This window comes from Nesterenkonia ebinurensis (assembly GCF_008711175.1).
Classification (GTDB): domain Bacteria; phylum Actinomycetota; class Actinomycetes; order Actinomycetales; family Micrococcaceae; genus Nesterenkonia; species Nesterenkonia ebinurensis.
Window position 1 is genome coordinate 1 of record NZ_VWNF01000008.1, and the last position, 44,995, is coordinate 44,995.

Genomic DNA, 44,995 nt, shown 5'->3' on the forward strand with positions numbered 1-44,995 from the left:
ATCCACACTGGTATAAGGAACCTCAGCAATGCTGATGGTGTTGTTCTCACTGGCCAGGATCGCCTCAGAGAGATCCTTACCCACCTTCTTATCATCAACATCAAAGGCAGCCACGAACTGAACATCAGAGACGTGATAATCACCGAACTGCACATGCATCAACCCCGGCACATCCTGATCAACAGGAGCATCCCTGTAGTACTCCACGCCCTGCACCAAAGACGCCGCGCAATTACCCACGCCCACCAGGGCCACACGAACCGGGTTAGTCATTGATTTTCTCCTTTGTGAGTATGAGGTTGCTTGAATGAAGTGCCGTGATAGGTTCTTGCACACGTTTTGTGCGCAGTGGTCGTCCACGGGTGCCGATGTAGGCCACAGCAGCTCCCGCCAAGCTGCCGGCTGAGATGCCGATAACTGTGCTGAGCCAAGTCGGGAGATCTGTCACAAGAGCCGGCAGATACCCCAGCCCCAGCAGCCACCAGGTCCAGAGAAACCCTCCCGTTACTGCCAGCCCAAGCAGTCGGCCCCAATCGAGGCGGATCATCCCCGCCGTGGCGAATGCCGCAGAGCGGCCAAACGGCATCGCAATGATCAACAGCAGGCCGAACCATGTATGGGAGCCGCCAGCACGCACTGAGATCCGCAGGATCTTCCGATGCAGCTGACGCCCCCACCTCCAGCGGTAAAGCACCCGAATGAACTTGTACCGGAACAGGGCGTACAACCCAATGTCCCCGATCAGACAGCCGAGGAAGGTTGCGATGAATGCCCCGAAGAGAAGAAAGACACCCTCGGCGGCCATAGCACCAGAAGTGATCACCATGAACTCTGCAGGCAGGGGAGGGATCAGTGCGGTCAGCGCGACAGCTACTCCTTGTAGCAGAAAGAACCAGAAGCCCCACTCCGTGTGGAACTCCGGGAAATTGAAAGCCAACACCTGATCAGATTCTCCTCTTGAGACGTGGAGTCCCGCGGCCTTGGCGCACGCCTTGGGACAGACTCAACCACCAAACTGTGTAAGTTGTAAACAGAGTATGACACATACTGTGTATCATATGCACATTTTGGGCTCGCGTGAGTCCACACAGAACGCGCTCACATTTTTCCAGCACCTGCCACTTGGCGGGAAGGTCAATCTGCACCGGTTGAGGCCACCGTCAGACCGGCGCAGCCTTCTGCGCCCAGGCAGTAGTGACTGAGCAGCTCAGCGACGCAGTTGCCGGTATGTTGACACCGCCAGGGGAAGGAATATTGCGACGAGCAGTCCCGGCCACACAATTGCAAGGATCGATGCATGTTCAGCAAACCAGGTCTGCCCTCCCGCTATCGGAGTGACGAGGAGTTCCCGGACCGTGGTAGCGGTGGCCGAGAGCGGGTTGGCATCAGCGATAGTTCCCAGCCACCAAGGCATGGTCGCAGTATCGGTTAATACACTTGAGAAGAACAGGATCGGCCAGACCAACATGTTGATCGGCCCGAGCGGCTTAGGAGTGCGGGCCTTCAGCCCCACAAAGATTCCGGTCCACAGCATCGCTACCCGGAGCAAAAGCGGGAAACCAAGGCCGGCGAGAGCTCCGGAGACGGTGGCGGTCGCCACCCAAAGGCCAGTCCTGCACCAATCGCCACCGTGAGCGAGACGAGGGAGCCTAGTAGGCCCGCGATGCAGCGCTGAGCAGGACTGCCTTCAACGACCAGGCGGGCTCACCCCAGCATGGAGACCCGGTCAGCAAGCTGACCTGCTCCCTGCAGACACTGCGTGGTCAGTAACACGGTGGTCCCCCGCGACCGCTGAGAGCTTCATCCACCGCCGCGTACTGACCAACTAACCCGATACGGGAACGCGCCCGTCCCGACTCGTGTTCAGCATCTGCACCGACGACCAGCACTCTGCCTACATCGGGGGAAAGGAGCGTAGTCATGATCCGCACAGGGGTGGTCTTGCCGGCTCCGTTCAGTCCTAATAGCCCGTGCACACCCCCTCGGGCAACCTGGAGGTCCAGGTTTATCCATCACCAAGTGTCCCTTAGCTCCTCTATAGCTCTTCTGCACGCCCTCCAGCGAAATGGCGGCTTCAATGTCCCGCATTCTCCAACCTTTCTGACGCCGTTTCTTACGGTGTACGGTGACAGAGTCACGGTAACCTGATCCGGTTCGCACATGAACAGGTCCACCCGGCTGGCTAGCCCCTGAATGCAGGCAACATAGGCACCAAGAAGACCGCCCCGCAGATATTGGACAGCCTGTATCCGCTCTGGGGTCACCACCCCGAACCTGGTAAAACCGGATCGGCGTGAGACGAATCGTTGAAACGGGAATCGAGCTGGCTGACAACCGCGAACTAGAAGCCGCTTCCATACGAAAGTCGTCCAGCACTTCGGTGTAAGCCCCATGGCGCTCTACAGCCACGTACCCAGCAGAGACGAACTGTTAGCACTGATGGTCGACTCTGTCTACGCTGACCTGTACACCGATACCGACGCAATCAGAACCATCAGCTCCTGGCGAGCCGGTCTGCAGTACGTGGCCGAACGTAACTGGAAGCTCGTCAACCAGCACCTTTGATTACTTGACGTCCACGATGTGCGCAGCCTGCTGGGACCCAATACCAGCCGAAAATACGAAACAGAGCTAAAGACGCTCGACGGTATCGGCCTGTCCGACCTAGATATGGAAGCCGGCTTGACCACGTTGCTGAATGTCGTGTGGGGCGCGGCGAGAGACCAGCGCAGCGGCTCCAACTCACGGGAGAACTCTGGCCCTACCTTTTCAGAGTGGTAGAACATCATCGCCCCAGCCCTCGACCATCTCATGCAGGAAGACGACTACCCAGTCTCAGGACGAGTCGGACCAACTGTCAGCGAGACCTTCAACGCCACCCGGAACTCGCAAAGTACTTTCTATGCCGTGGTCAACCTTGTGCTGGACGGCATAGAAGCAATAATCAGTACCCCAGAGAGATCATCGGCTGCTCCGCCTGCGACTGTGTGAGGCCTTCTTTCGCGTCAACGCCATCGCAATCCATGCCTCTTGCTCGGTGGTGACGGACCTTGCCCTCAGTCCTACGTGCGACGACAGCATCCAGGTGAAACCGCGCTGGCGGTGTCGTGCTCACAACGTCGAAGGCGAGGAATACGATCCTCGCCATGCTCAATTTATACCGCACGAGGGGCCTTGCCGCAAGGCCCCTACCTTAGGGCAAAATCTAGGACTCGAACGCATTCTCAGGTGAAAGAGGGGCTCACCAAACCTGCCACGATCCCCCACCACTGGAGATCCCTCCCCCGTTGCAAAGCGGATACCTACGCCTGCCCGATACTCATGTTTGGAGACAACAACCGTGCCTCGCACCGCAGCCACGCCTGTGACGATCGCGCTCACTGTGATCGCAGGGACGCTCATGATCGGCATAGACATGACGATCATGAACATTGCAATTCCCCAGCTCTCGCAGGAGACCGGTGCTTCTCTGCCTGTCATCCAGTGGACAGTGACTGGGTATACCTTGGCTCTGGCCGGGGCAGTACCGGCCACTGCGTGGGTCATCAGCAGATTCAGTGCAAGGCGGGTCTTCCTAACCACACTGGGGATCTTTACCGCCGGGTCAGCGCTGGTGGCGTTCTCGTGGAATGTCGAATCGCTTATCGCCTTCCGGGTACTCCAAGGGCTCGGGGGCGGCTTCGTCCTACCTGCGGCTATGACCATCGCGCTCAGTTCCACTCCTCAGGCTGATCGCGGTCGTGTAATGGCGATCCTTGGCCTCCCAGTCCTGGTCGGTCCTGTGCTGGGGCCCGTCTTAGGTGGGGTCCTCATCGATACGCTCTCCTGGCGCTGGATGTTCCTGCTCAACGTGCCGGTCGGGGTGCTTGGACTCGCCTTGGCTCTGCGCAACCTGCCGCGGCTCCCCTCCGGGCCCGTCCCCCTGCTGGACGTTCGCGGCCTTCTGCTGCTGCCGCCCGCTATGGCTCTACTCGTGCTCGGCACATCATTTGCTGAGGACAACCACATGATATGGATGGTGCTGACGCTCAGCACCGGCTTGGTGCTCACCGCAGTGTTCTTCCGGCACGCTCAGCGGTCAGCAATGCCTCTACTTGATGTTCGTCTTCTGCGGCGTCGTCTCACAGGAGCCGGCACTATCATCCTGTTCCTGTTCTCCAGCGGATACACCGCGTCGATGGTTCTCCTCCCGATTTATTGGCAAGTGGTGCGCGGGGAAAGCGCTACCGCGACAGGACTGTTCCTCGCCCCCGCAGGACTCGCAGCCGGGATCGCAATCCAAATCTCCGGGCGTCTCATCGACCGACTTCCACCAATCCGCGTGATCGGCACGGGCCTAGTCATCGCCACGCTTGCGACAGCAGTCCTGATGCTCCTCCTGGACACAGAGACCCCGGCCTGGCAGCTGGTGGTGCTCTGGACGGTGATCGCAGTCGGCGCGGGATTCACCATCATGCCGACCACTACCATCGCTACCCGTTCTCTCGAGGGGCAAGAAATTCCGTCAGGTTCGACGATTGTGAGCCTGATCAGCCAGGTCTCCGGAGCCATATGCGTTGCCGGTGTCTCTGTGCTGCTGGCTGCTCAGCTAGTGCTCCGGCTCCCCGCAGCGGCGGACGGCGGCGTGGGCTCGCTATATGCGCTACCTCCGAGGGAGCTCACCGAGCTCGCACCAGAAATTGCCGGAGCTCTCCAGATAGCTCTCTGCTTGCCGGTGATTCTGACAGCAGCAGCGACGGTGGTCGCGCTCATCACTCTTCGAAACGTACCGGCACCCCAGGCAACTCAATTGCCCGGTGACACCGACTCGCAACTTTCCACAGACCAAGACACTGCCACCCACTAACACAGACCCACGATCGAAAACGGAGCAGCCATGACATCTTCTGCCACCAGCGCTTTCAACCTCCCCGACAAGCTTGCTGCGAAAGACGACCCTCTGCTGATCGGGCACGACGATCAGCACCTTTCAAGCATCGCAGACAGCCTGGAGCACAAGATTGCTGAGCTCAAAGACCGCCTCAACGCATTACGTCGTGAGCCCGGGGGAAGAGGCCAGGCTGGGGTTCAACGCGACACCGAGATCCACCAGGTTGCGCGGCAGCTGAACCTGCTGCAGCGCTTCGGCATGGACCTGTGCCTAGGCCGGATTGTTCGAGCTGACTATTCAGAACCGATCTACATCGGTCGAACCGGCCTCACCGCCGTGGGCGGGCGCCGGCTGCTGGTGGATTGGCGCACCCCTGCGGCTGAACCGTTCTTCGCCGCGACGCACGCGACTCCGATGGGCCTAATCAGCCGTCGTCGATACCGCTGGGCCCATGGACGGGTCGTGGATTACTGGGACGAAGCGTTCACCCCGGGGGAACTCGACGAGGGACACGCAGCCCTCGATGATCAGTCAGCATTCATCGCTAGCCTAGGGGCCAGTCGCTCACCACGGATGCAGGACGTACTGGCAACTATCCAGGCCGACCAGGACGCCATCATCCGGGCTGACTCTCGAGGTGCTCTCGTCGTGGACGGAGGGCCGGGCACCGGGAAAACCGTGGTGGCTTTGCACCGGGCCGCTCGCCTCCTCTACTCGGATCCACGCCTCACTGGCCGCACGAGCGGTGTGCTCTTCATTGGCCCTTCCCAGGCCTATCGAGCGTATGTGGATGATGTCCTACCCAGTCTCGGCGAAGACAACGTCCAGATCTGCACCATCCCCGACCTGCTTCCCGAGGGAGAGTCCGCCGGCGAAGAGTCTGATGTGCAGGTGGCTCAGCTCAAATCCTCAACGCAACTCACGAAAGCCATAGAGACAGCTGTGACGTTCTACGAACAACCGCCCGCCGAAGAGGTGAGCGTCGAGACACCGTGGGCAGATCTCTGGATCGGTCGGCAGGAATGGCAGGAGGCCTTCAACGCAGTCGACCCCGGCACTCCACACAATGAAGCGCGCGCCCAGGTGTGGGATGCTCTCCTGGAGATCCTGGCCAACCAAGTCGATGACCATGATGAGGTCCCTGTCCACCAACTGCACCGATACGCAGCACAGGCTGAGGAGCTGACCCAGACCTTCACCAAGGCATGGCCCCTATTGGATCCATCAAGCCTAGTCGCCGATCTGTGGTCGTCCCCAACCCACCTGAGCATGTGTGCTCCGTGGCTATCCCCTGAAGAAGTTAACCTGCTCCAGCGTGCGGAACCGCTGGCTTGGACTCAGTCTGACCTGCCTCTGCTGGACGCAGCACGCCAGCGGGTCGGCGACCCTGAGCAGGTACGGCAAGAACGTCGGCGCAAGGCGGCTCTGCAGGCGGAGCGGGAGCAGATGTCCCTTGTAATCGATGACCTGATCTCTGCAGATCATGATGGCAACGACGGAGAAGGTCTCGTGACGATGCTCCGCCAAAATGACCTGCAGGATCCACTTATCGATCAGGGCACCCTGCCCCGCGTGGCCCCGGACCTCCTATCTGGCCCGTTCGGACACATCATTGTTGACGAGGCACAGGAGTTCACTGATGCACAGTGGCAGATGATCCTGCGGCGATGCCCCTCCCGCAGCCTCACCATCGTCGGCGACCGGGCCCAAGCCAGGCACGGGTTCACCGAGACCTGGACAGAGCGGCTCGAACGAATCGGAGTCAGCCCCGTGTCCTTGACCTCTCTGAACATCAACTACCGCACTCCCAAGGAGGTCATGGCTGAGGCAGCACCTGTGATCCGTGCCGCTCTGCCGGACGCCAATGCCCCCGAATCCATCCGCAGCAGCGGCATCCCCGTGACCCACGGAACGTTAAGCGACCTCGATTCAATGCTTGACGATTGGCTCCGCGCACACCAGGATGGCACCGCCTGCGTCATCGGCGACCCCACGTTCACTGCAACCCCGAGGGTACGATCCATGACACCGGAGAACGTCAAGGGCCTGGAGTTCGACTTCGTCATCCTGGTGAATCCAGTGAGCTTCGGCACGGGCATTCAAGGGGCCGTCGACCGTTACGTGGCGATGACCCGGGCGACCCAACAGCTTGTCATCCTTAGCAATAGGTGATGCTCCGTTGATGAGGTAGTAGTCGCCTACGCCCCGGGAATGCAGCAGCTCATGACTCCTTGACGACTCAGGATGCGACTTACCCCGCTACTCGGTGTCGACAGGGTTCTGCCTTCTCTGCTGCTCCATTGCTTCCAAACCGGCGATGAGCAGGTCAAGACCAAGATCATATTCAGGGTCGATACCGTGGTCAGATTCGATCACGGGGGTGTCATCGGCTATGTAATTACCGGACTCCATCACTGGTACCAAGTGGGGGAACCGCTCTGGGGTGATGACTTCGGATAGCGCTTTGACGCCCTCAGCAGGAACAGCGACGACTCCTTGATCGGCCAGGTTCTGCTCAAGCTCAACAGATCCCGCCACATGCTGGGAGATCACCAGAATCACACCGATCTTCTCATCGTTAGTCAGCGGCAAGTCTCTCAAGGCAGCTAGTCCATGGTTTGCACCCCGAACACTGTTGGGCATCAGAACGGAGACGGGTCCGCGCGGGATGTCCAATGCCCAAGAGTGGGAACGGTACGCCACACGAATCACTCCCGCCCAAACCCTTAGCGCCTCACGCCAGTCAGCTGGAAGCTTCAGCTTCTCCGGGATAGCAAGGGCAGCATCCTGCATCAGCCAGAGCAACTCCTCCTTGCTGGAGACATACCGATAGAGCGACATCGTTGTAAAGCCCAGAGATTTAGCAACTGCCTGCATGGTGACTGCAGCCAGCCCCTCGGCATCGGCAATCTCAATAGCGGCTCCAACAATTCGCTCATGACTCAGCCCACGACTCGGTCCACGCTGAGGCACCTCCTCCATCCCCCAGGCAATGGCGACTGCTCGAGGCAGCCCGGTATCAGTGGTCTCGACCATGTCTCCCATTCTTTCATTATGCCTCGATGTGCATGTAATACACAGTATGTGTCATACTCTGTTTATGAGTTACACAGATACGCCGCTCGTCGAGATCGCAGGACTCTCCAAGAGCTACGGCAAACACCACGTCCTGAAAGACCTGAACCTCACCCTCCCCCCGGGAATCCATGCCCTACTGGGCCCCAATGGAGCAGGCAAGACCACGCTGGTCAACATCCTTTCCACTCTCATCCCCTATAGCGCCGGCCAGGCGCGAGTGCTGGGCCTTGATGTCCAACGCGACCGCAAGCAGCTCCAAGGCCTCATCTCCCTGACAGGCCAGTACGCCGCCGTAGACGGTGCACTCTCCGGGATGGAGAACATGCTGATGATGGGCCAGCTCTTTGGCCTCACTCGCCGGGACGCAAAACGCCGGGCCGATGACCTGCTTGAGCGTTTCGAGCTGACCAAGGCGGCTGGCAAACGAGCAGCTACCTACTCCGGTGGCATGCGTCGCAAACTGGACATCGCCGCGAGTCTCATCGCAGGTCCCCAGCTGATTTTCTTGGACGAACCGACCACCGGCCTAGATACCCGCAGCCGTCAGGCACTCTGGGACGAGATCAACACCCTGGCCGCAGCTGGAACGTCCATCTTCCTAACCACCCAGTATCTGGAAGAGGCTGACGTGCTCGCCGAGCGAATCATGGTGCTCAACGGCGGCGGAATTGTCGCAGACGGGACAGCTGCTCAGCTGAAACAACGCGTTGGTGGCTCAACCATCCAACTTCACGATGACGCCGGGCACATCATCGAGACTTTGCCCACCCATGGGGATGCTGCTGACGTCGCCCACCAGTTGGCGGCTATTTCCGAGCAGCGCCCCGAAGTCAGCGTGACCGTACGCAAACCCACTATGGACGAAGTGTTCCTTGAACTCACTGGCGCGCCAGTGCCGACGAACAGCAACAAGAAGGAGGCAACCAGTGAGTAACACTGCTACCCGACCCACAACCGAGCAAGCGGCCCGCAGCGCGGCACCACGCAGCAATGAGCCAATGTCCGGTGCCAACTTCTTGACCGGTTTGATTGTTTTCTCGATAAGGAGCCTCAAGCACTCGTTCCGAGACGCAGAGTCCCTATTGATGGCGGTGATCCTGCCGGTCATGCTCATGCTCATCTTTACCTACGTGATGGGCGGAGCAATGGATGTCACTGGAGACGGATCCACCTCCAGCGCTCAGTATCTCTCCTATGTACTCCCAGCGATTGTGGTCACCGCAGCTGGCTTCGGCGCCTCATACACGGCCGTTGTTGTCAGCAACGACATGACCACTGGATTCATGAACAGACTTCGCACCATGCCTTTTCCCTCAGTCACCGTACTGTTAGGGCACACGGTGTCCTCAATGGTACGAAACCTACTGGCCACCGCCGTGGTCTTCGCGGTGGCCCTCGCGGTCGGGTTCCGCACCGACGCCTCAGCGGCGCAGCTGGCTGGTTCAGTAGGCCTAGTTGCCCTGTGGATCCTGGTGATTACCGTAGTCTTCGCAGTGCTTGGAATGGTGGCAGGATCAGCCGAATCAGCAAGTGGATACGGATTTATGCTTCTCTTCCTGCCCTACGTCTCATCTGGCTTCGCGCCGGTAGAGTCCATGCCTAACTGGCTGCAGGGCTTTGCCCAGCACCAGCCCATGACTCCCATCATCGACGCCTCCCGCGCTCTGCTCAACGGAGAAACCCCGGGCAACGAGTGGTGGATCGGCATCCTGTGGTGCGCCGGATTCGTCGCGCTGGCCGTGTGGATGGCAGCTGTACTCTTTCCCAAGAAGGTTGCCCGCTAGAGTGTCAGACTCAACTCAAAGCACCACTCTACGCGGTCGACTGCGTGAGCTATGGGGACGATTTGTCGGCCCTGAGGCCGGGCGATTGGACCATGCTCTCACCGCTGTCACTACTGTGGCCGGGGCGATCGCCGCAGCGGCGACAACCCGCAACCGTGGGGGAAGCTCAGTCACCTCGACCGGATCGGCGCTCCTAGCGGCTGATCTGGTCGGGGGTGCCTACGTGAACAACAGTCTCGCCAGTGCGCGCTGGTATGAGCGGCCCGGGCAAGGCGACCGCGAGCACCTGCTCTTTGCGGCCTGCCATATTCACCCGGCAGTAGTGGCTTGGATAGACCGCGGGCCCCCTGGGCGAATCCCCGGCTCAATGTGGGCAAGTGCCCACTATGCGTACCTGATGGGCGCCACCCTGGCCATCCGGAAGCTACCACGATTCAGACGTCCGCTCGGAGTCGCACTTACTGTCGGCGGAATCGTGCTAGATCAATCACTGGAGCAGTCTCGACTCGTGCCATGGTTTGCCTGGAGCTACTACCCCAAGCTGCTCATGGGCCACGCAGGGGCCTCCCTGTGGTCTGACCACCAGCTCACCTCGACCAGTCACACAGGACCCATGAGCTGACGAGGTTTGGGCAGAGGAGCACGTCACTGGTTCGGCCCAGCTCACCTTCACGGCGCTGGTCGAACGAGTCCAACACGACCACCATTACACCTACCAAGGTCTCATCGAAAGCGATACTGATAAACTAATAACCATTCAATATATACAAATATACATCTGCACCATACAGCTAATACCAATATACCTAAACGCGTCACAACATCTTGTTTTGTTTATCAGATTGTCTCTACAGAATGGCGTGAATGTCTAATAGAACCACTATTACGCGTTACAACACTTTACCCAAGGTAGATCGGACTCTCAGGAGTATCCCCGTGGACTGGGCTGAAAAATCAGCTAAAAGATCAGTGACAGCTAAGGACAAGAAGTATGGGCTTCTGGATCCGCCCGAGCATCCTCCGGAGGACTACAGGCTCGCTGTGGAGCGCGGGTTAAGCCCTACGAGGTTGTCCTGGCGAATCATCCGGGCTTCGCTGCGGTATGTGATCCCTGGCTCGCTGCTCCTGATGCTGTCCAACGTTGCCGCGATGCTCATCCCTCTGGCGGTGGGCACAGTGGTCGACGACGTCATCGCCCCTCTTACAGACGGAGGCACCTGGGGCTCGGTGGCCAGCATGGCCGCTTGGTGGCTGGCAGCCCTGGCTGGACTGTACCTGGTGCGCACCCTCGGCTTCCGGTTCGGTGGGAGACTTGGGTGGTACGCGGTGCAACGCAATGCGTTCGAGCTCTCGCAGCAGGTGCTGGCCCGGATCTTCCACCCGCGGGGAATTGAAGGGGCTGCTCGACCATCTGGACAGCTGCTGTCCATCGCGACCTTGGACACCCGGGCCGCGGGCAGCTCTATCTGGGTAACGATCTACCCGCCGGGTTTCGTGGTGGGGATTCTGGTGTCCATGGTCATGCTGTTTCTCATCCATCCGTGGCTGGGGCTGTTTGTGTTGCTGCTGCTGCCGGTGTTGATGACTGGCTCTCAGCTGCTGGCCCGTCCACTGCGGCGGCGCAGCACGGCAGAGCAGGGTGCACTCGCTGCAAACACTGCCGCGGCCACGGACTATCTGCGCGGCTACCGGACCATCGCCGGTCTACACGCTCAGCAAGAAGTATCAGAGCGGTACATAGCCTCCAGCCAAGAGGCACTGACACACGCCGTCGCCTCCACTGATGCTCGCAGTGCTTTCCGGGGCCTGAGCGTAAGCACCTCTCAGATCTTCGGGGCTGCGATGGTGGCGCTGGCTGCATGGTTGGCGCTGGAAGGCAGTATCACCGTGGGTGAACTGGTCACCGTAGCCGGCCTGGTCGTTGCGCTGGTGATCCCGATCGAGGAGCTCATCGACACCCTGGGTCAAGTGTGGTCCCGGGCACAAGCTGGGGCCGAGCGAGTCACCAGATTCCTCAATACCGGGCATCATCCAGCGGCCCAGGGCCGTGAACCAGTCCCAGAGGAAGCCCCGGATGGGGTGGAGCTGAGTATTCAGGGACTCGAGGTCGAACCAGGGGAACAGCTGAATCTTCAACTGAGGCAAGGTGACTTCCAGGTCCTGGACCTTGACCAAGCTCAGGTTGCGGTTCTGGAGGATATATTGGGATTGCGACGTGAGATCCTCGACGACGTTGAGGTGACGGTGCGCCGCAGTCCACTTGCCGAGCTTGACCCGGAAGCCCTGCGGGCTACGGTTCTGGCGGTCCCGCACCAGCCAGCCATCTTCAACGGCAGCATCCTGGATAACGTGCTGCCTGGCCATACCGACACGGATGCAGAACGGCGAAAGGCAGCCAAGGCTCTCCGCACTGCCGGAGTCGCGGACCGCGAGTTTCCGCAAGGGCTGGACCAGGACACCGGAGACAATGGCTCTGCGCTCTCTGGAGGCCAGCAGCAGCGCGTCGCCCTTGCCCGGGCGCTGGCCGCCGAGCCCGAGGTGCTGGTGCTGATCAACCCGACCAGCTCAGTCGACGTGGTGACCGAGAACTTGATTGCGCAACGAGTGGCGTACCAACGTCGCAATCTCACCACCCTGGTGGTCACGGACGCCAGGGCATTCGCTACCCACCGAGCGCGGGAGGCTGCCGATGCCTGAGATCCCACAGCTTCTGCCCTCCTCCACCGGCAACCAGGCCGCCTGCGAAATCTGGGGCAGGCTCCGCAGCCGGCGACTACGGCTGACCGGAGCACTGATCTTGTTCCTGGCCGCTGCCGCTGCGGCCAATCTCATTCCACTGGTGATCGGCTGGTTGGTAGACCACGTCGTCCTCGGTTCTGAGGCAGATTCCCAGTTCTGGGGGTATGTGGTAGCGATCGCCCTAGCCGCTCTCGCCGCGGGGGTCTTCACCTGGTGGGGATCCCGAATCCTCGGCCGAGTGACCGAGGCCGTGATCGCTGGGCTACGAGAAAGCTATGTGGCAGCCGCGCTGCGGCTCTCCCGGGCTCGGGTGGAGCGTGCTGGGATTGGGGATCTGGTCACCCGGGCTTCCGACGACGTCGCCAAAGTCTCCGAGACGCTGCCTCAGATTCTTCCCAGGGTGGCTGTCACCGGGCTCACCGCAGTTTTAGCCGGTGTCGCTCTGCTGACGCTGAACTGGCGATTCCTAGTGGTCTTCGCAATACTGGCACCCGTCTACGTGCTGATCGCCCGCTGGTACCTGACGGTCGCTCCACCGGTCAATGTGGCCGAGCGTAACGCGTTCTCCGTCCGCGGCCAGTACGTGCTGGGTTCGCTCAATGGGTTAGATACAGTCACAGCTCATCGGCTGGGGCTCAAACGTCAGTTGTTGACACGGTACGCGACCTGGCAGACCGCGCGTTGGGCGGTGCGCGCCCGGATCGTGTTTAACCGGCTGACGAGTCGGCTGAACATCACCGAGTTTACTGGGGTGATCTTGATGCTCGGGGTTGGGGCATGGTCCGTCTCGGAGGGGGTGGTGACCCTCGGAATGGCCAGCGCCGCGGCCCTGCTGATGCTGCGTACTGCCACCTATATCAACAGCCTGCTTGCGGTGATGAATGATCTGGTCGCCGGGCTGGCCGCACTGACTCGGATCATCGGTATCCTCCAACAACCAGAGCCGGACACCGCAGCACCGGTCCCGGATGAATACCCCACGGACAGAGGAGAAGCTTGCCACTTGCGCAACGTCAGCTTCAGCTACACCGGCACCAGGAAAGCGCTGGAAGGCGTGAACCTGAGCATCCTGTCTGGTGAACAAGTGGCAGTCGTCGGTGCCACCGGATCCGGAAAGTCCACCCTGGCTGCCGTAGTGGCCGGAGTATTCCCCCCGGACGAAGGGACCGTGCGGCGCGGGGCGCCGGCGTCCCGGGTCATGACCGCCAACCAACAGGTACACCTCTTCACTGGTACGGTGCGAGAGAACCTGGTTCTAGCTGCACCGGACACTACAGCCGAAGCACTGGACGCGGTTCTCGCCGAGACCGGAGCTGACACCGTGATCGCTCAGCTTCCTCAGGGGCTGGACACGCAGATCGGAGCCGGCGGGCTCAGTCTGACGCCCGCTCAAGCCCAACACCTCGCTCTAGTCCGCCTGCATCTGGCTGACCCGCAACTGGTGATTCTCGACGAGGCCACTGCCGAGGCCGACACCGCGGACACGCAGATGCTCGATAGCGCCGCGGAGTATGTGATGGCTGATCGCTCTTCCCTGGTGATTGCTCACCGACTAAGCCAGGCCATGCGCTGCGACCGCATCGTGGTGATGGAGGCCGGGCGCATCGTCGAAAGAGGCTCGCACCATGAGCTCGTGGCCCAAAACGGCCGCTATGCGGAACTGGTTTCTGCTACCAATGCCTAATCCCGATACTCCTACAGTAAGCGGTGCAGGCTATGGTGCCCCCCAGCAGAGTCTGAGCGCACCAACACCCCAAGACAGCAATCCGCCAGCCGCAATCACAATCCACCCGCTGAAGAAAGAACCCAGCGTATGAACAAACATGAGCCTCCTGTACACGACCACGGACACCAGCGGCCGCGACAAATATGGACCGAGCTGCTGACGGAGAGGTTGCGCCTGCGAACCCCGGATGAGGGTGATGTCGAGTTTGTGCAAGACATGTATTCGCATTACGAGGTGACCCACCATATTGGCAGCCACGACTGGGTAGAGACCACCAGAGAACAGGCAATGAGGCGGATCGAGCGTTACCGTTCCACGTTTGGCCCGGCCTCCGGCGCCTTGCTCTACGAACTCCGTACGGAGAGCACCCCGCTAGGCTTCACGATGATGCAGCATATCCCGTTCTCCGATCATGTAGAGGTAGCGGTACAGGATACTGAGATCGGCTGGCACCAACATCCCAGCGCCTGGGGACTCGGGTTTCACCACCGAGGCAGCACAGGCCCTGGCAGGCCATGCCCGCAATGCGGAGCTGAAAAGTTTGGTGGCCGTCACCCGATCCGCGAACACTGCTGCGCAAGCGGTGGCCAGGCGCCTCTGCATGATCCCTTAAGGCACCATTGACCGTTACTACAACGCCACCGGCGAACTGTTCACACCCGACTTATGAGCGACAGCAGGAAGAACCCCATCGACAGTCAACACCAGTCACCGCGAATCGCTCCGCCAAGTACAAGCAGAAGATGGCTCACCCGAGCATCTGTAACAGAAACCTCGAGCGCTGAAAGGCAATTCAGATGAATTCCAACCCCCGATGGCTCACCCGAGCCGAAACACCTGAAGACATCCACGCCATCCACGCCCTGAACCGTGCCGCCTTCGACACCGCGCTGGAAGCTGAACTGGTGGACGCGCTGCGACAGGACCCGGCCTGGATCGAAGGGCTCTCTGTGGTCTCCACCACCGCTGAGGGCCTCGTCGTGGGCCACGCCCTGCTCACTCGCTGCCATGTCGGTGAGGTCCCTGCACTATGCCTGGCCCCGTGTGCCGTCTTACCGGCCCATCAGCGCACCGGTGCAGGTTCCGCAGCGATCCGCGCCGCACTACAGGCGGCGCGCGAGAAAGCAGAGGTCTTCGTGGTCGTCTTGGGGCATCCCGACTATTACCCGCGTTTCGGCTTCGAACGGGCCTCCGCACACAGGATAAAACTGAGCATCGAAGTTCCGGACGAGGCGCTGATGGCGCTCACTCTGGATCCTGACCGGGCACTGCCGGCCGGCACCGTCCGATACGCCGCACCCTTCGGGATCTGAGCATAGAGTCGTGGAACCAGCATGGCTCCACGACCGTGTTTACTCCACACCGCCTACCGTCTTCTCCAACGTTCCCGCGCCACAGGGAGCACATCAGCGCGGAACTCACTGGGGTATGGCTTTGGCACCACAACTACCCTTCCAGACCCGAGGCAACCGAGCCACATCAGGGTATCCACAGTATGTACACCCTTTTCGTCCTCATCGAGGAGCGCCAAGGTGGTACGTGGGTTCGCAAGCTCCAAGATGCTGCACGCATCTGCGGCTACGAACCACGCTTCACCGTCTTTGATGACGGTGCGGACGGGCGTATCGTTGTAGCTGAATGTTTCTAGGACGTTCATCTTGATTCCTTTCTTGGGGTCACGCCCTCGCAGCTGGCACTGCGGGGGCACTTTTCTTTGGGGTGGATAGGGTTGGGGGCATGGAAGCCGTTGAGATTTGGACTCTTGCCATTGCCTCTGCGGGCATCCTCATTAGTGGAGGGTTTGCATGGCGGGCGGTCTATGTGTCCGGCCAAGCGAGAGATGCGGCCAAAGAGGCCAACGAAACTGCGCGGGATGCCAACACCCTTGCTGAGCGCGAGTTCAGGCGAACCACAGAGAGCCATGCCATCTTCTGGAACTGGCAGTGGAGCCGCGAGTCCATGACCCTCACGGTCACTAACATTGGTCTCGATGATGCCCATGGGGTCCGACTTGCAGTTTTCAAGAAGCCCATCAAGCCCGATCAGAAAACTTTCAAAGCCTATGTGACCGCCTCGAAGGTGAAAGCAGAGGGCGGAGAAGTCGCCATGCACCTTTACGGATTACCCTGACAAGTCCAGTGAGTTCGGCAGGGTCACTCTCAGCACGTCGGAAGTTTTGGTCTTCTTGCGCTGGAAAACCCCCTGCCGGCAACCCTGACGCAAGCTCCGGGACTCAAAAAACAGTGTGGATAACTCATCGGACGCCGCCTATCCGCACGCCGTCAACATAGTGCGCAGAAGCGCCCTGTATGCGGTGCTTGCACCCCCCTGGGTCGGTGAATGTGGTCACCCGGGCCTCTTGCTCAATATAGTCAGCCAGGAAGCCTGCGACGGCACTGCTGATTTCTTCCTGAATGACGCGCTTTCTCTTCACGTGCCCCCTAAGCATTGCCGCTGCCATCGAGGCAGCGGCACCCATCGACACGCCTGCCGTGATCCACGCTGCGAGTTCACGAGGTTTCATCACGCCGCCACCACTTTGCGCGGATCGGGTACGGCATCTGAGGTCACCACATAGGTGATGGTCTCTATGCTGACGCCAAGCTCATCGGCAAGCTTGGGGAGCATTGTGGTGGACGGCTGTTTCCGCCCGGATTCCAAGTTGGACAGGTATGAGGGTGTGATTAGAAGGCGTCCGGCGAGATTCTGTTGGGAGATACCTGTCAGCTCCCGAATCTTCTTCAAGGCCGGCCCATGTAGGAGTCCTTTCCTCACGCCAGACACATTAGTCAACTCCAGGAAATTTGCCTAGTTAAAGTTGGGAAAGTTTAGAAATCCGTGTGATTGCGGTGCAAAACAGGTGAATTACACGTGTGCAAAACCTCCCCAGGACCGTTTTTGACCACGTACCCTTGGTTTGTCTTTTCCTCTCTATGTACAAGAAAGTGAAACCATGCTCACTGGCGAAGAGATACGCAGAGCGCGTCAACGTGCCGGGTGGTCCCAAGAGGAACTAGCCGAACGCGTTGGCTCGACTTATCGCACGGTAGGAAACTGGGAGCGCGGTAAGACCCGTCCCGACCAGAAAGAGACTGTGCTGCGCTCTGTGCTGTCCCGGTATTGGGATGCCGATGTTCACCAATCGGTGCCTTTGACCGCAGCCAGTGACATCGAGCTTCTGGGTGAACTCGCCCGAAGGCTCGGGCGTTCACAATCAATCGAGCAAGGAAAGGTGGTGAGGTCCGATGAACAACGTACCGTCCCCATGAAGCAAGCCGGCGATGAGCCGGCCACAGAAGACGACGAGAAGGTGCATCACCAGACATTCGGTGGTGCACCGGAGGATGAGGAAGAGCCCGTAGCGGCAGAGAAGGGCCACGAGGGGATCGGGCCGGATGAACTACCGGAGACGACGTGAATCACTCGCGCCGAGAGAGGGGTAGCACTTGAGTCACTGGCCGTCTGGGTGGCCAGAAGATCCACCGGAGCATCAAACGTCCAAGGATACGGGCGCCCACCCGCCGGAACCGACAGCACCCGCATGGAGAACTACACTTCGACCTCCGCGGATCCTCTATGCCTACCTGGATGAATCCTTCGCGGAAGGACACTTCTATGTGGCCGGCTTCGTGGTGGACGGCGTTCAACTGCGACGCCTCAACGATGAGATGCAGTCGTTCATGAAATGGGGAGTCTCCCCAAAGTTCGGCATTCCCTGGGAGACAGAACTTCATGGGAATGAGATCATGCAGGGGAAGAAGGGGTGGAAGTGTCTACGGGGCAACACTGGCGAGGCTATATGGGTTTACCGAGAAGTGCTCTCCATCCTTAACCCTGTCGGCGCTCGGACATTTGTCCAGGGAGTAGATACTGATCGCCTGTATGCGCGCTACAGGGAGCAAGCCCAAAGCCCCTACCTAATCGCACTACGTCACGCTCTAGAGCGGATTGATGCCTATGCCTCCGCCTGGAAGTATGACCGGGTGCAGGTGGTGGCAGATTATGTAGATGATCAGAACATCTACCACCAGGCGATTACTGGATACAAGCAGAACGGCACTCCCGGCTACCAACGCTCCAAGCTCACCCGAACATCTGAGCCAATTTCATTCGAAGACTCAAAGGACAGTTACGGCCTCCAGATGGCAGACCTGATCGCTCATATATCCCGACGACATCTAGATGCGAATAGCAGTGCAAGCTACCGCTCTGTGAGAGAAGCTGCAAAGCTCTACCAATACGTGTGGGACCAGATAGCGGACCAGAACCGTCGTCGCACCAAATGGGTGCCATAGATAGCACAAAGCCCCCACCGTTGGGCGAGGGCTTCGGCAGACAGTGCACCTGCTAGGGGTGCATCCGTAGTTCTACAATATACGACAATCGGCGACAATCAACCCCAATAGCCGACAATAGACGTCACATCTAGACAACAGTCTCATACGCAGCGTTCTTACCCCACCCTGACCTGGAGTGATGTCTGACCCTCCGGGTATCTTCTCTGTATGGCGCATCTTGAGGGGATCGCCCTGGACTTGGGCGTACGCATCGAGCACTATGATCACCTGCCGCATGGCCGGTGGGGTGAGTACCGGCACCGGCGGCGGGAGGTCAGGCTGCTGAGGCATATGGCACCGGTCCAGTACCGCTCGACGCTGGCCCATGAGCTCGGCCACGCTGCCTATGGGCACAGGCGCTCGACAGCGCGTACGGAGCTCGAAGCCGACGCGTGGGCCAGCCAGGCACCTGATTCGCTCGGACTGCTGGAGACAAGTCACAGCGGCCTACGAGGACGTACTGACGGTCGCTGACGAGCTACAGGTGCTCCCCCGGCTGGTGGTGGTGTACGCGGAACATCTGGCACGGCATCCGGCGGTGAGGGCTGATTTTGGGTGGTGACTTTGTTCTAATATTGCTGCAATTCCTGTCATGATTAGTCATGCGGCTAGATGCGTTGCCTGCTGCAAAGTCTCTTGTAAAGTCACTAGCTCAATGCTCCGAGTGGCGTATGTCACACCAGTTTCAGGGCAAAATAATACCCCTGCATCCCAGTAAACACAAGGGATGCAGAGGTGATTCACAGTTCGTGCGCCCAAAGGGATTCGAACCCCTGACCTTCGGTTCCGTAGACCGACGCTCTATCCAGCTGAGCTATAGGCGCATGTTCATTGTTTTGAACCTTGAAGACTATACACGCACTTCTCAGGCGCGGGCAAGTCATTGGGTCGTGCTCAGAAGCGGCCGCCGCCTCCGCCGCGGGAACCGCCACCGAAGCCTCCACCCCCACCTCCGCGCGACCCGCCACCGCCTCCGAATGACCGGCCTCCGCCGAACGATCCTCCGCCTCTGGAGCTTCCGCCTGTGCTGTAGTAGCCGCCACTGCCGTTGCCCCCGAAGACCCCGTTGAGTGCACCGATGACCAGACCCACCGCCCCGCCGAGGACAAGCCCTCCTGCACCGAGCTCCGCGGCACCCCAAACGCCACCGATCACCCCACCCAGGCAGCCACCGCCGGCCACTCGGGCACCGCTATCGCCACTGGAGCTGGAGCTGCTGCTGGCCGCTGCGGTTGTCCTGCTCCGGCGTGCCGCCCTGGCCCGGGCGGTCGATCCGCTGGATCCGCTGCTGGCGGGCTGGGCATTGCGGTAGTTGATCTCCGCATTGCTGCGGGCGGTATTGGCCAGCCGTTCAGCATCACGCAGCATCTGTTCGGCCTGCTCAGAATCCTGGGTGGCCTTAGCCTGCTCAAGCATCTCCGAAGCCTGAGCAATCATGTTCCGGGCATTCTCCCCGATCACATCACCGGAGGTGGTGATGTAGTCCTGCACCATGGAGACTCGAGACTCGACCCGGTCGATCCGCCGCTCCACCAGACCCCTGGAACGCCGCTGGTTCTCCTCCTGCTCACGGTGCGTCTTCAGCGCAGCATCAAGGTCAGACTCGGCATCCTCCAGTTGAGCCAGCGCCGCAATCGGATCACCGCGGCGCTCTTTGGCCTCCTGGGCGGCGGCAAGTGCCTGCTGTGTGGCCTCCCGGGCCGGGATCACGGCGTCGTCATCATACTTCTCCGTCGCCGCCAGGTCTTCCTGCAGAGAGGTGATCTCCGCGTCCAGCTTGGCGAAGGAGTCCTCCAGCAGCTCGGAGGCTTTGTCCACATCTCCCAGCAGAGTCACCGCGTCAGCCACCGCCTCTTCAGCGATCTGCACATGGGTCAGCGCGGTCTGCGGGTCTTTGCGCTCCAGGCGCTGGCGGCCCTCGGCCACCGATTCCCTGGCCGCGGTCAGAGTCTGGGCAATCTCCTCCGGGATCTCCCGCACCGAGGTCAGCGCCTCCTGGCTGAACTGCCGGGACAGGGCTGTGATCCGGGCCCGGGCGGAGTCCAGCTGGGCCTCCAGCTCATCGGCGCGGGTTTCCAGCTCATCGAGCTTCTGCGGGGCTTTGGCCCGCAGATCGCGCAACTTCTGGAACTTCTTCTGCTTGGCGGTGATGGTCTCGGCGACCTTATCGGCCTTCTTCAGCACCTGGTGGTGGGCTTCACGCAGCGAGTCCTCATCGGTGTAGTAGCCGTCATCAATGCGGGACTTGATCCGGAAGGCTTCGCGTTCAACGTTCTTCGCCTCCCGCAGTGCTTCCCGGAAGGGGTCGGTCTTCTGCAGGCCAAACTCTGCGGTGGCGAACTGCAGCTCCTGTTCGGAGGCACGCAGCACCTCGTCGATCTCCACCAGGGCAGAGCCCGTTCTGGTGCCCAGCTCCTCCAGCGGCAGGCGCAGCGGATGATCGGACGGCAGCTTGGCCAGCTCACGAGCCTTGACCGCCCGATCCTCCCGCTTGGCCTTGATCCGGCGCCACAGCCAGACTCCGCCCCAGACCAGCAGTGCCACACCCAGCAGCGGCAGCGCAATGGTCAGCAGGCTGCCGAGCACATCTCCGAAGGTGGTGGGGGTAGCCAGATCCTCAACCCCTTCACCGAAGGCCAGTGCTGCTTCCGCCCAATCCTCCCCAGAGAGGTGAGGCACTACGTCTGACTCGGCCATCGAGGTGAGGTCACCCGAGCTGAAGGCCCCGGCATCATCAGCATTGACTCCCCAAGACCGCTCCTCCACAGCCACGGCCAGCAGCGGGTTGTTGGTGCCCAGGTTGGCAGACTCTGCCAGGTCTGCGGCGAAGCTGGACCCGGAAGCCCCGCCAAAGTCCTCGGTGAAGTAGACGTAGATGACCTGGCCGGTCTCATCGGTGAGCTCAGCGTAGGCGTCCTCGATCTCGGTGAGCTCATCGGGACTGAGCACCCCGGCGTCGTCGGTGATCCGGTCATCCAGCGTGATGTCAGCAGCAGAAGTCACGAGGACCATGTAACCACGCTGGGCTGGGAAGGGTAAGGACTACACGAAGGTGGTCAGAGCCGCGTCGCGGCCCTCCAGTTCGGCCCAGGGCTTGTCCACGGTGAAGACGGCGAGACCGGCCGGCGGCCAGTGTGAGGCCATCTGCAGCACGGCTTGTTCATCTGAGTCCGCACGGGCCAGCTCGGTGCTGAGGTCCTGGACCCCCGGCATATGGGCCACCAGCAGCAGGGTATGCACGGTTTCGGGAGTTTCGTTGATCACTGAACACAGAACCCGCGACGACGCCAGGTACAGCCGGTCATCAAGGCTGGGAGTGGGTGCCTTCTCGCCGAGTTCGTGGTTGAGCCAGATGCAGGTCTGCCGGGTGCGCATGGCCGAGGAGACTACGGTCATCTCCGGGATGTGCTGGGCAGCCAACAGCCAGCGGCCCACACCGCGGGCCTGCTGCTGGCCACGCTCGGTGAGGGTGCGCGAGTGATCATCCCCGGTGAAGCTGTGACCGGCCTCAGCATGCCGCAATACGAGCAGAGTTTTCATCAGGCCTCGTCTTGAGTCTTAGGTGAGCTTCTGTGGTGGATGAGCCGCAAGGGGCGGGCGGAGCCCTGACATTGGAGCCCCGTGCAAACGTAGCGCGTTTGTGCGGCCCGTGTCAGGGAGGAGGCGGTAGGAAACCATAAGGTGCCGCAACCGACCCGAGCGCAGCATATCGCCGCCACAGGAGCGTCCATCGATGCAGCGCTAGATTGAATACTCCGGGGCGGCCCAGACGGTGACTTCGGGGTGTTCGTAGAACCGGTACCCCTGGCCCCGGATGGTGCGGACAGTGTTGGCCAGGCGGCCGAGCTTGGAGCGCAGGCGGCGGATGTGGACGTCGATAGTGCGCTCATTGGGCATTTGCTCGAGATCTACGTGGCGCCAGAGCCGCTGCAGCAGTTCGTCGCGGCCCACGGTGCGTGATGAGTTGTCCACCAGGTAGTTCAGCAGCTCGAACTCCTTGTAGGTGAGGTTCAGGCCCTCGCCGTCCAGCTGGACCTCACGCCGGGCCAGGTCGATGAGCACCCCGGAGGAGGAGTGGGCCGACGGCGTGGCCTGCACCGGGGCTGGCTGCTCGGGCTGGGTTTTGCTGCCAACGGTGGGGTCGCCCAGGGCCTGCCGGACCACCTCGAGGTCGGTGCCCTCAGCTGCGGGCGAGGCCATAGCCATGGCGATGTGCACCTGGGATTCAGGAGCGATGTGCTCCACATAGTCGCGCAGTTCGGTGGCGATCCGGTGCAGCGAGGTGCCCTCGGCCTTGGCAGTGTCCTCGTCCAGTCCTACGTAGATGACGAACCCGCGGGCCACCACATCCGGGTGCACAATCTGGGTGCCGTTGATGCTGGGAGCCAGCACCGGAATCGGAGCAGTGCGGGGGTTGCCGTTTGCGCTGCCGGCGGCGCTGCCGTTGCGCATCTGGCGGGCCAGCTCAGCTCGTCGGGCAGCGTTTCTCACGGAAACGTGGACATACCCTGGATTTTGGGCCTGACTGAGCGGTGCAGACATAAGTTATCGTGAGTCTTCCTGGCTTGCGGCCGGGCGATGGGCCTTCTCAGCATCCCCGTAATATTTCTGAATTGCAAGTAACATAAGCCCCAAACTTCCAGATAATGAGATTTCTGAGGCGTTTTGTGGCATACGCCACTTATTATTCGGCCAGCCCGTACAGCCGGTCTCCAGCATCTCCCAGGCCCGGAACAATATAGGCCTTCTCGTTGAGCCTCTCATCGATGGCGGCCACGAACAGCTCCATGTCCAGCTCGCCCACCTCCTGTTCCAGTCGCTGGATGCCCTCCGGGGCGGCCAGCAGGCAGATGCAGGTGATCTTGGCCGCTCCGGCCCGCTGCAGGAACCGCACAGCCTCGGCCAGGGTTCCCCCGGTGGCCAGCATCGGGTCCAGCACGAACACCTGCCGCCCGGTAAGGTCATCAGGCAGCCGCTCAGCGTAGGTGACGATGTGCAGGGTCTCCTCATCCCGGGCCATGCCCAGGAACCCGACCTCCGCGGTGGGGATCATGGCGGTCATCCCATCCAGCATGCCCAGCCCAGCGCGCAGGATCGGCACCACCAGCGGCTTGGGCCCGGCCAGGGTGGTGCCGGTCATCGCAGCCACCGGAGTCTGGATTTCAAGCCCCTCGGTGGGCATGGAGCTTGAGGCCTCATAGGCCAGCAGCGAGACCAGCTCACGGGTGAGGTCGCGGAAGGTGTTGGAGGGGGTCTCCACCCGGCGCAGCTGGGTCAGCTTATGATCGATCAGCGGATGCGAGACAGCATGGGTGCGCATGAGATCAAACTAGCACCGCTGGGATCACAGTAGTGTGTCCTGCGTGAGCTTCTCCCCCAGGGACACGCAGACTCAGCACCGGTTGATGGGCCGGTGTCTTCAGCTGGCTGCCCAAGCGCCGGTTTGCGGGGATGTGCCGGTGGGCGGCGTCGTCGTCAGTGCTGACGGCGTGGTGCTGGGTGAGGGGTTCAACACCAGAGAGCGCGACGCCGCACCCGCCGGTCATGCTGAGCTGAACGCCTTGGCTGCCGCCGCTGCTGCCATGGGGACCTGGCGGTTGGACGGGTGTTCGCTGTTCGTAACCCTGGAGCCCTGCGCTATGTGCGCCGGGGCGATCAGCCAGACCCGGATCTCCACGGTGGTCTTCGGCGCCTGGGATGAGAAGGGCGGTGCTGCAGGCAGCGTGTTCGATGTGCTGCGCGAACCGCGGCTTAACCACTGGGTGGAGATCCAGCCCGGGGTACGGGCCTCGGAGTGTGCGGCGCTGCTGCAGGAGTTTTTTTCCTCCCGGCGGGACAGCGCTGGTTAAACCACCCGTCGCTACCTGATCTCCGTAAGTGGTTTAGGGTATGAGGTACCGCCAAGGGCGGCGGGGTACGAAATCTGAGCTTATGAGCGGAGGGCTCTCATGAACATTTTTGACGGTGGTGTCATCCTGCCGGTCATCGGGCTGGTGCTGGTCATCGCGATTGCGATCGGCGCGATTGTCTCGCGGTACAAGATCGCCCAGCCCAATGAGGCGATCATCATTACCGGCTCAGGGTCGAGCCGGCGCAGCGATGATGGCCTTCCGGCGGCTCAGAAGATTGTCCAGGGCGGGGGAACCTTTGTCATCCCGTTCGTGCAGCAGGCCCACCGGATGTCGCTGGAGTCGCGGAAGATCACGGTCTCCGCCTCGGCGATGTCCAAAACCAATATTGAGATGAACCTCACCGCCATCGCGATCGTGAAGGTGGGCGGCTCGGATACCTCGGTGCGGGCTGCCGCCCAGCGCTTTTTGTCCAAGCAGGATGAGATCGTGCCGTTCACCACTGAGGTGCTGGAAGGCTCACTGCGCTCGATCATCGGCACGATGACCGTTGATGAGATCATCCGGGACCGCTCCGCCTTCGCCACCCAGGTGGCCCATGAAGCGGCCTCCTCCCTGGAGGGTCAGGGCCTGGAGCTGGACACCTTCACCATTCAGCGGATCGCCGATGACGGCGACTACCTGCAGAACCTGGGCCGGCCTGAGGCAGCTGATGCCCGGCGCCAGGCGGAGATCGCTGAGGCCAACGCCGAGCGCGAGTCCGAGTCCGCACGCATCTCCGCCCAGCAGGCCATTCTGGACAACCAGCGCGAATACGACCTGCGCGAGGCTACCATCCGCGAGGAGACTGACCAGGCCAAGGCCCGTGCCGAGGCCGCCGGCCCCCGGGCAGAGGCCCAGGCCCAGCGCGATGTGGTCGAGCAGCAGCGCGAAACCGCCCAGCGGCGCGCCGAGCTGCGTGAGCAGGAGCTGATCGCCGAGGTCCACAAGAAAGCTGACGCCGACCGCTACGCCACTGAGCAGGCTGCCGAGGCCCGCAAGGCCGAAGAGATTGCCCAGGCCCAGGCCGAGGCGGAGCGGGTGCGTTTGGCCGCCCAGGCTGACCTGGAACGCCGTGAGGCTGAGTCTAAGGCGGTGCGGCTTGAGGGTGAGGCCGAGGCTGATGCCATCCGCGCCCGTGGTGAGGCTGAGGCAGAGGCGATGAACAAGAAGGCTGACGCCTACGCCCGGTACGGTGAGGCTGCCATCCTGGACCAGATCGTCGCCGTGCTGCCTGAGGTGGTCCGCGAAGCAGCCAAGCCCATGGAGTCCATCTCCAGCCTGACGGTCATCGACTCCGCCGGCGCCTCCAAGGTGGTCAAAACCGGCCTGGAGAACGCCACCCAGGGCATGGAGCTGCTGAAGTCGCTGACCAATGTGGACCTAGCTGAGCTGATCAGCCGCTTCGGCGGGGATATCGCCGTGGGAACCGAGGGTGATCCAGAGAACGACGACGCCGCCGCGACAGTGCCGCTGAGTGACGAGGACTCATGACCTGGTTCATCCTCATCGCCCTGGGGTTCTCCGTCATCCTGATGCTGGCAGTGATCTTCGACGGCGTGCTGGATGCTGTCAACCTGGACTTCGGCGGGGACGGAATCCTCTCTGCCACCACTATGTCGGCGGCGGTCGCCGGCTTCGGCTACGGCGGCTGGATCGCGATGGCAGGGTTCGACGCCTCAATGGGAGCGGCCGTGGGGGTCGGACTCGGCGTGGCGGTGCTCATCGCGCTGATCGCCGCTAAGTCGGTGCGACTGATCCGGCGGGCCGAGACTCCAGGCAATGATCCTGAGGAGAAGATCGGTCGGACCGGCACGGCAATCACCGGGGCCGCCGCGGGCGATCCTTTCGAGTTCTCCCTGGTGCACCGGGGCCAGCCGCGCAAGCTGACCGCCGTGGCCGATGAGGATGTCAGCCCCGGGGAGGCCCTGACCATTGAGGCGGTCCTCTCCCCCAGCCGGATGAAGGTCACCAAGACATAAGAGGCTCCGCGGGGTTGCCGAGCTGGTAACATGGATAGGCGCGTTTTCGCGCGTCAAGGTAGCGTGTCCGAGCGGCCGAAGGTGCAGCACTCGAAATGCTGTGTTGGGTAACCCCCAACCGTGGGTTCAAATCCCACCGCTACCGCCAGCCCCGCTACGGCGGTATCATGGGAGCGGATTCGCCCCACCAGGACAGGGCTACTCACTGTAATCCTGGTTGGTTCCCGCTGCTCTTACGATTTTCGTCTGCGGGTAGCGAGCTTCTCGATGCCCATGACAGTGCAGACGAAAGTGGTGAGGATGAAAAGGAGCTCGATCATGTCCTGCCTCCTTTCCAACCAGCCAGACGGCCCGGTCGGCATCTTCAGAGTAGATGGCCGGTCGGACTTCTGCTGAAGGGCTGTGGATAACTCTCGTGAGCATTTCTGTTGTGGCCGTGGGCAAGAAGCATGAGTCCTGGGTTGCCGAAGGTATTGAGCGGTACAGCAAGCGGCTGCGCAAGCCGTATGACCTGAGCTGGAAGCTGCTGCCACATTCATCCAGAGAGCACGACGCCGCCCGAGACGAGGAATCTGCCAAGATCCTCAGTGCACTCACACCGCACCAGCATGTGATCCTCCTGGATGAGCGCGGCACCGATATCTCCTCTCCCAAGCTGGCAGCCCGTCTGCAGCGACAGTTCGACACTGCCCGCGGCGTCGTCCTGATCATCGGCGGGGCCTACGGAGTCAATGCTGAGCTGCAAGCTCGAGCAGATTTCACCTGGAGCCTGTCCCAGCTGGTCTTCCCGCACCAACTGGTGCGCCTGATCCTGGCCGAACAGATCTACCGTGCCCAGGAGATCAGCGCCGGAAGACCCTACCACCATGAGTGAGTCAACAGTGGCGGAGGCCGGGACCAGCAATGTAGTGGGCATTCTCGGGGCTGGCCGAGCCGGCACCGCCCTCGCCCGGGTGATGCTGGCCGCCGGGATCCAGGTGGACATCTGCTCCACCCGGCCGCCCAAAGCGCTGCGCCACCACCTGAAGATCTACGCCCCTGGGGCCGAGTCGGTCTGGCCGGAGGAGGTGGCAGTGCGAACTCTGCAGCGGGGGGCCGGCGTCGTCGTGCTGGCCGTCCCCCAGGAGGAGCTGGACGAGGTCGATCCGGAATGGGTGGCTGGCACCGTACTGGTGGATGCCACCAACACCTGGCATGACGAACTGCTGCCCGGCTGGCTGCAGGCTGCGGTGGATGAGCAGCTGCCCAGTTCAATGGCGATCGCCGGACGGTTCGGCGGGTCCGGTGGGGCAAAGGTGGTCAAGGCGCTGAATCACATCGCCCACCACGATCTGGAGGAGACCGCGCATCCGGAGCTGCCCCTGGCACAACGCCGAGCAGTGGCTCTGGCAGGCGATGACCAGGATGCCTGCGCCCGGGTGATGGGGCTGTTGGTGCGGATGGGCTTCGACCCGGTGCGCCTGGGCGGACTGCCGGCTGGGAAGATCATGGAGCCGGATGGACCGCTCTTCCACCGCTCGTTGCGCCGTGATGACCTGCTGAGGTACGCCACCTAGCTCCGTTGCCCCACCCACCCGCGACCGACATCTCCCTCCTTGGGATTGGCCGCCGGCAGCGATAGTCCGCCCCACACCCTAGAGTGGAGTGATGGGCTCACTGGACCGTTTCTCGGAGGCGACGCGTACCTGGTTCGCGGCCTCCTTCGGCGCCCCGACCCCTGCTCAGGAGGGGGCTTGGGAGGCCATCTCCCTGGGGAAGAACGCCCTGGTGGTGGCCCCCACCGGGTCCGGCAAGACTCTCTCCGCTTTCCTCTGGTCCATCGACAGGCTGATGAGTCAAGCAGCCGACGAGCCTTCAGGTGCGGAGGTCGGCGCCGCCGCAGCCGGCTCAGAGCCCAGCGGGGTCTCCCCGCCGGCGGGACTGATACAGGTCCTCTACATCTCACCGCTGAAGGCGCTCGGAGTGGATATCGAGCGGAATCTGCGCAGCCCGCTGGTGGGCATCGGACATACTGCACGGAGGCTTGGGACCGAGCCCGGGGAAATCTCGGTGGGGGTGCGCACTGGGGACTCCACTCCCAAGGAGCGCCGGGATCTGGTGCGGAATCCCCCGGAGATCCTCATCACCACCCCGGAGTCCCTGTACCTGATGCTCACCTCTCAGGCGCGCCGGACACTGACCGGGGTGAACACGGTGATCATCGATGAGATCCATGCCCTGGCCGGGACCAAGCGCGGTGCCCATCTGGCGGTCTCCCTGGAACGGCTGGATGAGCTGCTGCGCACCGGTGCGGCGGGCCGGCCCGCACAGCGGATCGGGCTCTCCGCCACTGTGGAGCCTAAAGATGAGGTGGCCCGGTTCCTAGGTGGGCATACCCCTGTCGAAGTGGTGGCCCCGCCCGCAGAGAAGAAATGGGATATCACCGTCTCGGTCCCCGTGCCGGATATGGCCTCACCCACCTCAGAGAGCGTTGAGAACGACGACGCCGGCACCAGCTCTAAGCCTCTGACGCCCTCCATCTGGCCGCACGTAGAGCGGAAGGTGGCCGACCTCATTGCCGCCAACCGCTCCACCATCGTGTTCGTCAACTCCCGACGACTTGCCGAGAAGCTGACTGGCCGGATCAACGAGATCGCGACAGGCGCCTCCGCTACTGGAGACCCGAAGAATCCAGAGGATTCTTCGGACAGTGGTGGGGAATTGGCCAAGGCCCACCACGGCTCGGTATCCAAGGAGCACCGCAAGCAGATCGAGGAGGACCTCAAATCCGGCCGGCTGCGCTGTGTGGTGGCCACCAGCTCCCTGGAACTTGGCATCGATATGGGCGCGGTTGACCTGGTGGTCCAGGTGGAGGCCCCGCATGCGGTCTCCGCGGGGCTGCAGCGGCTGGGCCGGGCCGGCCACCAGGTGGGAGAGGTCTCGGTGGGCTGGTTCTTCCCCAAGCATCGCGGCGACCTGCTCAGCTCCGCGGTGGTGGTGGACAGGATGCTTGCCGGGCGGATCGAAACGCTGCGAATCCCCCGCAACCCACTGGACATCCTGGCCCAGCAGACCATCGCGGCAGCCGCCACGGACACCCTGGATGTGGAGGAGTGGTTCGAGACGCTGCGCCGCTGCGCCCCCTTCGCCACCCTGCCGCGCTCCGCCTATGAGGCCGTGCTGGATCTGCTGGCCGGCAAATATCCCTCCGACCGCTTCGCCGACCTGCGACCCCGCCTAGTCTGGGACCGCGACGCCGGGACTCTGAGCGGCCGACCTGGGGCCCAGCGGCTGGCGGTCACCTCCGGGGGCACCATTCCTGACCGCGGCTTGTTCGGCGTCTACCTGGTGGGCGCTGAGGATTCCCGCACCGGCGGTCGCCGGGTGGGCGAACTGGACGAAGAGATGGTCTACGAGTCCCGGGTGGGCGATGTCTTCGCCTTAGGCGCCACCAGCTGGCGGATCGAGGAGATCACCTTCGACCGAGTGCTGGTCTCTCCCGCCTTCGGCCAGCCGGCCAGTCTGCCGTTCTGGCGCGGCGACGGAATCGGCCGGCCCGCGGAGCTGGGCGAGGCGCTGGGGTCTTTCACCCGCCAGCTGCGCAGCACCTCCGAGCCCGAGGCCATCGGCCGGCTCTCCGAGCTGGGACTGGACGAATGGGCACAGCAGAACCTGCTGCGGTACCTGCAGGAGATGCACGAGGCCGCCGGGGCGGTCCCCACCAACCGCACCCTGGTGGTGGAGCAGACCAAAGATGAGCTGGGCGACTGGAGGATCATGCTGCACTCCCCCTACGGGATGCAGGTACATGCCCCCTGGGCGCTGGCCGTCGGCGAGCGCCTGCATGCCCGCTACGGTATGGACGGGGCGGTCTTCGCCGATGACGACGGGATCGTGCTGCATGTTCCGCTGATGGATGATGAGCCCCCGGGCGCTGAGCTGTTCCTCTTTGAGCCTGATGAGCTGGAGGAGATTGTCATCCGTAAAGTCTCATCCTCCGCGCTGTTCGCCGGCAGGTTCCGTGAGGCTGCCGCCCGTGCTCTGCTGCTGCCGCGGCAGAATCCTGGCGCCCGTACGCCCCTGTGGCAGCAGCGTCAGCGCTCCGCCCAGCTGCTGGAGGTCGCCCACCAGTACCCGGACTTCCCGGTGATTATGGAGACCATGCGTGAGGTGCTGCAGGATGTTTATGACCTGCCTGCTCTGGATGCGCTGACTCGCAGGATCGCCCAGCGGAAGGTCCAGCTGGTCGAGGCGCGCACCCCGACCCCCTCCCCCTTCGCTCAATCCCTGGCCTTCGGCTATATCGCCCAGTACCTCTATGAAGGGGACTCTCCGCTGGCCGAGCGCCGGGCCGCCGCCCTGAGCCTGGACCCCAAACTGCTCAACGAGCTGCTGGGCCGGGTGGAGCTGCGTGAGTTCCTGGACTCGGAGATCATCGCCGAAGCTGAACGCTATGCTCAAAGGCTGACCTCCGAGCGCCGACTGCCGGCTGATGGCGAACGCGGCCCCGAATCGGTGGCGGATCTGCTTCGACTGCTCGGCCCACTCACTTCAGAGGCCCTCGCCGAGCGGCTCAGAACAGAGAACGACGACGCCGATAGCGTGAGTGACGCGCCTGAGATCGGGGGTCCGCCTCGGCCGGCTGCGGCGGCCCCGGCCTCAGCGCCTAAAGTCCCAACACACATCGCCGCTCAGCTTGCCGAGGAGCTCGTCACCGCTCAACGGGTCATACCAGTCACGGTTCAGGGACAGCATCGCTACGCTGCGGTGGAGGACGCCGCCCGGCTGCGTGACGGGCTGGGGGTCAACATTCCACCCGGGGTTCCTCAGACCTTCCTTGAGCCGGTGGCTGATCCGCTGGGTGATCTGGTGGGCCGCTATGCCCGCACCCATGGTCCCTTTACTGCTGAGCAGCTCAGCAGTGCCCTGGGCCTGCCGATGGCGGTGGTCGCTGATGTGCTGGGGCGTCTGGTGAGCCAGCATCAGGTGGTCGAAGGGCTCTTCACCCCAGCGGCTCAAGCCCCGGTGGAGTACGTGGAGGCAGGCATGCTGCGCCGGATCCGCCGTCGTTCCTTGGCCGCTCTGCGCGCTGCCGTGGAACCTGTGCCGCAGCGGGCCTATGCTCAGCTGCTGGCCGAATGGCAGCAGGTCAGCCCGGAGCCGCAGGCCTCAGGCATCACTGGTCTGGCCGAAATCATCGCCCAACTGGCCGGGGTGCCTGCCCCGGCCAGCGCCTGGGAGCGGTTCATCCTGCCTGCCCGGGTCCATGACTACACCGGCTCCATGCTGGATGAGCTGCTGACCCGCGGTGAGGTGATCGCCGTCGGCCGCGGGGCACTCACCGGGCATGACGGCTGGCTGGCCCTCTACCCCGCCGAGGATGCTGCTCTGATCAGTGCAGCAGCGCAGTCCAGTCCTGCGGCACCTCCCGCCGAAGAGGGGTTGACCGGCCAGGTGCTCGCCGTGCTGGAACGCGGCGGGGCCTGGTTCCCCGAGGCCCTCGCCAGACAGTGTGCCGAATTCCCGGAAATAGCAGAGCAGACAGACTCATTCGGGGGAAATCAGCACACCGTCTCGGTGCAGGAGGTGACTGAGTCGCTCTGGGAGCTGTTCTGGGCCGGCCGAGTGCATCCGGATAGCTTCGTCCCGCTGCGGGACTTTATGGCCGGCGGGTCCACTGCGCACCGAGCCAAGCCCAGCGCCCGCAGTCGGCGGGTCTCCCGACGCACTGCCCTGCGCCAGGCCGTGGCCGCCGTCCGCGCTGAGACGAGCAGCACCTCCGGCGGGCGCTGGCAGCTGATCTCCCAGCACCGTGCTGAACCCACCGAGGTAGCCCACGCCCGGGCTGAGATCCTGCTGGACCGCTACGCGGTGCTGACCCGCGGGTCGGTGACCGCCGAGCAGGCCCCGGGCGGATTCGCTGCCGCCTACAAAGTGCTCGTCGCCGCTGAGGAGGCCGGAAGCGTGCGCCGCGGCTACTTCGTAGAGGGCCTCGGTGCTGCCCAGTTCACCATCAGCGCCACCATCGACCGGCTGCGTGAGATCGCCGAGGCCCTGGAGAACCAGGATGCGCTTGCCCCTTCCGCCTTACCCGGCTCCGCTTCGCTATCAGTGCTGGCTCTTGCCGCCACCGATCCAGCCAACCCCTTCGGCGCAGCCCTGGACTGGCCTGAACCACCGGCCGCTGAAGGAAATCCGGCCGCTAAAGCACGCCCGGGCAGGAAAGCCGGCAGCGTCGTCGTCCTCTGTGCCGGTGAACTGGTGCTCTACATGGAGCGCGGCGGGCGGACCATGCTGCTCTACACCGAGGACTCCCAGCTCATGGATGCCGCAGCCGGAGCTCTGGTGGCTGTCCTGCGCCGGGCCAGAACGGCGAAGCTCGCAGTGCAGAAGGTCAACGGGGAACCGGTGCTCGGTCACCGATTCGCCGACTCTCTGAAGACTGCCGGATTCCACTCCGTCCCTTCCGGGCTGCGCTACACGCCCTGACCCCCGAGAGAACCTGGTACACCCCTCTAGTCTCAGATTGAGCCTGTTGCACCCCGGGGGTCTCCGGGGAATCAAGCAGCATAGGCTAATGTGTCACCATGATTCTCTGCCTGCCGTTTCTGATGTTCCAGGGCCGCGCCCAGGAGGCTATCGACCATTACCTGAAGGCCTTCCCCAATGCTGAGCTGCTGGAGATCATGCACCATCCTGAAGGCACCGAGATCTTTGACCCTGCCCATCAGGGTGACGCCGCCGCTCCTGATGCCGGCACCTTCCCCACCGGATCGATCACTAATCCCGATACGGCGGCGATGGAGACGGTGGTGGACTGGGAGAAGACCCTGGTGGCCACCGCGCAACTGCAGCTTGGTGGACAGATCCTGATGATCCAGGACTCCCTGGTCAAGCACGAGTTTGACTTCACCCCTTCGATTTCGATCGCCGTGGTGGTGGAGTCAGCTGAGGAGTTCAGCCAGGTCACCGAATCCCTGGCCGAGGACGGGGAGTACCTCATGGAGCCTGGCGACTACGACTTCGCGCAGAACTATGCCTGGGTCAGAGACAAGTTCGGGGTGACCTGGCAGGTCAACCACCCGCACCGCACCCCCGCCCCGGAGGAGGCTCCCGACTCAGCGGCCCATGCTGCCCCGGCCCGTGCCCCGGAGTGGAGCTGAGCTGCACTGACATGAAGCTTAGCCGCTGAGATGCCCCTGAACTCCCCACTGCCGGTGCGCCGCGGCGTCAACGCCACCCGGCTGCACCTACCTGAGACCGGCCCCTGGCCCACGGTGCACGACTATCTGCTGGAGCGGTTCGGGCATATCGACCCCGCCAGCATCACCACCCGGTTCCACGACGGGGAGGTGGTCGACTCAGCCGGGATCCCGCTGAGCACCAGCACACCCCTGGGTGCCGCCGAGTTCATCTGGTACTACCGCAGCCTGCCGGAGGAGACCCTGCTGCCGGTGACTGAGGAGGTCCTGTTTCAGGACGATCATCTGGTGGTGGCAGATAAGCCGCATTTCCTGCCCACTACCCCGGCCGGCCGATATGTGCAAGAGTCACTGCTGGTGCGACTACGCAACCGGCTGCACCTGCCGGATCTCACCCCCATCCACCGACTGGACCGGGGTACGGCCGGATTGGTGCTCTTCGCCAAGAACCCTGAAACCCGGGGAAAGTATCAGCTGCTGTTCGAACGCCGCCAGGTCGACAAGACCTATGAGGCGATCAGCGCCGTCACCGGTGACCGGCAGCTGACCGCGGCCCGGTTCCCGGTGACCGTGCGCAACCGGATCGCCAAGACCAAAGGGGTGCTGACCAGCCAGCTGATGCCCTACGCAGCAGAAGACTCCAGGTGGGAACCGCGACCTCTGGGACCTGTGCAAACGCCTGAGCGTTGGTACGGGCCAGGTCGTGGCGCCTCCCATGACCACCTGGCCCGCGTCCGCCGCCGGAAGAAGACCGGCACCGGCCCTAACGCGTCCTCCCGTATCGAGCTCCTTGAGCTGGGGCTGAGCCGGGCAGGCCGCAGCGTCGTTCATCTGCGGCTGACTCCGCATACCGGAAAAACCCACCAGCTGCGGATCCACCTGGCGATGCTGGGCTTGGGCATCCTGCACGATCGGTTCTACCCGGAGCTGCTGGAGGATGCTCCGGACGACTTCAACGCCCCATTGCAGCTGTTGGCGCGCCGTATCAGCTTCATCGACCCGCTCAGCGGTGCCGCCCGCAGCTTCACCTCCACGCGTAGACTTGTCGAGGCCCCGGTCAGCACGGGCCAGGAGGCATGAGCGGAGCGCCCGGGGCGGGCTGGAGGGGGGTTCGATGACTGAGCTGCTGGAGGACTGGGGAATTTGGTTCCTCCCGCTGCAGGCCCTGCTCGTCGCATTGACCGCGTTGGTGCCGCCCTTCCCCGCCGAGATCATGGTGATCGCCTCCGGGGCCTTCGCCTCCGCGGGGCAGCTTTCCCTGTTCTGGGTGATGGTTGCCACCACCGCCGGCTGCCTGGCCGGTGATCTGCTGCTCTACATGCTGTTCCGGTATCAGCTGATCCGGGTGCTCTACCGCTGGCGCTGGGGCCGGCGGATGCACCGCGGCATGCTGCGCGCTTCGATCCGGGCCGGAAGCGTCACCACCCTGGTGGGGCTGCTGCTGGTCCGCTGGATCCCGGGTGGCCGGGCTGCTTCGATGGCCACTGCCGGGATCATGCGCCTGCCGATGCCCCAGTTAGCGGTGCTGTCTGGTCTCGGCGCGCTGATCTGGAGCGCCTGGCTGGTCGGCTTAGGTTACATTACGGGAACAACTACCGGAGCACCCCCCTTGGTGAGCACTCTGATCGCCCTGGGGATCGGTACCCTAGTGGGGTTGACCATTGCCGGGCTGGCAGCCAGACGACGTCGGAGGGAGGCCACGTGAGCGAGCTACCACGTCCTGAGTCCTCCACACCCGGTTCCGGCAAGTCAGCCGATTCACCTGATTCGACCACAGCTGAGACTGAGCCTCCAACCAGTACGACCACACCCGATGAGCCGGGGACTTCCGGTTCCGCACCGAGTGCCGGCTCCCCTGAAGAGCTTGAGCCTGCGGAGTCTGCGAGCTCCGTGCCGAGCGCTGACTCCCCCGGCTCTGCTGAGGAAGAGGACTCAGACGAAGACCAGAACTCTGATGAGCAGACTTCTTCAGTGCCTGCAGAGCCCAAAGAGCCAGCAGCGCTGACCGAGCCCCCGACCCGCACCGGGGTGGCTCCGATCATCAACGTCCCCTCCGGACCAGATAAAGGGCTCGGCGGGTTCTTCGACACTCTGGACGAACGAGCCAAGATCTGGTGGGCCACCAGGGATGAGCGCAAAGCCCGGCGGAAGACCAAAGCCGAGGCTGCCCGGAAACAGAAGGAGGCCCGGGCAGCAGCAGCTCCAGCCGCTGCATCACAACGTGTGGAGAGCCCGGCGCAGCACACAGCTACACCTCTCGGGCGCACCAGCTCTGCTGATCTCAGCCTGCCCAAGCCCCCGCCGCCGGAGCAGCGTCCGCCCGGCCAGCTGTTCACCGGCGCTATCCCGCAGGTCGGTGCAGATCCCTCCGAAGATCCTCTGCCTGAATCCCCCGGGGACACAGACGCTCTGCCTGAGTTCCCGGTGCGCCCTGAGGCCGGCGAGGACCAGACCACGGTGATTCCGCCCTACCGCGATGATCCGGCTGCGCCCGAACCTGCCCCGGGGTCTGAACCAGCACAAGATTCCCGAGTCCGCCGGGAGCTGGACGCCCAGCGCCAGCGCACAGTGATCGCGCAGAAGGCCGCCGCCATTGAGAAGGCCACCTCTGAGCACAGTCCGCGCCCCTACGGTGGTGCCGGGACCATTGGTGCCGGCACCGCAGGCACCGACTACCCGCTGCCGGCCTATGAGTTCGCCGACGACGAGGAAGATCTCTACACCTATATCCCGCCCTATAATCTGCCTTCCCGGGACCCCGGGTCTGCGCCCACCCAGTGGGATCTGGCCCGTCGGATCACCGTGAGCCTCGGTGCGGTGTGCGCACTGCTCTCGTCCTTCTGGATGTTGGGCTGGTTCGGCACCAGCGAGGAGCGCCCGGCCATCCTTCGTCAGAACGGGCTGAAAGAGGAGCTGGCCTCCGGCATGTTCTCCGGGGAGCATGCGCTGCTCTCCCCGGACCACACCTGGTACTGGATCTGGCCGCTGATCACCATTGGCGTGGTGGTCCATGCCCTGTACCAGTGGCGCCCCTCCCAGCACTCCACTCCCCGGCAGCAGCGCTCCGGTTGGCTGGTGGCTGCGGCCAGCATCTTCATGCTGGTGATGACCTATGCGCTCTACAGCGGGCGGTTCACCATCGCCCTGTTCAGCTCCCTGGTGATTGCCGCAGCGCTCACTGAGGCGATCCGCCAGTTCAATCTGTATACGGCGCGCTCGAACACCGAACGTCAGCTCACCGATGACATCGTGGGCCTGTTCTACGGGTTTGCGCTGGTCCAGCTGATGAGCGCCCTCTCCGTCTGGCTGACCAACCGGGGGTGGGAGCTCCTCGGCCTGCCGGCACTGTTCTGGGCCGGGATAGGACTGTTTCTGGCGGTGTGGACGGCGTCGTTCTATGCGATGACCGAACGCGGCCGGATCACCATCGCTATGGGCTTAGCCTGGGGGCTGTTCTGGCTGATCTTCCCCCGCATCCTCGGCGAGGTCACTTCCACCACGGTGGCATTAGGGGCTGCCCTGGGCGCCTTCATCGTGATCATCTGCACCCAGTCCCGTCGGCACCGGATCAACCACGCCGAGCGCCGCGCCGCCATGGGCCGCCCCCTCGAAGACATCATCTGAGCACTGCCCTGTCCCGGCGGCGGGCCCAGGTGCCGCAGCTACGGTGCTCCACGATCGCTTTGGAAGACCTCGGGCAAGCGCGAGTCCTTCACTCGGCTCCATCGGATCACCTGTTTGTCTCTCGGCTGCGCTGCCGCTGCCATCACGCCCGAAGTCACTGCAACGCTTCGCTTGCAGCTCACAGCCAAAGTGATGTCATGAGACGATGAAAGTATGTCCGTGCGTACACCTGATCCGAATCCCGGCTGGCTCAGTGAAGATGACCTCTATGAGGCCCGGCGCCGGCTGCCCATGGTCTACGTGGAGGCCATCCCGGTGCGGCTGGATGCCCTGGGCTATATCACCGAGATCGGCCTGCTCTACACCGCTGACGATGACGGCCGGTTCTACCGCACCGTAGTCTCCGGGAGGGTCCTCTACCGTGAGACCATCCGGGCCGCCCTGATCCGACATATTGAGAAGGACCTCGGCTCCCTGGCCCTGCCGCAGCTGCCAGTCTCTCCGGTCCCTTTCACGGTGGCCGAGTACTTCCCCTACCCCTCGGAGACCGGTTTGGTGGACGATCGCCAGCATGTGGTCTCCCTGGCCTATATCGTGCCGGTCAATGGGGAGTGTTCCCCCCGCCAGGACGCACTGGAGCTGTCCTGGCTGACTCCTGAGCAGGCCCTGGCGCCGGAGGCGCAGGCTGAGTTCATCGGCGGCCGGGAGCAGCTGATCCGGCAGGCCCTGGCCCATGTAGGACACACTGGCTCATGACCACTCCTGCACCAGAGCGCACCAACGCACGACGCCGCCCCCGCACCACCCGCGAAGACTCCCCTCAACCGCAACTGAAACTGGGTCTGGTGGGCTGGATCATCTCCTGGCTGGCGCCCACCGCTCTGATGGGCGGGGTTCTGCTGGCGCTGAGCTTCTTTCCCGGGCTGGACGGGGAAGGGTATCTGACCCCACTGATCCCGCTGCTGGGCGCGGCGGCCGTCCTCGTGGGTGTCCCCGGGACCCTGCTGGTGAACTGGCTGCTGCGGCACCAGCTCAACCCGGTGGTGCATGTGCTGGGCTATGTGCTGGTGGGTCTGCTCTACGGGCCGGTAGTGCTCTTCGCCGGAGCCGGTGGGCTGGTGCCGATGCTGATTCCGATCATCGGCTTTCCGGCCGGTGTGCTGCTGGGCATCGGCCGCTGGATCGCCCAGCCCCTGGCTGAGATCACTGACCCGGAGAGCACCGAGGCCGCCACAGGGTCCCAGACCAGCACAGAACCACAGACCAGAGTCTGAAAAAGAAATGGGCTCGGGCGGTGCCGTTCTCACCGCCCGAGCCACAGGTCGGACGAGCCGTACTGGAGCCGTTGCACCGAAACTCCAGGTGCTCAAGTCCCACCTGAGTGGAGTGCACCGTTTCTGCACTGCCTCATAGATTCTGGTCCATGACCTGAGCCCGGGCTAGTCAACTTTTGGCTAATTCTTGGCACAAGCTGCGGCAGCTTTCAGGAGCGTTTCATCCCAGAAACCCGCACCTCCCACTGACCTTGATCGTTGTATCCGGCCTGGGCGGTGCCACCGAAGGCCTCTGCACGGTCGCGGACCCCGATCAGCCCAGTGCCGGTGGCACTGAAATCGGGCCCTCCCCTGTATGAGTCCTGCACGGTGTTGGTCACACACATGGCCACGTGTTCGCCGCCTACCTCGATCTCGATCCAGCATGCGGCGCCCTGGCCTGCGTATTTGGCCACATTGGTGGTGCATTCCTGAAGCATCCGGTACAGGGCGGCCCCCACCGATCGGGAGAGCTGGTCTACGTCTCCACTGAGCTCGCGGTGCACTGTGATGCCCAGGCTTTCCAACCGTTCAGCGAAGATCTCGGTTCCGCTGCGGATCTCCAGCTCGCTGGCGTTGGAGATGGGTGCGGCGGCGTCGTCCAGAATCTTCTCGGTCTTCAGCAGGTCCAGCATGCGGCGCAGATCATTCAACGCGGCCCTGGATGAGTCACCGATCACCCGGACCGCCTCCCGGTAGGCGGAATCGGTATCGCGCAGCTGGGCGGCCCGAGACTGCATGGCGATGATAGTAATGTCATGGGCCACAATGTCGTGCAAGTCCCTGGCGATGGATTTCCGCTCCGCGGCTTTGGCCTGCTCATGGCGCTGCTGGATCTCCTCAAGATCCCGAGTGGACTGCAGCGACTCATCAGTGGCGTGCCGGAAGGATGAGCCCAGACCGTAGGCGGCGAGCAGGCCGGCAGTCATCCCCAAGAAGGTCAGGGAGCCCAGGGCGGCGTCGTCGATGGTCACGCCCAGTCCGGCACCCCACAACACTAACAGCCCCAGGCCGACCCGGCGGAAGGGCTTGGTAGTGTTCTGTGCAGCTAGTCCGGCCAGCAGCAGAGCCAGCAGCACCGAGTAGACCACCCCATCCACGAACAGTGCCACGATCAGCATGCCCAGGCCGGTGGCTACCGCGTAGGTGACGTTGACCCAGAGCAGCATGATGCAGCCGATGGAGATGATTCCGGCCACCGCCAGACCCACCGGTGCCTGATCGCTGTAAACCAGCTCGTAGATGACATCGGCCCCCAACGCGATGCCGAACGCCAGGGTCACGATGATCAGAAGCCACTTGTTGAGGTCGCGGCAAGACCAGAATCCGCCTGCCTCAAACTCCTCGACGACGGTCTGTGACGATTCGAAGGGCGGTGCCATGGCTCCAGTGTAGAGACCCGCTTCGTGCTCACCGGAAGCACACAGGGAGCGTCCAGGAAATGATCGGAAGTCCCTCTAGGATTGCACCATGACCATAGACGAGCACAACGCTGACAGAAGGGCCACAGGCAAGAACGCCGAAAGCACCGGGGCTGTCGATGTGCTCATCGCTGAAGATCATCCGATGATGTCCACCGCGCTGCGCACCTATGTGGATTCCTCCCCCGGGATGCGCTGCGTGGGCGAGGCCCGCAACGGGGAGTCCGCTGTGCAGATGTGTAAGACCCTGCACCCCGATGTAGTGATCATGGATCTGCATATGCCCTCCATGGACGGGATCGCAGCCACCAGGAGCATCTGCGAGTGCTTCACCGAGGTTGCAGTGCTGGCGGTGACCACCTTCTCCACTGAACGCTATGTGATTCCTGCCCTGCGCGCCGGCGCCGGGGGCTATATCGTCAAGGATGCCGAGCCCGAGCAGATCATCCAGGCCGTCCGAGAGGTGCATGAAGGCCTGGCGCCCTTCTCCCCCGCAGTGGCTCACCAGCTGATGGTCTCGGTGAAGAACGACCCGGCCCAGGTAGCCACCGCACTGCAGCGTTTCCCCGAGGCCCCGCATATTCCGGCCCGCGAGCTGGAGGGACTGGAACTGCTGGCTCAGGGCTGTTCCAATGCTGAGATCGCCAAAAAGATGCTGGTCTCCGAGGCCACCGTGAAGGTGTATATGGGCAGGCTGATGCATCGCCTGGAAGTCCGCGACCGGGTACAGCTGCTGATCCGCGGTGTAGAACTCGGGCTCGTCGAGCCCTCGTTGAGTTGATCCTGGCGGGTGGGGCGGACACCTGACCTCTGGGCCCCGCGCGGATGCGGAGCTGCCGAGTGTGCCAGGCCAGGAACCCCGCTCGCCTCTCATTCTGCTTCCGCGGAACTTCACGCGCTTCGCTCGCAGCTCAGTTCTGGCGACCGGGCAGCCACATAAGTGACCTTCGGGTAACATGTGTCGTATGACACATGCGCCTGATTCATCTGCTGATCTCACATACGACGTCGCAACCCCTCTAGACCTGGACTACTACGGCGTCTTCGCTAACGTTCCTGAGGTCGATAAACGCTGGTGGGCTACCGCCCGCCAATTCGGCACCGGACTTGAGGAACGGATGACAGAGCACTGGGAGAAGGCCGAGTTCCCCACCGATCTGGTGCGCGAGGCGGGCAAGCTGGGCATCTTCACCGACGGGGTGGATGTTTCAGAGATCGGCTTAGAGACTCTCTCCCCGATGGCTGCCGGGCTGGTCAATATGGAGACCTCGCGGATCGACGGGTCGCTGGGCACCGCGCTGGCAGTCCAGGGTGGACTGGCACTGCGCACCCTGGCCCTGTTCGGCTCCCAGGAGCAGAAATCGCAATACCTTGCTGATGTGGCCTCTGGACAGGTGCTGGGCGCCTTCGCACTGACCGAGCCCACTCACGGCTCGGACTCCGTCTCCCTGGAGACCGCCGCTGAACTGCGCGGGGATGAGCAGACCGGAAGCTATGTGATCAACGGTGCCAAGAAATGGATAGGCAACGGCGCCTCTGGAGGCGTGACCTTTACCTGGGCCCGGGTCGCTGGCGGGGAGTTCGACGGCCAGGTGCGCTGCTTCCTGGTGCCGCAGGAAACCCCGGGGTACCGGGCAGAGGTGATCCAGCACAAGGCCTCCCTGCGGGCCATCCACCAAGCGCTGATCCAGTATGACAATCTCGAGGTTCCGGCCAGCGCAGTACTGCCCGGGGCGAAGTCATTCAAGGATGCTGCCACCGTGCTCTTTGCCACCCGTCTAGGCGTGGCCTGGTCAGCGGTAGGCCATGCCGCGGCCTGTGTGGAGGCCGCGCTGAGCTACGCCAAGGCGCGTAAGCAGTTCTCCAAGCCGATCGGGGCACACCAGCTCGTTCAGGAGCGGCTGACCTTCATGGTCTCCGAGCTGACCAGTATGCAGCTGCATGTGCGGCGGGTGACCGAGCTCGACGCCGCCGGCCAGCTCTCCGGCCCGCAGGCTTCCATGGCCAAGTACCACAACACCCGCAAGGCCCGGCAGATCGCTCAGGTGGCCCGGGACATGCTCGGCGGCAACGGCATCCTGCTCTCCAATAAGGTGGCCCGGCATATGGCCGACATTGAGTCGGCCCACACCTATGAGGGCACCGAGTCGGTCCAGTCGCTGATCATCGGCCGCGACCTCACCGGCTTCTCCGCCTTCGCCTGACTCTATGTCAGTCCAGGACATTGAAACCTGCATCGGCCTCTGCTAAAAATACTGCATCAGTTGCTGCGGATATTCTGCACTTATTTATCTCGTTGAGCGTGCGGAACAGTTGTTCGACAAGTATTTTTACAGGAGACAAGGACCACTCATGTGGAATATCCGCACCAGATAATGCAGGATGTCCGCATTCTTCGATGTAGAATGTCCGCAAGCCGCTTGAACCTACCTACCGCCGCCGCTTCGCCCAGGACCTTCTCCTCGAGAAACTGTCGCACAGTCCTGTGGTCATTGTTGAAGGGGCGCGGGCCGTCGGCAAGACCCGCCTGGTCCAGACCCTTGTCGAATCAGGACATATTGCCCAGTACGTCACTCTGACCGATCCGGAGACTCTCCTTAGAGCACAGTCAGATATCAAGAGCTGGCTGAGGGCTTTGCGGCAGCCATTCGTCATCGACGAGGCCCAGCAGCTTCCCGAACTTCCGCTAGCCCTCAAGCACTTCCTCGATGAGAACGCCGATCAGATTTCCTGTGTTCTCACCGGCTCCGCAGCCCTCGGCCGCCAGGGATTCGGTGGCAGTGATCCCCTGACACGACGGGCAATGCACCTGAGACTGGAACCTTTGACCGAAGCTGAGCTCTTCGGGGAGGCTCCTGAGGCTTGGTCAGTTGTGGATAAGCTATTCACCGCAGATCCCTGGGTACAGCATCCCAACGACGACGGTGCCTGGTGGAGGACGGCCCTGGTCCAGGGAGGAATGCCCAAGAACCGGCTCTCGCCGCGCCCTGCAGCAGGCCGTCTCTTTCAGACTCGCGTTCGGTCAGAGGCAGAGGGAATCGTGACCGATGATGTGCTTCCGGGTGAACGGTTCGACCGTGACCGGGCTCTGACGATCCTGGAGTATGTTGTTCAGAATCCTGCGGGAGAGATCAATGCTGAAGCCATTTCCCGAGCGGCGGACAGTGACCCACGCACCGTGCAACGCTATCTGGACATTCTGGAGCGTCGTTTCCTCATCCACGAGCTACGGAATCTGCAACTGCCGAAGAAGAAGTCCACCCGGAGCACGGCCAAGGCGTACCCCGCAGATATTGCGCTCTCCCCGTCTTTCCTCAATCTAGAGGGCATTGATGACGCTGACGATATGGCCAGAGGCGGCCTGCTGGAAGCATTCGTGGTGCAGCAGATCCGCGCGCATGCCACATGGGCTGAGTGTCACGTGCAGGTTCTCCACTGGCGGTCGTACCGCAACAAACGAACCGTGGAGGTAGACATTGTCCTGCGGGACGCCCGCCGCCGATTGGTGGGGATCGAGGTGAAGTCTTATCCCTGGATCCGCAGTGACACTTTCCACGGGCTCAAAGCCCTGCGGGAAAAGTATCCCGACCATTTTCATCGGGGCTACGTCATCGCTCCAGGTATGGAACTCGGTCCCTACGGAGAGGGAATGTGGACCCTTCCACTAGACACTCTCCGTGATCCCTCCCTTTGGGAACATTGAACACTCGCCGAATCCACCCAGTCGCAAGTTCACCGGCTGTCACCTCACCGGCTTCTCCACCTTCACCTGGGCCTGGAGGGATCTAAGCCGCCGAATCTAGACTTCCGATTCGACCTTCTGATTATCAATGGCCAGATCGCACGCGATCTGCAGGGATCGCAGCCGCTGGACAGCAGCACCAAGACCGACTCTCGCCAGCCGCCTAGCAAGGGCAAGACTGACCGCGGCACGGCTATTGAGCACGCGACTCAGGGCAACGCGAGACACGCCAAGTCGCAGAGCAGCTTCACTCACGCCAAAACCTAACTCGTCGACGATTTCTGCCCGAAGGCTCTCTCCAGGATGGATCGTGAGGTATATTTTACTACCGTTATCTCCTAGTGGTAGTCCTTGTAGCCAACCAATTCGACGTCGTGTCCCACGAACCTGAAGGTCACTCGCCAGCTCCCATTCACACGGATTGACCAGTGGCCGACCCAATCGCCTTTGAGCTGATGGACCCTGAACGACGGCAGACTCACATCCTCTGGCGTCTAAGCCACATCCAGGTGTCCAAGTAACACGTCACCGCTGCTTAGCCGAACCGCTGGGGGTCAAATAAGTCTATAGGGTGCTCGGTCTACCCGTGCTGGACGAGGTCTGCGAGGATCTCCCCGACCACCGGCACAAATTTGAACCCGTGCCCGGAGAACCCCCAGGCGATAGCTACCTGGTCATGCTCGGGATGGGACCCGATCACGAAGTGCTCATCCGGAGTCACTGAGTACAGGCAGGTCTTCGCCTGCACCACCGGGTAGCCCAAGTGGGGAAGCAACTCCCGGGCCCGGGCCAGCATGGTCTCGTTCTCCTCCTCAACCACAGCCCGGTCCACCGTGCTGGCCATGGTCGGAGTGCCCAGCCGGAAGAAGCCGAGCTTGAAACCCACCGGCCGGCCCGTCGGTCATCGGGAACCTATAGATCTGATGGTTGCCATAGGTCTGCTCCACATAGACCGGGTGCTGCTGCTCGTCCCATGCAGCCTGCGGCGCTGCGGCAATGTCCGGCCAGGGCGCGCACCTCGATTCCCCCCCCCCAGCGGTGGCTGACCACCAGGTGGCAGGCTCCCCGAAGCGCAGATCCGCCCCGTACCGGGCAGTCATCTCGGCGTTGGCGATCACCGTCTACTCCGGGCGCACGTAGCCGGCGTTGTCCTCGTGGAGCCCTAAGGCGTCCTCTTGCGGAACTTAGAGCGTGCGCCAGTAGGCGGTGTGTCGGTGACCCAAGACAGGCACGGGCCCCGGTAAAGGAAGAGGTGTTCTACGCCGCCTTCCTTCCCCGAGGTGACCCGTGCCTGCACTGCCATCATTCAT

General features: G+C 62.6%; 44 protein-coding genes, 2 tRNA genes and 2 pseudogenes. 31 read left to right on the forward strand and 17 right to left on the reverse strand.

Features of this window, described 5'->3' with window-relative positions:
- From F0311_RS03190 to F0311_RS03205, 4 genes and pseudogenes are all read right to left on the reverse strand, one after another.
- Positions 1–273: pseudogene (locus tag F0311_RS03190) on the reverse strand (inositol-3-phosphate synthase); the annotation flags it as partial.
- Complete coding sequence (locus F0311_RS03195) at positions 266–940, reverse strand: DedA family protein (protein WP_150460523.1); 675 nt, start codon at positions 938–940, stop codon at positions 266–268. The pseudogene F0311_RS03190 and the gene F0311_RS03195, both read right to left, overlap by 8 nt.
- Positions 941–1,207: 267 nt before the next feature.
- Positions 1,208–1,600, reverse strand: a complete 393-nt coding sequence (locus F0311_RS03200) for a hypothetical protein (protein ID WP_150460524.1) — start codon at positions 1,598–1,600, stop codon at positions 1,208–1,210.
- Positions 1,601–1,763: 163 nt separating this feature from the next.
- A complete protein-coding gene (locus F0311_RS03205; RefSeq protein ID WP_150460560.1) occupies positions 1,764–2,009 on the reverse strand; it encodes an ATP-binding cassette domain-containing protein in 246 nt (81 codons plus the stop codon).
- Positions 2,010–2,391: 382 nt separating this feature from the next.
- On the opposite strand from F0311_RS03205, the gene F0311_RS17895 reads away from it, so the two are divergent.
- The 3 genes from F0311_RS17895 to helR all read left to right on the forward strand — a co-directional run bounded on the left by F0311_RS17895 (position 2,392) and on the right by helR (position 7,042).
- Positions 2,392–2,565, forward strand: a complete 174-nt coding sequence (locus F0311_RS17895; protein ID WP_191089709.1) for a hypothetical protein — start codon at positions 2,392–2,394, stop codon at positions 2,563–2,565.
- A gap of 817 nt (positions 2,566–3,382) precedes the next feature.
- A complete protein-coding gene (locus F0311_RS03210) occupies positions 3,383–4,846 on the forward strand; it encodes a DHA2 family efflux MFS transporter permease subunit (protein ID WP_223881108.1) in 1,464 nt (487 codons plus the stop codon).
- 30 nt (positions 4,847–4,876) lie between these two features.
- Complete coding sequence (gene helR, locus F0311_RS03215) at positions 4,877–7,042, forward strand: RNA polymerase recycling motor ATPase HelR (RefSeq protein WP_150460526.1); 2,166 nt, start codon at positions 4,877–4,879, stop codon at positions 7,040–7,042.
- A gap of 87 nt (positions 7,043–7,129) precedes the next feature.
- On the opposite strand, the gene F0311_RS03220 is transcribed toward helR, so the two are convergent.
- The gene (locus F0311_RS03220) at positions 7,130–7,906 is read right to left on the reverse strand and encodes a TetR/AcrR family transcriptional regulator (protein ID WP_191089710.1); all 777 of its coding nucleotides are present in this window, start codon (positions 7,904–7,906) and stop codon (positions 7,130–7,132) included.
- A 64-nt stretch (positions 7,907–7,970) separates the two neighbouring features.
- On the opposite strand from F0311_RS03220, the gene F0311_RS03225 reads away from it, so the two are divergent.
- The 8 genes and pseudogenes from F0311_RS03225 to F0311_RS03255 all read left to right on the forward strand — a co-directional run bounded on the left by F0311_RS03225 (position 7,971) and on the right by F0311_RS03255 (position 15,510).
- Complete coding sequence (locus F0311_RS03225; protein ID WP_150460528.1) at positions 7,971–8,882, forward strand: ATP-binding cassette domain-containing protein; 912 nt, start codon at positions 7,971–7,973, stop codon at positions 8,880–8,882.
- On the forward strand, positions 8,875–9,732 hold the full coding sequence (locus F0311_RS03230) for an ABC transporter permease (RefSeq protein WP_223881106.1): 858 nt from the start codon (positions 8,875–8,877) through the stop codon (positions 9,730–9,732). The genes F0311_RS03225 and F0311_RS03230 overlap by 8 nt, the downstream gene beginning before the upstream one ends.
- A gap of 1 nt (position 9,733) precedes the next feature.
- A complete protein-coding gene (locus F0311_RS03235; protein ID WP_150460529.1) occupies positions 9,734–10,354 on the forward strand; it encodes a hypothetical protein in 621 nt (206 codons plus the stop codon).
- Positions 10,355–10,701: 347 nt separating this feature from the next.
- Complete coding sequence (locus F0311_RS03240; protein WP_191089711.1) at positions 10,702–12,429, forward strand: ABC transporter transmembrane domain-containing protein; 1,728 nt, start codon at positions 10,702–10,704, stop codon at positions 12,427–12,429.
- Entirely contained in the window at positions 12,422–14,155 is a 1,734-nt protein-coding gene (locus F0311_RS03245) for an ABC transporter ATP-binding protein (RefSeq protein WP_150460531.1), read from the forward strand. Before F0311_RS03240 ends, F0311_RS03245 begins: the two co-directional genes overlap by 8 nt.
- Positions 14,156–14,284: 129 nt before the next feature.
- Positions 14,285–14,659, forward strand: a pseudogene (locus F0311_RS18935) (GNAT family N-acetyltransferase); the annotation flags it as partial.
- A complete protein-coding gene (locus tag F0311_RS18940) occupies positions 14,655–14,810 on the forward strand; it encodes a GNAT family N-acetyltransferase (RefSeq protein ID WP_396897411.1) in 156 nt (51 codons plus the stop codon). The pseudogene F0311_RS18935 and the gene F0311_RS18940, both read left to right, overlap by 5 nt.
- A 184-nt stretch (positions 14,811–14,994) precedes the next feature.
- Positions 14,995–15,510 carry a GNAT family N-acetyltransferase gene (locus F0311_RS03255; protein ID WP_150460533.1) on the forward strand — a complete coding sequence of 172 codons (516 nt, stop codon included), beginning with the start codon at positions 14,995–14,997 and terminating at the stop codon, positions 15,508–15,510.
- Positions 15,511–15,563: 53 nt separating this feature from the next.
- Here the strand turns inward: F0311_RS03255 and F0311_RS03260 are convergent, their stop codons facing one another.
- Complete coding sequence (locus F0311_RS03260; protein ID WP_150460534.1) at positions 15,564–15,854, reverse strand: BRO-N domain-containing protein; 291 nt, start codon at positions 15,852–15,854, stop codon at positions 15,564–15,566.
- Between the two features lie 80 nt (positions 15,855–15,934).
- Here F0311_RS03260 and F0311_RS03265 point away from each other — a divergent pair, with 80 nt between their 5' ends.
- Positions 15,935–16,327 (forward strand): hypothetical protein, encoded by a 393-nt coding sequence (locus F0311_RS03265; RefSeq protein ID WP_150460535.1) that lies wholly within the window; start codon positions 15,935–15,937, stop codon positions 16,325–16,327.
- 393 nt (positions 16,328–16,720) lie between these two features.
- Here F0311_RS03265 and F0311_RS03270 read toward each other — a convergent pair whose 3' ends face one another.
- Positions 16,721–16,972: a helix-turn-helix domain-containing protein gene (locus F0311_RS03270; protein WP_191089712.1), complete on the reverse strand. Its 252-nt coding sequence runs from the start codon at positions 16,970–16,972 to the stop codon at positions 16,721–16,723.
- A 178-nt stretch (positions 16,973–17,150) separates the two neighbouring features.
- Here F0311_RS03270 and F0311_RS03275 point away from each other — a divergent pair, with 178 nt between their 5' ends.
- From F0311_RS03275 to F0311_RS03285, 3 genes are all read left to right on the forward strand, one after another.
- Entirely contained in the window at positions 17,151–17,615 is a 465-nt protein-coding gene (locus F0311_RS03275; RefSeq protein ID WP_150460537.1) for a helix-turn-helix transcriptional regulator, read from the forward strand.
- A 28-nt stretch (positions 17,616–17,643) separates the two neighbouring features.
- Complete coding sequence (locus F0311_RS03280) at positions 17,644–18,492, forward strand: DUF3800 domain-containing protein (RefSeq protein WP_150460538.1); 849 nt, start codon at positions 17,644–17,646, stop codon at positions 18,490–18,492.
- A gap of 210 nt (positions 18,493–18,702) precedes the next feature.
- Positions 18,703–19,008, forward strand: a complete 306-nt coding sequence (locus F0311_RS03285) for an ImmA/IrrE family metallo-endopeptidase (protein WP_150460539.1) — start codon at positions 18,703–18,705, stop codon at positions 19,006–19,008.
- 276 nt (positions 19,009–19,284) lie between these two features.
- On the opposite strand, the gene F0311_RS03290 is transcribed toward F0311_RS03285, so the two are convergent.
- From F0311_RS03290 to upp, 5 genes are all read right to left on the reverse strand, one after another.
- A tRNA-Arg gene (locus tag F0311_RS03290) sits at positions 19,285–19,358 on the reverse strand.
- A 70-nt stretch (positions 19,359–19,428) separates the two neighbouring features.
- Positions 19,429–21,546 (reverse strand): TPM domain-containing protein, encoded by a 2,118-nt coding sequence (locus tag F0311_RS18690; protein ID WP_150460540.1) that lies wholly within the window; start codon positions 21,544–21,546, stop codon positions 19,429–19,431.
- 30 nt (positions 21,547–21,576) lie between these two features.
- A complete protein-coding gene (locus F0311_RS03300) occupies positions 21,577–22,074 on the reverse strand; it encodes a SixA phosphatase family protein (protein WP_150460541.1) in 498 nt (165 codons plus the stop codon).
- Positions 22,075–22,275: 201 nt separating this feature from the next.
- Positions 22,276–23,076: a winged helix-turn-helix domain-containing protein gene (locus F0311_RS03305; RefSeq protein WP_150460542.1), complete on the reverse strand. Its 801-nt coding sequence runs from the start codon at positions 23,074–23,076 to the stop codon at positions 22,276–22,278.
- A gap of 142 nt (positions 23,077–23,218) precedes the next feature.
- Entirely contained in the window at positions 23,219–23,854 is a 636-nt protein-coding gene (gene upp / locus F0311_RS03310) for a uracil phosphoribosyltransferase (protein ID WP_150460543.1), read from the reverse strand.
- A 43-nt stretch (positions 23,855–23,897) separates the two neighbouring features.
- Between upp and F0311_RS03315 the strand changes: the two genes are divergently transcribed.
- From F0311_RS03315 to F0311_RS03375, 13 genes are all read left to right on the forward strand, one after another.
- Entirely contained in the window at positions 23,898–24,383 is a 486-nt protein-coding gene (locus F0311_RS03315) for a nucleoside deaminase (protein WP_396897410.1), read from the forward strand.
- A 99-nt stretch (positions 24,384–24,482) separates the two neighbouring features.
- Positions 24,483–25,916, forward strand: coding sequence for a flotillin family protein (locus F0311_RS03320; protein WP_150460544.1), 1,434 nt, complete (start codon positions 24,483–24,485; stop codon positions 25,914–25,916).
- Positions 25,913–26,404, forward strand: coding sequence for a hypothetical protein (locus F0311_RS03325; protein ID WP_150460545.1), 492 nt, complete (start codon positions 25,913–25,915; stop codon positions 26,402–26,404). The genes F0311_RS03320 and F0311_RS03325 overlap by 4 nt, the downstream gene beginning before the upstream one ends.
- Before the next feature lie 57 nt (positions 26,405–26,461).
- A tRNA-Ser gene (locus F0311_RS03330) sits at positions 26,462–26,552 on the forward strand.
- A gap of 267 nt (positions 26,553–26,819) precedes the next feature.
- The gene (gene rlmH, locus F0311_RS03335; protein WP_191089713.1) at positions 26,820–27,278 is read left to right on the forward strand and encodes a 23S rRNA (pseudouridine(1915)-N(3))-methyltransferase RlmH; all 459 of its coding nucleotides are present in this window, start codon (positions 26,820–26,822) and stop codon (positions 27,276–27,278) included.
- Positions 27,271–27,960, forward strand: a complete 690-nt coding sequence (locus tag F0311_RS03340; RefSeq protein ID WP_150460547.1) for an NADPH-dependent F420 reductase — start codon at positions 27,271–27,273, stop codon at positions 27,958–27,960. The genes rlmH and F0311_RS03340 overlap by 8 nt, the downstream gene beginning before the upstream one ends.
- A 91-nt stretch (positions 27,961–28,051) precedes the next feature.
- A complete protein-coding gene (locus F0311_RS03345; RefSeq protein ID WP_191089714.1) occupies positions 28,052–32,872 on the forward strand; it encodes a DNA glycosylase AlkZ-like family protein in 4,821 nt (1,606 codons plus the stop codon).
- A gap of 98 nt (positions 32,873–32,970) precedes the next feature.
- A complete protein-coding gene (locus F0311_RS03350) occupies positions 32,971–33,546 on the forward strand; it encodes a VOC family protein (protein WP_150460563.1) in 576 nt (191 codons plus the stop codon).
- A 30-nt stretch (positions 33,547–33,576) separates the two neighbouring features.
- Complete coding sequence (locus tag F0311_RS03355) at positions 33,577–34,665, forward strand: pseudouridine synthase (protein ID WP_150460549.1); 1,089 nt, start codon at positions 33,577–33,579, stop codon at positions 34,663–34,665.
- A gap of 34 nt (positions 34,666–34,699) precedes the next feature.
- Entirely contained in the window at positions 34,700–35,290 is a 591-nt protein-coding gene (locus tag F0311_RS03360) for a DedA family protein (protein WP_150460550.1), read from the forward strand.
- A complete protein-coding gene (locus F0311_RS03365) occupies positions 35,287–37,209 on the forward strand; it encodes a hypothetical protein (protein WP_150460551.1) in 1,923 nt (640 codons plus the stop codon). Before F0311_RS03360 ends, F0311_RS03365 begins: the two co-directional genes overlap by 4 nt.
- Positions 37,210–37,422: 213 nt before the next feature.
- On the forward strand, positions 37,423–37,965 hold the full coding sequence (locus F0311_RS03370; RefSeq protein ID WP_150460552.1) for an NUDIX hydrolase family protein: 543 nt from the start codon (positions 37,423–37,425) through the stop codon (positions 37,963–37,965).
- Positions 37,962–38,483: a hypothetical protein gene (locus tag F0311_RS03375; RefSeq protein WP_150460553.1), complete on the forward strand. Its 522-nt coding sequence runs from the start codon at positions 37,962–37,964 to the stop codon at positions 38,481–38,483. Before F0311_RS03370 ends, F0311_RS03375 begins: the two co-directional genes overlap by 4 nt.
- A 209-nt stretch (positions 38,484–38,692) precedes the next feature.
- Here F0311_RS03375 and F0311_RS03380 read toward each other — a convergent pair whose 3' ends face one another.
- Positions 38,693–39,904: a sensor histidine kinase gene (locus F0311_RS03380; RefSeq protein WP_150460554.1), complete on the reverse strand. Its 1,212-nt coding sequence runs from the start codon at positions 39,902–39,904 to the stop codon at positions 38,693–38,695.
- 88 nt (positions 39,905–39,992) lie between these two features.
- Between F0311_RS03380 and F0311_RS03385 the strand changes: the two genes are divergently transcribed.
- On the forward strand, positions 39,993–40,724 hold the full coding sequence (locus F0311_RS03385; RefSeq protein ID WP_150460555.1) for a response regulator: 732 nt from the start codon (positions 39,993–39,995) through the stop codon (positions 40,722–40,724).
- 184 nt (positions 40,725–40,908) lie between these two features.
- On the forward strand, positions 40,909–42,147 hold the full coding sequence (locus F0311_RS03390; protein ID WP_150460556.1) for an acyl-CoA dehydrogenase family protein: 1,239 nt from the start codon (positions 40,909–40,911) through the stop codon (positions 42,145–42,147).
- A gap of 7 nt (positions 42,148–42,154) precedes the next feature.
- Here F0311_RS03390 and F0311_RS03395 read toward each other — a convergent pair whose 3' ends face one another.
- Positions 42,155–42,358, reverse strand: a complete 204-nt coding sequence (locus F0311_RS03395) for a hypothetical protein (RefSeq protein ID WP_150460557.1) — start codon at positions 42,356–42,358, stop codon at positions 42,155–42,157.
- A gap of 70 nt (positions 42,359–42,428) precedes the next feature.
- On the opposite strand from F0311_RS03395, the gene F0311_RS03400 reads away from it, so the two are divergent.
- Positions 42,429–43,646: an ATP-binding protein gene (locus F0311_RS03400; protein ID WP_150460558.1), complete on the forward strand. Its 1,218-nt coding sequence runs from the start codon at positions 42,429–42,431 to the stop codon at positions 43,644–43,646.
- 96 nt (positions 43,647–43,742) lie between these two features.
- On the opposite strand, the gene F0311_RS03405 is transcribed toward F0311_RS03400, so the two are convergent.
- The 3 genes from F0311_RS03405 to F0311_RS18370 form a co-directional block, all read right to left on the reverse strand.
- Positions 43,743–44,090, reverse strand: a complete 348-nt coding sequence (locus F0311_RS03405) for a HigA family addiction module antitoxin (protein WP_223881109.1) — start codon at positions 44,088–44,090, stop codon at positions 43,743–43,745.
- A complete protein-coding gene (locus F0311_RS18945) occupies positions 44,024–44,167 on the reverse strand; it encodes a type II toxin-antitoxin system RelE/ParE family toxin (RefSeq protein ID WP_150460559.1) in 144 nt (47 codons plus the stop codon). Before F0311_RS18945 ends, F0311_RS03405 begins: the two co-directional genes overlap by 67 nt.
- Before the next feature lie 98 nt (positions 44,168–44,265).
- Entirely contained in the window at positions 44,266–44,571 is a 306-nt protein-coding gene (locus F0311_RS18370; protein WP_223881107.1) for an FAD-dependent oxidoreductase, read from the reverse strand.
- Positions 44,572–44,995 lie beyond the last annotated feature (424 nt).

What these genes read in the sequence shown, in the direction of transcription:
- F0311_RS03360 (WP_150460550.1), top strand. Translation starts at nt 34,700, where the DNA reads ATGACTGAGCTGCTGGAGGACTGGGGAATTTGGTTCCTCCCGCTGCAG.
- F0311_RS03275 (WP_150460537.1), top strand. Translation starts at nt 17,151, where the DNA reads ATGCTCACTGGCGAAGAGATACGCAGAGCGCGTCAACGTGCCGGGTGG.
- F0311_RS18690 (WP_150460540.1), bottom strand. Translation starts at nt 21,546, where the DNA reads ATGGTCCTCGTGACTTCTGCTGCTGACATCACGCTGGATGACCGGATC.
- F0311_RS03255 (WP_150460533.1), top strand. Translation starts at nt 14,995, where the DNA reads ATGAATTCCAACCCCCGATGGCTCACCCGAGCCGAAACACCTGAAGAC.
- F0311_RS03220 (WP_191089710.1), bottom strand. Translation starts at nt 7,906, where the DNA reads ATGGTCGAGACCACTGATACCGGGCTGCCTCGAGCAGTCGCCATTGCC.
- F0311_RS03350 (WP_150460563.1), top strand. Translation starts at nt 32,971, where the DNA reads ATGATTCTCTGCCTGCCGTTTCTGATGTTCCAGGGCCGCGCCCAGGAG.
- F0311_RS03345 (WP_191089714.1), top strand. Translation starts at nt 28,052, where the DNA reads ATGGGCTCACTGGACCGTTTCTCGGAGGCGACGCGTACCTGGTTCGCG.
- F0311_RS03355 (WP_150460549.1), top strand. Translation starts at nt 33,577, where the DNA reads ATGCCCCTGAACTCCCCACTGCCGGTGCGCCGCGGCGTCAACGCCACC.
- F0311_RS03325 (WP_150460545.1), top strand. Translation starts at nt 25,913, where the DNA reads ATGACCTGGTTCATCCTCATCGCCCTGGGGTTCTCCGTCATCCTGATG.
- upp (WP_150460543.1), bottom strand. Translation starts at nt 23,854, where the DNA reads ATGCGCACCCATGCTGTCTCGCATCCGCTGATCGATCATAAGCTGACC.
- F0311_RS17895 (WP_191089709.1), top strand. Translation starts at nt 2,392, where the DNA reads ATGGCGCTCTACAGCCACGTACCCAGCAGAGACGAACTGTTAGCACTG.
- F0311_RS03380 (WP_150460554.1), bottom strand. Translation starts at nt 39,904, where the DNA reads ATGGCACCGCCCTTCGAATCGTCACAGACCGTCGTCGAGGAGTTTGAG.
- F0311_RS03285 (WP_150460539.1), top strand. Translation starts at nt 18,703, where the DNA reads ATGGCGCATCTTGAGGGGATCGCCCTGGACTTGGGCGTACGCATCGAG.
- F0311_RS03305 (WP_150460542.1), bottom strand. Translation starts at nt 23,076, where the DNA reads ATGTCTGCACCGCTCAGTCAGGCCCAAAATCCAGGGTATGTCCACGTT.
- F0311_RS03340 (WP_150460547.1), top strand. Translation starts at nt 27,271, where the DNA reads ATGAGTGAGTCAACAGTGGCGGAGGCCGGGACCAGCAATGTAGTGGGC.
- helR (WP_150460526.1), top strand. Translation starts at nt 4,877, where the DNA reads ATGACATCTTCTGCCACCAGCGCTTTCAACCTCCCCGACAAGCTTGCT.
- F0311_RS03300 (WP_150460541.1), bottom strand. Translation starts at nt 22,074, where the DNA reads ATGAAAACTCTGCTCGTATTGCGGCATGCTGAGGCCGGTCACAGCTTC.
- F0311_RS03370 (WP_150460552.1), top strand. Translation starts at nt 37,423, where the DNA reads ATGTCCGTGCGTACACCTGATCCGAATCCCGGCTGGCTCAGTGAAGAT.
- F0311_RS03375 (WP_150460553.1), top strand. Translation starts at nt 37,962, where the DNA reads ATGACCACTCCTGCACCAGAGCGCACCAACGCACGACGCCGCCCCCGC.
- F0311_RS03225 (WP_150460528.1), top strand. Translation starts at nt 7,971, where the DNA reads ATGAGTTACACAGATACGCCGCTCGTCGAGATCGCAGGACTCTCCAAG.
- F0311_RS03260 (WP_150460534.1), bottom strand. Translation starts at nt 15,854, where the DNA reads ATGAACGTCCTAGAAACATTCAGCTACAACGATACGCCCGTCCGCACC.
- F0311_RS03245 (WP_150460531.1), top strand. Translation starts at nt 12,422, where the DNA reads ATGCCTGAGATCCCACAGCTTCTGCCCTCCTCCACCGGCAACCAGGCC.
- F0311_RS03265 (WP_150460535.1), top strand. Translation starts at nt 15,935, where the DNA reads ATGGAAGCCGTTGAGATTTGGACTCTTGCCATTGCCTCTGCGGGCATC.
- F0311_RS03385 (WP_150460555.1), top strand. Translation starts at nt 39,993, where the DNA reads ATGACCATAGACGAGCACAACGCTGACAGAAGGGCCACAGGCAAGAAC.
- F0311_RS03390 (WP_150460556.1), top strand. Translation starts at nt 40,909, where the DNA reads ATGACACATGCGCCTGATTCATCTGCTGATCTCACATACGACGTCGCA.
- F0311_RS03320 (WP_150460544.1), top strand. Translation starts at nt 24,483, where the DNA reads ATGAACATTTTTGACGGTGGTGTCATCCTGCCGGTCATCGGGCTGGTG.